Source organism: Luteolibacter algae, assembly GCF_042683045.1.
In the GTDB taxonomy this organism is placed as follows: Bacteria; Verrucomicrobiota; Verrucomicrobiia; order Verrucomicrobiales; family Akkermansiaceae; genus Luteolibacter; species Luteolibacter algae.
Genome location: NZ_JBHUIT010000011.1, coordinates 1 through 43109, shown reverse-complemented (window position 1 = coordinate 43109; position 43109 = coordinate 1). Strand labels below are relative to the sequence as shown.

Sequence of the window (43109 nt, the reverse complement as noted above, 5' to 3'; positions counted from 1 at the left end):
CCGCCCCTCTCCTTAGACAAACACCAGCCACGTTAGCTCTAGTTTAGAACTGTCCAGAAAATGGGGTCAGGCCAAGACCTTTGGCGTTCTTTCTATCGCTTATGATCATGATATGAGCCAAACGTGGCGGAACTGTGCAGGTGACAAGATCTCCGGGGCGGAAGGTCATTTTATGGATCGGGTCAGACACTGGCAGGCTTTGATGTTGTCTCTTGAAGAAGACTATCAAATTTGGCACCCGGCGATGATCGATATTCCGATCAGGGCGCTTCAATCCCCAGATCCCCGGGTATTTAGGAAAATTTCCTGCCATATCCTCATGGACAAGTTTCTGCAGATCCGCATCCATTCCGTCACGTAGCGCTCTGATCACGACATCCGTGCAAACTCCCCATTCCCTTGGCACATCGCCACCGGGATAAGCCAGTGTGGCATACGCCGGATCATAGCTTAGCGTCACACCGATTTGCTTTTTGGCCGCAGCCACGATGGCATCACCCGTCCCGGCACACACGGTGAGGACGCTTACCAGAAATAGAAGAAGGATCTTTTTCACGTTACCCGGGTAACCTCTCAATTCCCGATGCGATGACAAGAAGGATATCCGGGGCAGCACGGAAGCCGCTGGGCTTTCGCTAGTGGGAGGCAACTATCATTCCCACTCCCAGGGAGAAAAAAGTATTCCCGGCATCGCCATTGAGATCGTGTTTTATCCGATGTATAACCGCTTCGTATCGTCAGACTTGTAAACGCTGGCACTTTCCGACGACTCTCCATCAATATTTTGAATACAGACTTCCCACATTTTTCCGACGCCTCTTCAGGAGATGCGTCCCCTCACCCCGCTCTCGGCATTGATTATGGCGAAGCCCGCATCGGTGTCGCCGCGACAGATGAGTTCGGCATCATGGCGCATCCGGTGGAAACCGTGGCAACCAACTGCAAAAACCCTATTGGCCGCCTCACGGAGATCGCTTCCCAGCGGAAAATAAAAACACTCATTGTCGGTCTACCATTAAGATTGGACGGCACGGAAGGAAGCTCTGCGGAGAAAGTCCGCTCGTTCGCCAAAAAACTCGGTGCCGCCATGCCGGAGATCCCGATGTTTTTCGTCGATGAAACCTATACGACCTCGGTGGCTTCGGAAAAACTCCGCGCGGCCGGTCGGAAAGCCCACCAACAGAAAAAGATAATCGATCAAGCGGCAGCGGTCGAAATCCTCAACCAGTGGATGGAGGAAGCATCATGAGAATGAAGCTAACGATCGCCTACGACGGACGCCCCTACCTTGGCTGGCAATCGCAGGCTGGAGGAAATACTGTTCAGGATTATTTAAACGAAGCTCTTGAAGAAATCGCAAAGCAGCCGCTTCGCATTCATGGCTCTGGCCGCACGGATACCGGAGTGCATGCCTCCGGCCAGGTTGCACACTTTGATGCGCCAGACGATAGTTCAATGAATCCATATAACTGGGTGCCCGCGCTAAACACAAAACTCCCGGCAACAATCCGGGTCATGAACTGCGAGGAAGTTCCCGCCGATTTTCACAGCAGATTTTCTGCAATTGGCAAAAGATATCATTACGATATCTGCACGGACCCTGTGCTGCCGCCATTGAAGGCAGGCTTGGCGTGGCATCTTCCCCGCCTGCTGGATGCGGATGTTCTGCAGCGGGCTTTGGACACTTTATCCGGGACGCATGATTTCCATGCTTTCGCCGCTTATCGTGGAAATGAGCAAGCCGATACAGACTACACCCGCACAGTTTTTTCCGCACAGCTGGAAATGCTACCAGACGGCTACCGGATGAACTTCCACGGAGATGGCTTTCTCTACAAAATGGTTCGGATGCTCGCAGGCTCCGCCATAAAGGCAGCACAGGGCAGACTACGGCTTGATGACTTGGAAGCACTGCTTGATCAGCCGCAAGGACTGCCCTTCGGCAAAGCTCCATTGTGCGCACCAGCTGATGGATTGTATCTACAAGAAGTCGTTTACCCCACATCCTAGGACAACGATGAGCGAAAGATGCTGGATTGCCTTTGACGCCGCTGGAACCCTGTTTGATCCAGTGGAACCAGTCGCAAATGTTTATTCGCGGTGCTTTGCGAAATATGCCCCGGAGATCCCACCTGCCATATGGAAGCAGTCCTTCATGATGGCATTTTCACAAACTCCCGATCCCGTTTATACAGATACAGCATCCGGAAATGCGGTTGAGCGTGAATGGTGGAAAACTGTCGTCACTCATTCTGCCACAGCGGCCGGCATCGATTCATCCTCAGTCCCGATAAATGAGATATTCGAAGAACTGTTCGATCACTATGCCAAGGGCAGCGCGTGGCTGCTTTTCGATGATGTGGTGGAAGTTCTCACTCAATTCCGCGATGCAGGTGTCGGAATGGTCATCACCTCGAATTTCGACTCCAGATTAAACCGCATTTTAATTGAATTGGGAATCTCTCACTATTTTGAGCACATTTTCACCTCCGCAAGTGTGGGAGCAAGAAAGCCAAACCCGGCGATTTTGCACAACTTCCTTCTCAAAACCGGAGCCAAACTCAAAAAAACATGCCTGGTGGGCGATTCGGAAAAAGCCGATGGATCAGCCGCAAATGCAGCAGGTATGGGCTTTTTTCATCTGGAACGTCCCGAGAGAACCCTCCGGAATTTCGAAAAGTGGCATAAACTTCACTTTTTTTCGTGAATGAGCTTGCCAATTTTAGTCGTTTCACACTACTTTGCCGCCCCCGCGACAAGCGGCCAACCAACGCGCAGATAGCTCAGTTGGTAGAGCAGTTGGCTTTTAACCAATTGGTCCTGGGTTCGAGTCCCAGTCTGCGTATTTTCACTTTCCAGCCCGCTAGGTTTAAACACCGAGCGGGTTTTTCTTTCTCTATACTTTCGTTATTATACCAAGATCACCGGACCCGAATTCGGGGGGAATCGATAAGAAGGAGCTCGAGCAACTCCATGGAACCGTGATCGCTCACAATATACCTCATCCACTTGCGCAACGAAGTGACCGGCTCATGGTGATTCGGGCACGCACCAAACAACATCATATGAGGCACCTGCGGGGCCCAATGACATTCCCTTGACAGCAGAGAGTCGGGAAAAGGCGCTCGAAGGCACTTGAGTGCCCTCAATGCGAAAGTTTCAGCACGGCGATGCCACCAATCAGTAGGACAGTGCCGATGATGAAACACCATTCCAGATGCTTTTCGATAAATGGCCGAACTTTCTGACCGAAGATCCGGATGAGGCCTGCCACGATAAAGAATCGCCCAGCACGACCTACCAGAGATCCCATTAGAAGCAGCGGTATATTCACATGGAACACACCTGCGGCAATGGTGAAAACCTTGAACGGGATCGGTGTGAATGCAGCGGTAAAGACCGCGAGAAACGCATTTTTCTCATAAAGCAGTCCCACATGATCGAATTTTTCCTGGGAGAACAAATGTGGGATAAACAATCCATGGACGCTTTCCCACAATCCCCACCCGATAAGCCATCCGAGCAGCCCACCCAATACGGAACCAGCCGTGCAAACCGTGGCGTATTTAAGCCACTTTTCCCGGGCTCCAAAACATAAGGCAAGTAGCAGAACATCCGGCGGAATAAGGAAGAATGATGATTCGGCAAACGCGATGCAAAACAGCGCCCAGGTGCCCGCCGGATGATCTGCCCATGAGACAGTCCAGGCATAAAGGCGGCGGATAATATTCGGACGGGCAGGTGAAACTTCGGCGGTCATATCAGAGCTTGAGTAAAATTATTCGCATTCGCTGCGCGTATCCCGGGTAAGTAGCTCGGTCATTGCTACGGCAGCGGGTTTATTTTTATAGATAATGGAGTAAACGGCGTCGATGATAGGAGTCCGGACACCGGCACGACGGGCTGCTTCATAAATAGAGAGTGTATTTGGCACTCCTTCCGCGACCATGCCGAGCGACGTGATCGCTTCATCAAGCGTTTTGCCTTCGCCCAGAGCAAGTCCTACCCTGTGATTGCGTGAATGCGCTGAAAAGCAGGTGACAATGAGGTCACCAACTCCCGAGAGCCCGGAAAAAGTTTCCGATTGCCCGCCGAGAGCAGTGCCGAGGCGGGTCATTTCCGCGAGTGCGCGAGTTACCATCGCAGCCACGGCATTGTCTCCAAGGCCCAACCCGTGGGAAATCCCCGCTGCGATCGCATAAATATTCTTGATCGCCCCTCCTAGCTCGATCCCAGCAAGATCATTGCTCGTATATGGCCTGAAATACGGAAGCGTGAAGAGATCCTGCAGCGAGCCGGCGAGAGAACTGTCTTTAGCTCCAATGACCGCACAGGTGGCCTGCCCGACGGCCATTTCCTCAGCGTGGTTCGGCCCGGACATCACCGCGATCGGGTTTTCGGGGAACACTCCCTGAAGGATTTCGCTCATCCTCAATCCCGAATCCTTTTCGATACCTTTCGCACAGGATAGCAGAACCACATCTGCTGCCAATCCGGCTGCGAGCAATGCTTCCGCGCATTCGCGTGTGGCACTCGTCGGCACCGCAAAAATGACGAGAGGATGACCTAATGCCTCGGACAAATCCGTGGTTGCGGAAATGTTTTCGGGAAGAACAATCTCCTTTAGATATCGGGGATTCTGGTGCTTGGAATTGATCGAGGCAATGGAATCTTCATCTCGCCCGATGATACGAATATTCTCGAGGTTTGAGGATACCACTTTTGCGATCGCCGTGCCGAAGGAGCCGGAGCCTAGGATAGCTGCAGATTTAAACATCGGGTGTTACTGTGTGCTTTTTCTTTCCCCATACAAAGCGGGATTCCGTTCCACTCATCAATCGTCCGATATTGGTGCGGTGCTTCCACACGGCAAGAATTCCAATGATTAGCGAGAAAAAGAAGAGTGGTTTGTTCCAGGTTCCAGCTTCCCAAAGGCTAATACCATCCGGCGTTTTATGGAATCTGGCTCCGAGATGGGTTAGGATCGGCAGCGAGATTGCACTGACGATGCTGGCGAGAGCCACGTAGCGGCTGATCAGAAGGGTCACGAGGAAAATGATTAAAAGCAATACGATTGCTGCCGGCATCAGAGCAATGATAACTCCTGCGGATGTGGCAATACCCTTCCCTCCCTTGAAACCAATCCAGGGAGAGTAGTTGTGACCCAGGACTGCGGCCAAAGCCGTGATAACATGAACAAGCTGGGCGGTGAATTGCTCGGGTGGAGGCATCATTTGAAACGCATCCAGTAATTCAAATTGAATTGCAGGATCACGGCCAAGCACCGGAACGAGATTCACCGCCAAAATCACCGGAATAAAACCCTTCAACGCGTCCAAAAAGAGGCAGATCAGCCCTTGTTTTTTTCCGATCACCCGGAAGACGTTTGTCGCGCCGATGTTACCGGATCCATGATCACGAATATCGATTCCCTTGGATTTCGCTATAAAATAACCAAAAGGAATCGAGCCCATGAGAAATGCCACGAGCGGGCAAAGCCACAATTGCATACGAGTGAAAGTATAGGGAAATTATTCAGCAGTCGCAGCCTCAATCACGATGGGTTCCAAGGGAACGTCTTCCGCTGAAGATGCCATGGCCTGGCCTGTATGGGGGTGGATCATCATCAATTCTTTTTCGCCAGTCTTCACTCCTTTGATTTTATTTACCACGTCCATCCCCTCGACAACTTTTCCGAAAACCGCATATCCTCCGTGACTGGGATAATTGAGAGCCGCATTGTCGCTAACATTGATGAAAAATTGGGCAGTGGCGCTGTCAGGATCGGACGTCCGTGCCATCGCGATTGTGCCTTCATCATTTTTCAAGCCATTCTGGCTTTCGTTTTTGATTCCTTCACCGGTCTCTTTCTCGACCAATCTGCCGCTGTCCATAGCGAAACCGCCTCCCTGGATCATAAATCCATTGATCACCCGGTGAAAAACGGTGCCATTGTAATGCCCCACATTCACGTATTTGAGAAAGTTAGCCACGGTTACCGGAGCTTTTTCAGCATCAAGTTGCAGAACAATATCGCCCTGATTGGTTTTAAGACGAACTCTGGTGGACACATTTTCGGTTGCGTCCACAGGCTTTGCCGCAGTGGAGGTTTCCTCCTGTTTTTCCGCGTTGCATGAGCCAAGAAAGGCAAATCCCAGCATTGATAGTAATACGAGTCGTCGTTTCATCGCAGGGAGAATTATGCGGAAGAGAACGACTTGGCAAGCGGAGTCGGCAGACAAAAAAACAGACGCGGGCAGTTTCCCACCCGCGCCTTGCAATTTATACACTCAAGAAAAAGCTTTCAAAAAAGATTCATCCCGGAGCGAATACCCCCCGGTATCCATAACCTCCAGCATCGCTGACATCTTACTCAAAACTCCGGATCAAGAACAGGGCACTGTGCATGACGTGCGAACTCTTCTTTGATTCGTGAAGCATACGCTAGTGTGGCACTCCGGTTACAGACTTTTGATTAGGGAAAAACGGCCATAACACGGAAATGTCACACTTTTCCGAAAGAAAAGAGGCGCGAACCGTAACCGGTTCGCGCCTGCTATTGCACATTTCCCCCCAAAGTGTCTTCGGACCGATTTCGAAGGCAAGGCGGGTTCCCCCCGGATCCTACCATTTCCTTCGAACCTATCATCAAAGACATAAGGATATGTCGCAGAGGTTTTCAATCGGCTTACACTGATTGATCGCCTCCGTTGGTAGTAAGTTAACCGAAAATTCTAATCTGGGAAGATTTTTGACTACCGAAAAACGGCCAACATTATCGGAAAACGGCCATATTACACTAATATTGACTTTTTAAACTTAGGGACTTGTGGAAATTTTCGAAACTTGCAAAGTCGAATCCACAGAATTTAAGAATGGATCTAAACAAGGCAAAATCAACCCAGAGCGTTATTACGTGCCGCAATAGCCAAGGAACGGAGCTAACCGCCAACTTGCTGCGCATCAAACGCTATTCCGTCGTATTCGAAGTTTATAACCCATACAGTATCTTACAGTTATCTGAGGTTTTGTCAGATTTCCGTATCATGGCTTCAAGGCGTCTACTCTACAATGGCAAGGCGGTGGTGAGCAACCTTTTGAACACCGGAATTGTTCTCGTCTGCGAGGCAATGCTTGATGAAGGCTGGGTGGAAGTGGATTTCTTAGCCGGCATAACAGCAGAGTTGGGTCAGGATGCCGGCAATACGGATCTCAAGGCCCAGTTCTCGGATTTCATGAGCGAATGGAAGAGCGGCAACGAGGTTCAGGATCCTTTCAAGATCGTGGTGGCGGATCTCGCCAGCATGCTTTCCGGAGTGCAACATTGGCTGACTGGAATCGATGTTGGAATCCGCACAACGGTAACCAGACGGCGTGAGGATTTGGAGAGGGAAATTTTCTCCAAGGTTGAGCAGAGGGTGGTAGAGGAAGTCATCCCATCGATGGAACGTTTTGAAATGGTCGCCAAGGAAATTGATGATACAGGCATGGCGGTGCATAAATCCTATGTGCGGCGACAGCTCCACCCGATCGTGCTCTGCTCCCCTTTCCTATTTAGAACCTATACAAAGCCGTTGGGCTACGCAGGCGATTACGAGATGGTGAATATGATGCTGAGAGATCCGTATGAGGGTTCCTCGGCGTTTGCCAAAATTCTTAACTTCGCGTTGCTGAATACGGAGCCTGTCGTAGCACACCGTAACCGTATTGATTTCCTGGTCGAACTATTACGTTCAGAATGCGAGAAACGCGTTTCCAAGGGTAAAACCCGTGTGTTCAACCTTGCATGCGGCCCTGCCGTAGAGGTTCAGCGTTTCCTCAGAGACTGTGATGAAAGTGATCTGGCCGAGATTGACCTTCTCGATTTCAACGCCGAGACACTTGAATATACCCGGGCGAGAATCAATGAAGCCAGAATGGCTGGTGGACGGGAAACGCAAGTCCGTTATTTCCAGCGTTCCGTTCATCAGTTGCTGCGTGCGGCAACCCAGGGCGGCGAGGAAGATTTTAATAATTACGACGTGGTATATTGTGCCGGTCTCTTCGATTACCTTTCCCAGCGTGTATGCAAGCGTCTGGTAGAGCTTTTCTGCACGATGGTAAAACCAGGTGGCCGTGTGATTGTAACGAATGTGGCCGCCGCGAATCCCCGCAAAGCCTGGATGGAGTATGTCATGGAGTGGAACCTCATTTACCGGGATAACGCAGAAATGGAGGATCTCGTTCCGGATAATGTGCCAGTCACATCATACGAAATCAAAGCGGATTCCACAGGGGTGAACCTTTTCCTGGAAATTGAAATTGGTGGCAACTGAGTCAGAGACGGCCGGTATATCCGAGTCTGTGCTGGTAGCGTTCAAGAAATACGAACGTAAGGTCTCCTTTGTAAATGCACGAAGGGCGGCCATTCTTGCTGCTATTTTCATGGTCGCTGGCGGCACACTGGATATCATCGTCTTTCCAGATTATCTTCGGCTGTTTTTTGTAATCAGAATCATATGTAGCATATTACTTCTGATCATATATTTCACATTAAAAGGTCGTAGTGGCTCGAAACGTGGAGATTTTATATCAGGATGGATTGCGCTGCTACCGATGATTTCGATCTGCGCAATGATCTATTTCACTGGTGGGGGCAATTCGGTCTATTACGCAGGCCTCAACCTTGTGCTGGTGGGCCTTTCTCTCTTGCTACGCTGGAATTTCTGGAGGTCATTGAATATGACACTCATCTGTGCCGTATTTTATGCAATCAGTGTAATTTTCGCTTTCGAAAAGGCGTCGTTTCCCATTTTATTCAATAATAGCTACTTCCTCTTTGTTACGTCGGTTTTTGTGATTGTCGGAAGTTATTTCTATGAACGGTTGCGTTTGAGCGAGTTCGCATTGCGGGCCGAGGTCGAAAACTCCCGCGAAACCCTGCGCTCGCAATACGAACGTTTGGGAGAACTAGATGAAGCGAAAACACGCTTTTTTGCGAACATCAGCCATGAGCTCCGCACTCCGTTGACGATCATGCTGGGTATCAGCGAACGCCTGGGAACTGTTGTCAAGGATACCCCGGACACGCAGAATATCTCGGAGATGGTTCGTCTTTTGGATCAGAACGGCCTGCGGTTGATGAAACTCATCGACGATTTGCTGGATCTTGTCCGTTTCGATACCGGCCATGCTGATTTGCAGTTTCAGCCAACTCCTGTGGAGCCACATTTCGAAGGTTTGCTGAAATCACTGCGCCATGTTTCCGAACAGGATAATGTCGCTCTGCTTTGGAGCTGCGAAAGTATTCATCCGACAATTTTATTGGATCGGGATAAATTTGATAAGATTGTTCTCAATCTGGTTATCAATGCGATCAAGTTCACTCCCTCCGGCGGCACTATTGACGTCGACTTATTGGTCAATGATCAAGGGCTCGAGCTCTCGGTGAAAGACACCGGCGTGGGAATTCCAGAAGACAATCTGGATCGTATTTTTGATCGTTTCTGGCAGGTTGATACCTCTTCTACGAGGAAATTCCAAGGATCCGGCATCGGTCTAGCTCTTGTCCGCTCGGTTACTGAATCAATGGGTGGAAAAGTCGCTGTCACCAGCCGGGTAGGATACGGGACCCATTTCACGATTACCTTCCCTGTCGAAGCGGCAACCATTGACGAAAACACCATCGAAGCCATGGTTACCGGACGTGGAATCGAAGAGATCCACCGGAAAGCCGCGTTGGCGATGCCTTCCCAACCACGGAGCCGCAAATCTCAGGGATTGAATGGGCAGATGCATTCAGCACCTCATATTGGAACACGGCATAGCGATGCCAGACCGTTGGTTCTGATCGCCGATGACGAGCCGGACATTCGCAGATTTCTCATCATGCAGCTTGAGAATGTGGAGATTATCGAGGCTGCCGATGGTGCGGAAGCGCTGGAACTGGCGCGATTGCACCAGCCGCAGATCGCACTTCTGGATCACATGATGCCGGAGCTCGATGGCGTGGAAGTTTGTCGTCGCATCCGGGAAAATCATTCAACCAGGGATACTTCGGTGATCATCCTTACCGCTCGTGCGGATGAACAGACAAAGCTTGCAGCCCTTCAAGCCGGCGCGAATGACTTTCTAACCAAACCTTTCTCAACCGCTGAGCTCGGTCTTCGACTCCAAAACCAGATCCTGATGGGACGCTTCCGCCGGGAAATGTCGGATATCAATCGTGAGTTGGTAAGCGCCTTGGAAAAAATCAAGGAAAACGAAGTGCTCTTACTCCGGAATGAAAAGTTATCGGCTCTTGGCCGGATGAGTGCCGGTATTATCCACGAGATCAACAATCCGCTGAACTATGCGAATGCAGGGCTACATGCACTTGCGACATATGCGCAGGATATCTCGGATGATGATCGGGCAGACTTCGAGGATACTTTGAAAGATATCCAAGAGGGTGTCGGGCGCGTCTCACAAATCGTAATTGATCTTCGCCAGTTCACCCGTGATGAGAATGCGGAATCACCCAAGGATCGCGTGGATCCTTGCGAAATTTTGGAACGCTCTATCCGCATGATGAACCACCAAGCGGGAGCAAACATTGAAATCGTTTTGAAGAAAGACGATCCGCAACAGATCCTGGCCAACTCGAATCAACTGGTTCAGGTCTTTATAAATTTTTTCCAGAACAGCATTGATGCGATCAATGAACGGAAGAAGAAAGAACCTGATCTAGCAGGTAAAATTAAAGTATTCGCTGGTAATGATGGTGATAATACTTTGATTACTGTCCGTGACAACGGAGTAGGCATTCCAGCTGAAGATGTCGGTAAGATTTTCGACCCTTTCTTTACATCAAAAGATGTTGGCCAGGGCATGGGCCTTGGCTTATCAATCACCCATCAAATATTACAGAATCATAAAGTGAATGCGGAAGTCATGAGTAGACCTTATGACTACACAGAAATTCGATTGCTATTTCCAAACATCAATTCAGCACAAGAACAGGACAAAGAATCAAATTCATATCCAGATCCGCTCGCGGACCCTGCGAACCATTTATCAACATGAGCTCAGAAAACGACACCTACGACTACCAACGGCATGCTATCCTCTTCGTTGATGACGAAGCCAACTCCCGTAAATACTTCCAACGCCTTTTTGGACGCAAGTTCCGCATCCTGGAGGCAGAGGACGGCGTGCAAGCTCTGGAAGTCTTCCGCGCAAACGCGGACGATATCGGAATTATTGTTACCGACCAAAGAATGCCTAATGAAACGGGTGTAGGTTTCCTCACAAAGATCGCTGCCGATTATCCGGATGTTATCAAAATCCTTTCAACAGCATATGCCGATATCGATGCGGCTATCGGCTCGGTGAACCAAGGAGGCATCTTCCGTTATATTACTAAGCCCTGGGATATTCCGGAATTGGAAATCACTTTGCGCCGTGCAATGGAATTCTACATTGTGAAACGTGAGCGCGATGCTCTCATGGGTGCCAAGATGCTCGCTGTCGGCAATGTTCTACTCGCCAATCGGCTTGCGGCTTTCGCATTCGTGCCCGTTTGTGCAGCGATTCCTTCCGCCAACGCCGCAGAAGCTATTGCATCCTTCATTCGTCTCGCCATTTCCTCACCTGATGCCGCTACCGAATCAAGGAATGATACCTCCACTCCGAATCTGAGCAAACTCCATGCGCGGCAACTGCAACTGGCGACTCTTCTTGAGCAGAAGCTTCCATCGGCAATCAAAGCGTCGGATTGCGCGGGACGGGTCAAAAATCTTGCAGAAGCGCTCACATCTGCAGGAGCCAATGGTCTTACTGTCAATGAGGATGCGACCGAAATCTGTGCCGAAACCGATCCCACACCGGTTCTTCTTGAGGCGATACTTGGCAATGAAAGTGATCCCAGAGTCTCTGAGGATGCGATCGCTGTGCTGGCCGCCATCATGGGAATTTATGACTCCGGTTTCGCGGTTACGCGCAAACGTGCCGCTACTCTACAGTTGACGGTCAGCCCACGGGTAGAAAGAGCTGGATCAGCTGACCAGACAGCTGGTTCCCAAGCAGCCAAATGGCTCATCGAGGACGAGCTTCTTGTTTCGGCAGCTCTCGGGATTCTTTGATCGCCCCGCTACCCTCTCTGGATTATCTTTAAAAAGTTGACAAACAACTCCCGTTGACCTTATGTGAAATAGGCATGGCAGATGTTCATAAAGATTTAAAGGTAGTCCAGCGGGATGGGATGGTTATCTATATCCCCACGAACGGACAGGGAGTTCCCCTCTCCAAGCTCGCATTCCAGTGCGGCTACCGTATTGATGCCATGTGTTCTTTGCTTGAGGTGTCACCCCGTCATTTCCGCCGGATTTTCACGGAGGCACTGGGAATGAGTCCGAAAAAATGGCTTAAATCAGAGAGAATGGTTTTTGCCCGCAATCTTCTACGCGGAGGCCTTTCCATAAAGGAGGTATCAGATCGCCTTGGATTCAGCTCACAGAAAGATTTTTACCTGGATTTCCGGGAATATTACTCGATTGCTCCTTCTGATTTCCAGTTACAAGAAACGGAACGAGTGATGGAGAAACTGGGATGGGCGAACTGATCACAAAAGGATCAGTCTACCCCTTACGATTGTCAAAATCGTAGAGTTCGCGAGCGAACAGCGAACAGAGAAGAGCGAAATCTAGTGCCGTTGAAAAATTCTCATAAACCGTCTATGGAAGATCCCCAATAATGATGGGGTCCAACAGGATAAGGTCCAAAGGAATTTTGCAGTGAAGGGGAAAATAATCTTCTCCTTATTTTTTACGACTCCATCGAGAAAACCCCATGCCGCCATCTCAGGGGTCAACATTCTTACGGGAAGGTCTTTGATCATCGATTCTCTGTCTGCCCCTACAATGCGATCCTGGGAGAAGATAGAGCTATTTACATAGCCCGGACAAGCTACCGATATCCTAATTCCGTGATTACATGCCTCCGCACGCAAGGATCTTGAAAACTCCAGAACAGCACCCTTGGAAGCCGTATAGGCGGCAGCAGTCGCGTATCCGGTAGATCCGGCAATAGAGGCAGTATTGATGATATGTCCCGAGCCTTCGGCTATCATTTTGGGATATATCAGATGGGTTCCGTTTACGACTCCCATTAGATTAATGTCCAAAAGCCATTTCCACCGCTCAAATGGTAAATTCTGGGCTTCGCCCAACAGTGTTACCCCTGCGTTATTGAACAAAAAGTCCACTTTTGGCGAAATTTTATAAACTTCATCTACAGCTAGCGAATACTCAGCTAGATCGCTCACACTGACGCATCGAGGATGGATCTTCCCGTTTTTACCGGAAAGACTCCCAACCAATTCGTCCAAGCCATTTTGATTTATGTCAAATGCGTGGATGGTAGCTCCACATTGATAAAGCAAGGTCGCCAATGCCCGCCCTATCCCGGATGCAGCGCCAGTCAGAACGACCGTTGCTCCTTCGAAAAGTTCGATCATTTTATCCGAAGGTTTCATAAAATACTGTTGTGAATTTTGAGCATTCGTCTGTGAACCAGATTCACAAGCCTCGGGACACGGGGAGCAATCCATTTCATCAACGTCGCATATGCCGGTGTCGCAAAATTTGTTTTACCTCTCTCAACACCCCTAACAATTTTTTGCGCCGCTTCACGGGGTTCCAAAATAGCAAATCCTAGTTTTTTTATGGATTTCATTGTCCGCTCATACGTCGTATTCCTATAAATGGCATTTTTATATATACTGCTATTTACATACCCTACTGCCACATGAACGACTGATACACCGTGACATTTTCCTTCATAAACCAAGCTCTTATATAGACCGAGCAGACCAGCTTTGGTGGTCGCATAAAAGCTGGCAGTCGGGTATCCGGTAAATGCCGACAGGGAGGAAACCAACACAATTTCGCCGGACTTACGAGCTATCATATGCCTGTAAAAATGATGACACATCTGGATAGGACTCAATAAATTGACCTTATATAGAAGCTCCAAATCTTCGCTCTTCAAATACTGAAATTCTCCGAACGACGTCATTCCTGCAGCAAGATAAACACTGTCTATCGGTAAGTCCTCAGGAAAATTAACATTAAGAATTTCCGTTAATTCGTCAATATGTGAGAAGTCGAGAATTACCGTCTGCACCTCCGCTCCCTTTTCCCGGGCAAGGTCGCCTGTTGCCTTAAGACGCTCGGGGCCTCTACCAAAAATCCAAAGACAAACACCTGGCTGGGCCAACATTATGGCAATTTCTCGGCCAATTCCAGAGCTAGCTCCGGTTACAACGACTCTTCGTTTTATATCGGCACTCATCAGAAATTTTTCTGCAATGAAAGAACGAGAGCATTGTGTCGGGACTTATACTTTCCATTCGCCAAGGGGTTAGAAGCTCCGTCCACCGTGCGGTTAGAATAACCGAACTGGTAGGCCAACATCCAATTATATGATTCAGATTTCCTGCCGAAACCTAGATTGAACCAATGTCTGTCGGCATCGGAAACACCGGGAGTAAAATCTCGATCGGGCTGCGAATTGGCATTGAAGTCATATCCCACAGCAAAAACATATCCCTCTGGAGTTATATAAGAAGCACCGATTTCATAAATGAAGGATGACTGCCAATTGAATGGAACCTCGGTTGGTCCGAGCACATTGGGAGATTCCAAGGTTAAGCTATCCAGCGAGTCCCAATTCAACCACTCGATATTGGCTTCGATATTCCAGCCTGGCGCTGGACGATAGGAATATCCACCGGCAATCCTTGAAGGAGTCTGGAAATCAATTTCCGCGCCACGATCACCAGGAACGAAATTCGAGATCGTTTCCCCTTCTAGATCGAACGTTGAAGCGGTGGCATATACTAAACCAAACGCATGTTTCGGTGCTGGCTGCCAGCGCAGGCTGACAGCTGCGGAAAGCCCCACGTCATCACCTTCAAATCGGAGAAATTGATTGGGAATACCCGATCCTTGCTCCAGTGTGAGATCCGCATAATTCGCAGAGATCGACGCTCCGATGGATAGTTCATCGGTAAGTTTGAATCCGACAGCCGACGTCGCCGATAGATAAGTCAGGCGCGCCTCGGTAACGACAGAGCTAAAGCTCGTATCCCTCCCCCAATCAGTTCCCAGTCCAAAAGGGCTATTCAGGGAAAAACCATAGGAAAGCCGATCGTTATGCGGTCTGACATAATATAAGCTAGGTGCGACCTGAAGCTCCGTATTTGCATCGACAGACTGCCCCATGACATTCGCCTCGTTTCCGAGAATAATAGAATAAAATCCGATTTGTGCCTGGGGTTCCTCCAATTGGGTCATCCCGGCAGGATTATAGAATACTGCGGAGGCATTATCGGCGGTCGCTACAAACGCATTACCTTTGGCGGTAGCGAAGGCGTCTTGATTCGGCAGATAGTAGCCAGCGCCCATGGCCATGTTTGTGACCAGTCCCATGAGCGTCATCGGAAAAATTTTGGGGAAGGCCTGTTGTGAAATCGCTCCTAATTCTTTTTTCATGGCAGTAATCTTAAAATCGCGACTAAGTCGGGCTATTAGGAAAATCTATTCAGAAATAGCTCACTACGAACTCGACACTCGGAAAGTGTCCTAAGCCCTGTCCCTATCCAAGACAACTTTTCGCTAACCGGGAGAGTTTGTAATATTTGCAGGAATCAGTGTCTTCCTGATCTACAAATTGTTGTAACAGTTCTTACAACTGTCTAGTAGACTGGTGCACCGTATTCGTATTCCTGTCCCCCACTGTTGCTGCCAGAATTTTGAATCTTATTTTTTGTCCAATGATAGCCATCCTTCGTATCGCGCCAAAGGCCGATGGTAGTATTGCAGGATATCAAAGTGCAGCTGGTGATTAGAATCAAAACGAGTTTCATAGCAGCAAAATTCTAGATGCAAAAAGTCTTTAAGCAAACTTGATTTTCAACCGTTGTCTTCTTTGTGTATAAAAAATGCCCGGTGGCAAATCATACCACCGGGCTTTTGTAAAAAAGACTAGTTTGGGATAATTACCAAGTCTTGACCAAAGTGCTTGGTTTTGCTTCGCCAACGCTCTCAACACCCAGGCTATAAACGGCGGCACGGCGGCCATTGAGAGTCACCGCAGAACTACCCTGTGGAGTAACTCTGATCTGGTCATCATAATCTGTATCCAAAACGACGTAAAACGGCTGCCCCCATGGATCGAGCAAGCTATCGATGGAACTGCCATTAGCGGAGTAAACCACCCCGTCGCGCTTACCATTTTTCGACTCCTTCAATGAAAGGAAACGGATCTTACGGTCATTTTGAATATTATTTCCGGTGCCTTCAAGACCAGCAAGGATATTCAACAATTCCCCCTCAGAAGTATCTGTCTGCTCTTCAACATCAGGAAGGGCCGAATACTCTGCGTAGAATTGTTCAATTGCTGTCTGAACCGAAGTGGCAGATGCCTGAGCTGTTACTTTGCGGGCCTTGTTCATCGCGGCCGTGCCGCCTGCGAAACCAGCGGCTGCAAGGACAGCAATGATCGCGATTACGACAAGCAATTCCACTAGAGTGAATCCTTTTTTAGAATTTAAAGTATTTGGGTTTTTCATAAATCAGATAGGAAGATTGAGATGTTAAACTGCGGATACGTCAAACGCATTTTCAATTTTTGACGCATTGACAACGTAAATACGTAATCATCGGGGAGAATGAATTGCAAATCATTTCGATTGCTCCAGCATGCGCAATAGAGGGAACTCAGCCCTTCTGCGGACCTCCTCATCCATTTCGACCCTGGGTTGAAGATCACGAAGGCAGTTCCGCAACTTTTCCATCGTGTTCATTTTCATATAGCGACAATCCGCACACGCACAGCGATCGGTAGGGCCGGCTATAAGATTTTTATCCGGGCATTCGCGTCTTAGTCTATGCAGCATGCCGCTTTCCGTAACAACAATGATATCCTTTACGGGCGCATCCTTGCAGTAATGAACCATTTTTTCGGTGGAGCAAACTTCATCGGCTAGCAATCTTACCGCCTGAGTGCACTCGGGATGAGCAACCACCAGTGCGTCTGGATATTCTTCCTTGATGCGGTTGATCGAATCTCTCGTAAATTCCACGTGGACGTAGCAAGCACCCTGCCACAAATCCATCTTGCGACCCGTTTGTTCCATGACCCATGCTCCCAAATTTGCATCAGGAACAAAAAGGATGGGCCGGTCAGCCGGAGCCTGGTTGACAATTTTCACCGCATTTCCCGAGGTGCATATGACATCACACAGCGCTTTGACTCCACCCGAGCAATTGATATATGCGATCACGTAATAATTTTTCTCGGCATTCTCTTTCAGGAAAGCTTCCAACTGGTCAGCGGGACAAGATTGCTCAAGCGAGCAACCGGCATCTTTATCCGGCAATACGACGATCTTGCCTGGATTTACGATTTTCGCAGTCTCAGCCATGAAATGCACTCCGCAAAACACGATAACATCGGCGTTGGTTTCTTTTGCCTTGTAAGCCAGCCCCAAAGAATCGCCGACATAATCCGCGACGTCCTGGATATCTCCAGTCTGGTAATTATGGGCTAAAATAACCGCATTCTGAGTGCGCTTGAGTTCGAGAATCTCGTCTTTCAAATCGAGGGCTGCTTGCATGGGCAAATGTCCCCACCCAGACGGGAATATGCAAGTTTGAATCGAAGTCTATCACGATGCATCCGCACCACCGCGCACCACTTCCATCACTCCAGAATGTTTTGCTCCCGGCTTAACCACCAGCCCCGCAGCCCGTGCGAGTCCTTGAAGATGTGCCTTTTTCTCAAGAGTGATTTTCTCGCTGCACGTCAACTGGGCTTTCACCTGACCATCGATGTAGGCACTCTTTGCGTGAACATCCCCTTGGAATTCGACAATAGCGCCCCGTTCTACGCGAAGCTCCCCACATCTTACGTTCCCAATGATCTTTCCATGACTCCTGATCTTGAGTGTGCCCGAACACTCAACGGATGCCGCAAGCTGTCCCAATACCGTGAGATCATGACATTGAACATGGACGCCATTGATTGATCCACCCTTGAGAATTGTCACATCCCCCCTGGTTTGAATCCGGCGTCTCCATGCGTGATCTACTTCGTAATCACGCAGGCTTATGTATCCACCACATTTCGGACACTGGCTGGACTGAGCATCCGGCACGACTTCGAATAACTTCTGGCAGTGATAACACTCGATTTCGCGCTTGACGATTTCACGCCTGAAAAAATTCTTCAGTCTTAAAACGGGCGTAATCCGTTCTATCTTTGAGACATTGGATGCCTCGCCAATTGTAGGATGCTGGATAGGAGGCTTGGAACTGGAGGCCAACCGAGTAGCATACTTCGGCCGAAGGACAGGCTTCCCGTCCTTCACATCCATGTGCTGGCCGCAGCTCCGGCATAGCGTTGAGATCACCATGGATGGTTCCATTTGGTGATTCTCACACTTCGGACAAACAAGCTCTATACGCCGGCTGTTAAACTCAACACCCATACTTGACTATGCTTGTTTGTAAAAAACTTTTCTCGACGAAAAGTTACTTGGCAGGTTGTGCCTGCTGTGAAGCTTGGGCAGGCTTGGAATCAGCTGCGGAAGCTTGGGAAGGAGTGCCCACGGTGGATTTACCGACGAAGATGGCACCAGCCTCAATGGTGAGAGTTTTAGCCTTGATATCACCGACTACTTCAGCACTCGATTTCAGTTCCACCCGGTCTGTTGCCGTCATATTACCATGAACCTTGCCGTAGACGATCACTGTCCCGGTTTTGATTTCAGCTTTGAGACGGGCATTTTCACCAACGGTCAGATTGCCGGTAGACTGGATGTCTCCCTCAATCTTTCCATCGACGATGAGATCATGCTGGAATTTGACTGTTCCTTTGATCTCCACGTCCGAGGAGAGAACGTTTCGGGTATTCCCGGACGCAGGTCTTGCCGATGGAGAGCTCTGTGGAGCCGCTGGTGCGGAGTAACTTGAAGCCGGAGCTTCTCTTGATGGTGTCGGAGCGGCCGGCTGAGGCGCACGCTCTTCAGGAGTGGTCAGCGATGGCTTGTTGGATTCGCTTGCTTCTTGGCCAATAACTTTCTTAAACACGATGGAAATAAACGTTTAAATTTTAGGTATGTCAACGGGATTTCCCCACTCTTTGGGGCATGATTTTAGAGGGTTCCTTGCAAACTATTCAGGCAGTGAAGGCGTCTCATTTGCACCATCTTTCACAGCGTCGATAAGATCATTGATTTCAAGATCTCCAGCCGGGGCCTTTTCATCATCCTCTCCTGTCAGCTTGACTTCAGGGACTGTGATTGGAGCTGAAACCAGCGCTGGCGCTTTAGCCTTTACCACTTGGGAGCGCAATGTTGCCTCTTGGGAGAAGGAGCTTCCCGGAAAATCCCGTCCGACAGTCTCATAAGCCTTCACCGCAGCCTCCACGTTACCTTTAGATGCCTCCAGGTCACCAAGAGTGATCCAGGCAAAGGGCGCAAGATAACGCGAATCGGAGTCTTCCGTGAGTTTTTTGAGTAGTTCCACCGCTTCGTCGGCTTTTCCCTGGCTGGCAAGCTTCGTCGCCAGGCTTGCCTCGGCGCTCGGACGTGCGGGGTGTTCGCCTTCGTTTTCCACAAAAGCGCGGAGTGTGGAGATTGCCTCATCCTGCAAGCCCTCTTCCCACTGTTTTTCCGCGAGCAGGATCTTTGCGCTGTTCGCTGCGGCGGTGCCCTCGTGATTTTTTACGACCGACTGTAAATCCTCGGAATCGACGGCTTTTGTGAGAAGTTCTCCAGCTGTTTCCTCACCTCCCTGCTTGATGCCACTGTAAACAACATAGGCGGCAGTCAAGATCGTAAGAATCACTGCGATGACGATCAATTTCATCTGATGCTTATCGAGAAATACCTCCAAAGCCGGCGGCGCTTGCGAAATTTCTCCCAACGGGCTTCCTGTTTCAGCGTCTAATGTGGTATGGTTGGACATAAAATTCTTTCGCCATTGCGGCGGACGCCCATGCAAGCCATGCATGGCTCCAAAATCAACTGGATTATTTGATTAGCGCTTCATTACTTCCATTGCTTGCCAAAATCCCCAAATCCGCTTCCCTCTCCCGCCCACCCAGATAAGCTTTACCGCGCGCATGTCAGACTCCTTCGTTCATCTCCATCTCCATACAGAATTTTCACTCCTTGACGGTATGATCCGCACCAAGGAACTGGCCGCCCGGGCAGCGGAGCTCGGCATGCCAGCTGTGGCAATGACAGATCACGGCAATCTCTTCGGAGCGATCGAGTTCTATCAATCTTGCCTGAAAGCGGGAGTGAAACCGATCCTAGGCTGTGAAATCTATCTTGCTCCTGAGGCGATGAGCCAGAAAAAGAAGATCCTCAACCGTAAATCGGCAACGCATCTCACATTGTTGGCGGAGACTGACGAGGGATGGAAAAATCTCTCCAAGCTCGTCTCGATTGGTCATCTGGAAGGCTCCTATAACGGCAAACCGCGGGTGGATCGTGATATTCTCCGCGCTCATTCAGACGGAATCATCTGTCTCTCCGGCTGCATCTCGGGTCCGGTAAACGAATGGCTTCTCAAGGGTGAACAAGAGAAAGCACTGGAAACGATGACGGAACTCCGTGACATCTTCGGACAGGACAATCTCTACGTGGAACTTCACAATCACGGATTGGAGGCTCAGCAAAATCTTATCCCCCAGCTTGTCGCCATGGCTAAGGAGCTGGCGCTGCCTGTCGTCGCTGCCAATGACGTTCATTTTTTGAACCGTAGCGACCATGAGGCTCACGACGTCATGATCTGTATCGGCACAGGCGCGATGATTATCGACGAGGATCGCATGCGTTACAATCCGGAGGTTCATTTCAAAACCGCGGAGGAAATGCGGGAAATTTTCAAAGATATTCCCGAAGCCTGCGACAATACCCTGAGAATCGCAGAGCGTTGCAACGTGAACATCAAGCTGGATTCCACATCTTCGGAAAAATACCCACAGTTCCCCACCCCGGATGGTTCTCCCCGGGAGGAATATCTAATGCGGATCTGCCAGGAAGGTGTGGTAAGACATTATGGCGAAGAACGGGCCAATTCGCCGGAGGTTCAAGAGCGCTTGAAATACGAGGTCGACACCATCAATAGTCTGGGATTCGCGTCCTACTTCCTTATAACCGCGGACTTCATCCAGTGGGCCCGCGATAATGATATTCCGGTGGGACCGGGCCGGGGATCGGCGGCGGGATCGCTTGCTTCCTACGCAATGGGAATCACAAACATCTGCCCCCTGAAATTCGGCCTCCTTTTTGAGCGATTCCTCAATCCGGAGCGGGTTTCGCCACCCGATGTCGATATCGATTTTTGTCAGTCCCGGCGCGCCGAAGTCATTGATTACGTGCGTAAAAAGTATGGGGAACGGTCCGTTTCACACATCATTACCTACGGCACCATGGGAGCGAAATCGGTGATCCGTGACGTAGCGAGAGTCATGGGCGTTTCATACGGGGAGGCGGACCGTATTTCAAAAATGATCGAAGCGAAGCCGGGAGTCACCCTTCAGAAGGAGTGGGACACCAAAGAAGAGCTCCGCGAGCTTATCGAGTCCTCCTCCACCTACAAGGAACTCTGGTCCTACGCGTTACGCCTGGAAGGAATCAACCGGAACGTTGGGATCCACGCTGCCGGTGTTGTGATCGGCGATAGGCCATTGGACGAACATGTCCCGCTGACACGGGGTAACGAAGGCGAAGTCGTCACTCAATACGATATGGGAGCGATCACCGAGGTCGGCTTATTGAAAATGGATTTCCTCGGTTTGAAAAACCTCACGGTAATTCAGGATGCGGTGAACCATATCCGCAAACACACCCCCGATTTTGATATCGAAAAAGTCCCGCTCGATGATCAGGCAACCTTCGACATGTTGAACCGCGGCGAAACCATGGGGGTCTTCCAGCTGGAGTCCGGAGGCATGGTCGAAACGTGCAAGAAATACGAGATTCGTAGTATCGATGACATTATCGACCTTATTGCTGTCTATCGCCCCGGAGCGATGCAGTTCATCGATCAGATGCTTGATGTCAAAAAGGGGAAAAAGGCGATGTATGAGCATCCGCTTCTCGAAACCATCTGTGGCAATACCTATGGCGTCATGATTTATCAGGAGCAGGTGCAGAATGCAGCCAAAGTGCTCGCCGGATACACGCTGGGGGGCGCCGATCTCCTTCGCCGGGCAATGGGTAAAAAGGACGTCAAAAAAATGGCGGAAGAGCGGGTCAAGTTCATCAAAGGTGCGCAGGAGACCAATGGCATTGGCGAAAAACTTGCTAACGCAATCTTTGATAAAATCAATGCATTCGCGGGCTACGGATTCAACAAATCCCATTCCGCATGCTACGGCCACATCTCGTATTGGACAGCCTACATGAAGGCAAACCATCCCGTGGAATTCATGGCGGCATTGCTTTCCAATGAAATCAACAACACCGATAAGATCACCGTTTTCGTGGCCGAGTGTCACAAGATGAAGATCGAAATCCTGCCACCCAATCTCAACAAATCACTTTTACGTTTCGCCCCCGAAGAAACTCCCAGCGGGGGCAGAGGTGTCCGCTACGGACTTGCCGCAATCAAAAACTGTGGTGAGGCGGCAATGGCGGCTGCGATCCGCGAGCGGGTGGAGAGCGGTGGTTACAAATCGTTGGAGGATTTTTCAAACCGTCTTGATTCAAAGGTCATCAACAAACGGATCCTCGAGAACCTGGTAAAGGCTGGTGCTCTCGACTGGACGGGCGAGAACCGCGCTTCGATGTTTGCCCGTTTGGAGCAAGTCGTTGCTTCTGCTTCCGCAGCACAGCGGGACAAGGCCTCCGGGCAGGTGTCATTGTTCGACGCCATGGATTTCGCCCCGCCGCCGATCACCAGAGACTCACCTGCGGCAAATGCGATCGAAGAGTGGTCGAAGGATGACAAGCTGGCTCACGAAAAAGAGCTACTTGGATTCTATGTAACCGGCCATCCGTTGGACAAATTCCGCGGCGTATTGGACTCCGACAAATATAACAAGATCGGACTGATCGATGAGATCGAGCTGATCAATCCACGCGAACGCTATCCCATCGCCGGGATGATCCGTTCCGTAGAATCACGCATGACGAAGGCAGGCAAACCTTTCGGGATCCTCACCATCGAGGATTTCACCGGATCGTGTGAGATCATGCTCTGGTCGGAGTCTTTCACACCGGCAAGAGACTCGGGAATTCTTGTCCCGGGAAATATTGTTAAACTCAAAATCGCCATCCAGGTCGATGATCGCACGGGCGGGCGCCGGTTGACGGGCAATAGCCTAGACGAGCTTAAGCCCAAACGCGGAAAAAGCACCAAGGGCCCCCTGGAGCTGCTGCTTTGGACACACATTCACACACCGGAAGATTTGAAGCAAATCCACGAAGAACTTGTCAGCCACCCCGGGCAGACACCAGTTATCCTACATTTCCAGAATTCTGCGGGGAAACGCCTTTCCATCGAGCCATCGGAGAAATTCATGATTAAACGCAATCCGGAGCTCATGCAGGCGCTTGATCGCTTTATTGAGTGAGTTAAACGTGGCCTGGAACATCATGGCGATGCCAGTCATCTAATGGCGCATCCTCTTGCGGAAGTTTTCGTCTGGAAAGCCGCAGGATCCGGCTGTTTTGCCGACGAGGAGATACCGATGTCTCGCAATAAGATCATACAGCCGATTTGTGAGAAACAACGGGAATAGCCTCAAAAGAAAACCCAGCAGCCTATAAACCCCGCCCAGTATTTTCCCCAGCTGGGATACGGCCTCGAATTTGAAGAATTTCGCGCCGCTTTCCTCATCCAAGAGCACAATGGTTCCATTCAGGCTGGCATATTTCTCCAAGCCGAGACTTCTCGATAATTCCCCCTGAAGTGGGGCAAAATCTACCCGCTGATGTGTGTCGATCCGGTGAACCCGCTGAATGGATTTATTACAAAATCCACAATCACCATCAAAAAAAAGCACCCATGCCATGGTTCCAATCTATGCTTCACAGACCGGTATATCCCACTAAAAAGTTACAAATACCGGCTTTCCATATCTGTCTGTAATTGCATGATCCCCCGCATATGCCAGCCATCACTTTCAAACCGCTTTATATGGAACGCATTTGGGGCGGCCGTCAGCTAGAGACATTCTACTCACGTAGCCTCCCGGAAGCCGATAAACCTTTCGGCGAAGCTTGGGAAATCGTCGATCGGGCGGACGCTCAATCGATAGTGACCGGGGGCGAATACAAAGGCATGTCACTGCACGATCTATGGAAAAACCATCGTCCGGAAATTTTCGGCAGTAATCTACCGGATTCCGAGAGGTTTCCCATATTGATCAAGATCCTTGATGCCGCGGATGATCTTTCAGTTCAAGTTCACCCTCCGGCAATAATCGCGGAAAATCTGGGCGGTGAGCCAAAAACCGAAATGTGGTTCATTGCAGACTGCAAGCCAGACTCCAAACTTTACGTTGGCATGAAAAACGGTGCCACGCGGGACTCGTTCGAAATGGCCATCAAGGAAGGCAGCGTCGAGGAGCAGATCCATTCCATCGCACCGGAAAAAGGCGATTCAATTTTCATTGAGTCAGGTCGCCTGCACGCCATCGGGGCTGGATTCCTCATCCATGAGATCCAACAAAATTCGGATACCACCTATCGGGTGTTCGATTGGAACCGAACCGATGCCGAAGGCAATCCCCGCCAACTCCACGTAGAGCAGTCGCTTGCTTGTATCGATTTCCACGATTTCGAGCCCCGGATGGATCAACCCGAAGGCAACACCTTGGCAGAATGCCCCTACTTCAAGACCACACTCCATCATCTCGCCCAGGGAGAAAGTATTGGGAATCCCTCGGCGGATCAATTTTCTCTGATCACAATCGTCAGCGGATCACTGGATAATTCGCATACCAAAGGCCAGACGCTATTGCTACCCAAAGGATCCGGCAAGATGGCCGCCAGTGAGCAAACAACTGTTTTACAGATTACGATTCCCTGAGACCTGCCGGAAAAATCGGCACGCGGGATCCAACGCCCGCTTCATTTGCACGCAGGCATCGAAATCTGCTTTCCCTTCACTGCGGTTTTATCCACACTCCCCCTCCCATGGCAAAGCAAGCACTCGGCAAAGGACTCGGCGCCCTCATCAAAAAGAATCAGGCACTTCCAGGCGAAGCACCTGAAGACTCTACCGATGATTTATCGCGCGTTCGCGATGTCGCGATCGACCAGATCGTTGCATCTCCGTTGCAGCCGCGGAATCAGTTTGTCGATGCTCCACTGGATGATCTTGTGGAGTCCATCCGCCAACATGGGATTATCCAGCCACTCATTGCGCGGGTGGTCGATGGGAAGTATGAACTGATCGCGGGAGAGCGCCGGTGGCGAGCTTCCAAAAAACTCGGACTTGGAACGGTTCCTGTCATTGAGCGAGCGGCATCGGATCGCGATGTTTTGGAAATGGCTCTTATCGAGAACCTCCAACGCGAGGATCTCAATCCCATCGAAGAGGCCGCTGGTTACGTTCGCCTGGCGAAGGAGTTTTCCCTCAAGCAGGAAGAGATTGCCACACGGGTGGGTAAATCCCGGGCCTCGGTGGCGAACGCAATGCGCCTGCTCGATCTTCATTCCGATATTCAGCTGAATCTTGCCCAAGGTCACATCACCGTTGGCCACGCGAAAGCAATTCTCGCGCTTAAGAACTCGGATACCCAGAAACTGGCTGCAGATCAGATCATCCGCCGCAAGCTCACCGTCCGGGCCGCTGAAAAGCTCACCCAGTCCCTGTTGACCAACCCGTCCGGGGATGCGGATCAGAAAAAAACTCCGCTGCGGGAGATTGATATCCACGTCCAGGCACTTACCAAACGTCTCCAGGAACATCTCGCCACCCATGTCGCGATCAACCACTCTACGAAGAAAGGTAAAATCGAGATCGAGTATTATGGAAATGACGATTTACAGCGCATTCTGGAGCTTCTCCGTTTGCCGAACACGACCTTGTAGCTCCGGGAACGCGGCAGCAATGTATCACCTGAGCCATGTCGGCTACCAAGGTGCTCCTTAGTCCGCAGAATCCAAGCCATCGGCAATTTTTTATTTATGTCAAACCGCGAAGCAGCCACCGCACAGGCTGAAATTCTTACCAAGGCCGGCCACATCACCTATTTTGCAGGCGGCTGTGTCCGTGACAAACTTCTGGGCCTGAAACCAAAGGATTTCGATCTCGCCACGTCGGCCACTCCTAAGGATGTATTGAAATTATTTCCAGGCTCCAATCAGGTTGGTGCTCATTTCGGAGTCGTGATTACAAAATACGCGGGGCATCATATCGAAATCGCCACCTTCCGGACGGATGGCTCATACGCCGATGGCCGCCGACCTGACAGCGTCACCTTCTCCACTCCCGAAGAAGATGCCCATCGGCGTGACTTCACGATCAACGGACTCTTCGAACATCCGGAAACGGGTGAGATCATCGATCACGTCAATGGTTTGGCTGATATCAGAGACAGAGTCCTGAGGGCGATCGGCACCCCTTCCCATCGTTTTCAGGAGGATGCACTACGGCTGCTGCGGGCGGTCCGCTTTGCCACCACGCTCGATTTTCCCATCGAGACCAGCACACTCACCGCGCTTCGGGAGAATTCACATCTCCTTCATAAAATTTCCCCGGAGCGCATAAGGGATGAATTTTCTAAGATCATCACCTCAAGAAACCGTCGCCGAGGCATTGAACTCCTTGTCGATACGGGCTTGATCCAACACGTGATTCCGGAGGTTATTGCCTTGATTGGCTGCGAACAACCCCCGGAGTGGCATCCTGAAGGTGATGTTTACACCCACACGTGCATCATGTTGGAAATGCTTGAAGACGATGCCTCTTTGGAGCTTTGTTTGGCAACCCTGTTACACGATATCGCCAAGCCTCCGACTCAGACCTTCGACGAAGAATCCAACCGGATCCGCTTCAATGGACACGACACACTCGGGGCGGAAATGACGGAAGAAATCCTTTCTAGATTGAAATATCCCAATGCCGTCATCCGCGATGCCGCGCACATGGTTTCACGACATATGCAGTTCATGAACGTCCAGCAAATGCGGAAAGCCAGGCTCAAGCGTTTCATGTCGGTCCCGACATTCGAGCAAGAGATGGAGCTCCACAGAGTCGACTGCGCATCATCGAACGGTTTTACCGATAATTATGTTTTTCTCCACGAGAAAGCCGAGGAATTCGCAGCCGAGCCATTGATTCCACCGGCATGGATCAGTGGAAAAGACCTGATCCAATGCGGCCTGACACCCGGCCCGGGGTTCAAAGAAATCCTCGACGAAATCCAGACCGAGCAACTTGAAGGACGCATCACTTCCCGGGAGGAAGCCCTCGCTTACCTGAAAAAGCTTCTGTGAACCCCTTGCTGAAAATTACTCACTTTCTCTCAAATCCTCCGCAAGAATCAATCTGGCTTGGACGTTCCTAAATCCCCGCATACCATCCGCCCAATGACTTCCGATATCCCTACAGCCGTCTCAGACCCCATCAACAAGCAGATCCTATCAATTTCAGAAGATTTGATTGCAGGCTTCCAGCGCCATCCTTTCCAGCTTATCGCAGAAAAATCCGGAGTTCCGTTGGAAACCGTCATCGAGCGCATCCGTGCCATGCAGGACGCCGGCATCATCCGCCGCGTTCGTCAGACGATGCTAGCCACGAAGCTTGCACACGGAGCATTGGTTGCCTGGAAAGTGCCCGAAGATAAGCTCAATGCGGCCTTCGATTTCATGGCGAAGGAAGATCCGTTTTCTGGACATGTGGTCATTCGCTCCACCGATACCGAAGTGTCCGGCTCCGGCTACCGGCTCTGGACCACACTGAAAGTTCCTGTCGGCGAGTCGCTTGATTTCCACGCGACCAAACTCCTCGCACTCACCGGGGCAACGGAATATCTGCTAATGCCTGCCAACGGTGTTTTTGCTCTTGGCGTTGGCCACATGCGCCGCAAAACCATGGAGCCCGGGGAAAAATCCCCTGATCCCGCAGTCATGATGACCACTGTCCCCGCGGATCTTACCGATGAAGAATGGGAGATCCTACTGATTCTCAAGGAAGAGCTTACCTTGGACGAAATCAATGAAAACCCTTGGGAAAAACGAGCAGAGAGAGCAGGTGTTTCCCTGGATCGTTTCTGTGAGGTTGCAGAGGCATTGAACGAGAAGAAAGTTATCGGCCGTTTCTCTACCTTCCTGGAGCATGTGAAACCCTCAGAAACCGGGGAGCGGGTTACCCGCTTCAATGGACTCTTCCATTGGGCTGTGCCAAAGGGCCGGGAAATCGAGGCCGGAGCCGAGGTAGGCCGCCACTACTGCATGACTCATTGCTATTGGCGTGAAGGTGGGCCGCAATTCGGCGATGTAAATATTATGGGCGTGGTTCACGGCACGGAGAAGGATCGCGTGCTGGCTCATAAAGCAGCCATCGATAAACACCTGGAGGAAATTGGTATCCCAGTCTCCTATACGAATGTTTTCTGGGGCGGCCGTTCGGAAATCAAACCATCTGAGATTTCACCGAAGGTCTATAAGGAATGGCACGCGAAGCATCCTTAATTCCGAAAATTTCGAATCCAAAACGGCGGTCATCACGATCGCCGTTTCTTTTTACCACAAGCCGTATTTTCCGTAGGACATAATATAAAGTCCCATCAGGAAATTCGCCACCGCATGCATGACGATGCAGGCTCCGAGGTTTTTACTCCAGACACAGAGCAAGTAGGTCAACGAGCCATAGATAAACGCTGCCGGCCAGTCGATTGGAGCGTGCGCGAGCATGAAAACACCGGTGACGATGGTATAGTTCTTCCAATGAATCCGTCCAAAGGGCTGCTTCCAATAATCTCCCTCCCAGTCCATCACAAAACGCATGAGGAAGCCTCTCCAGAAGATCTCTTCCACGAAAGCCACGATCACTGCCGCACGGAAGAATCGCATCGTTAGCGAAGTCCAATATGCCGCCGGATTTTCAAACATCCCGGGATCGAAGCCATCATCGCGTTTTGCGATTCCCAGCATTTTCATCCACCCGTCAGTCTCCCCCGTTAGTCCCCAGGAATCGTAGAGAAATGTCGGGAGAAGCCAGAATCCGATCCCTATGGCTCCAAAGGCCACTCCGGCGAGCGACCATTTCACGCTCCAATTGAAATCGTAAAACTTCCAGAAGCGGATCAGCAATACCAGCACCACGAGGCTCTGCAGCGGGTAAACCCACTGGGCAACATCCTGCTTATACCACGGAGCAGCGGGATGGTCCCAACCGAAGACACTATCACAAAGCTGTAGCAGAATGAGGAAGACCATGAAAACCCCGAAAGGCACTACATGCGCTTTGGTCAGTTTTTCAGGATTTTTCAAATCAGCTTCCATTGCCTTTATCGCCCGGTATTACAACGTGCCGACAAAGCGTTCCATGCAGTTCATCGCCGTGCGGAGATCTTCCATCCCCGTTGCATAACAGCACCGGAGGAAACCTTCACCACTCGGGCCAAAAGCTCCGCCCGGAACAGCTGCCACGCTCTCTGCCTCCAGCAATTGCATGGCGAATTCCTTCGATGACAAGCCGGTGCTCCGGATATCCGGGAACACGTAGAAAGCTCCGCCCGGTGTGTGGCAGTCCAATCCTAATTCATTGAGTCTTTTCACCACGAAATCCCGTCGTTGATGATAACTGTCCTTCATCATCTGCATCTGGGGAGCACCATTTTCGAGTGCCTCCACAGCTGCGTTTTGACTCATGATCGGAGCGCAGAGCATGGAGTATTGGTGGATTTTCATCATCGCTTCGATGATCGGCTGCGGAGCACAAGCGTATCCGAGACGGAACCCTGTCATCGCAAACGCCTTCGAGAATCCATGCATCAGCACCGTTCTTTCCTTCATTCCGGGTAAGGATGCGATCGATACATGTTTCACTCCATCGTAGCGGAGCTCGCTATAAATTTCATCTGCGAGAACGATCAGATCGTGCTTCACAGCCAGCTTGGCAATTCCTTCCAGATCCTCGTTCGTGGCGACGGCACCCGTCGGATTTGTCGGGAAATTCAGCATCAGAATCCGGCTCTGGGGCGTAATCACCTTCTCAAGAGCTTCCGGCTTGAGTGAAAAGCCGTCTTCTTTGGTGGTTTCCACTGCTACAGCCTTGCCGTGGGCCATGACAATACTTGGAGAGTAAGAGACGTAACAGGGCTCGTGATAAATCACTTCTTCCCCGGGATTCAGGAGCGCGCGCAGGGCGATATCGATCGCCTCCGAGACCCCAACGGTCACAAGAATTTCAGTAGCAGGATTATAATCGATTTCGAAAAATCCGCTGACATACTTTGAAATCGATTTGCGCAGACTGAGCAAGCCGAGATTGGAAGTATACGTTGTTTGGCCCTTCTCCAGCGAGTAGATCGCCGCCTCACGGATATGCCAGGGAGTGACGAAGTCGGGCTCGCCGACACCCAATGAGATCACATCATCCCTACCCTGCACCAATTCGAAGAAATCCCGGATTCCAGATCTTGGAATCGATGCCACATGCCGCGCTATTTTCGCTGAATAATCCATAAACCAAGCCGCATCAGCGGCGGCGAATGAAACCCTCCATCGCTGCCCCAGTCAATCCCGCATTAGGAGGGAACATTCCGTATCCGCACGAAAGCTTTCGTCTGGTAATCAACCTAAAAATCATATTTACCTTTCCACGTCCATGTCCACAGAAGCCATTCTCTCCACCACCAGACAATATCTGCAGATTGATCCGACCACGCCGGTAACGATGGTTCCGATGAAGCGTGGCGCGTCTGGCAGGACAATCGTGCGAGTCAAAACACCTGTCCACGAGGATCTCATCGGCGTCCATTGGACCGATGAACGTGAAGACAACGCACAATTTGTCCCAATTGCGGAGTTTTTGAAGCAAACCCGGTTCAATGTTCCGAAAATTCTCTTTGATCGCTCCCAGCACAATGTCGCGCTGATTGAGGATTTGGGCGATACGGATCTACACTCCTTGAAAGACCAGCCCTTTGAGGCACGCCTGCCGTATTACCGCTCCGCACTGGAGCAGATCGATCGGCTTTTCTACGCTCGGGTTCCAAAAGATCTGGAGCTGATGCCGCCATTTGATGCGGATCTATACCGCTGGGAGCAAAAATACTTTTTCGATTATTTTATCGAGGATTTTCTAAAAGAAAGTCCGGTCCCCTTGGAAAAGAGCGAGGCATTCATCGAAATGGCGGAAGGCCTCGGCTCCTCGCACAAGCACTTGGTCCACCGGGATTTCCAATCGCAGAACCTCATCATCAAGGACGGGAAAATCTATATGATCGATTTCCAGGGCCTCCGCCGCGGGCGCCAGGAATACGATCTCGCTTCATTGATTTTTGATCCATACATGGATCATTCCGCAGATGAGCGGGAGCATTTGCTCGATCTCTGGGAGGACATTTCAGATGAGCGACCGGAAAAATCACTTTTCAACCAATGTGCCGCACAACGCTTGATGCAAGCACTCGGAGCCTTCGGGAACATCATCGAGAACCGGGGAGACAACTGGTATCGCCAGCACATTCCTGTCGCGGTAAAGTCCCTGCAGCTAGTGATCAAGGACACATCCATTGAGGATATCCTTTCCCCCGTTCTGAAGAAATATCTTTCCAGCCAGTAAGGGCGGATTTACCGGAAGTCTCATTTCGTGACCCGGACCCCGCCGGGAGAGATCAAGTTGTTTCGATCAGGCAGCGCATCGGGATCATATTTGAATACTCGAAGCCTTGTTTCCGGAAGAACTCCTGGCTTTCCGCACTAATCCGATCTGTGAGCAAGGTGATCCGCAGAAAATTCTTCTGTTTCGCGAAAGCTATCACGTAGTCCAGCAGCATCGAGCCATATCCCTGGCCCCGGTGATGGGGATGAATGACCACGTCTTCCATCAGGATGACAAAACCACCGCGGGCTGTGGAGATCGTGAAAAGCATATTCACCATCCCAAAGATTTGATCGTCATTTCTTATCACGGCGATTCTTCCACGGCTTGGCTCCTCCAAGATAAGACGTAGCCCCCTTTCCTGCACATCCCGGTCTGCGGTAAAGTCCCCCGAAGACATGGAAAATAGATCCAGCACAAGTTCCGTGAGCGCCGGAAGATCCTCGAGAGTCGCCATTTCAACACGCGTTCCATTGAAATGCGGATGTTCCCCTTCATGCAACAAGTCTTCAGAAATCGTGGTCAGATCCATTTCTTGAATGATGGATGGGACATTACGGAATGACAAATATTTTCCATGAATCCGCCCGATTCCACACCCATGACTCAAACTCATACTTCCCACATATCATTTTCCTTACTCGCTGATCCACCCACCCAAGAGCTGGCACCACCGATGCTTGAATGGCTACCGGAAAACAACCCCAGCAATACATGGTCGATATCAATAATTCAGTCTTCACCGTAGAGCAGCAAAACTATCTCACCGGATTCGTTTCAGGAGTTCTCCAAGGAAGGTCGCTCCCCTACCTCGGGCAGGATGCGGAAAAACGATTCACCGATGATCCGGAGGAGGCTGTGGAAACTGTTTATGGCACCCCGCTGGATGAGCTTTGCCGGGAGGAACTCATCAAACACGCCCAGAACGGCCTGGATTGTTACCCGACGATGCTCCTCAATGCGGAATCAAATAGTTTTCCGACTGCCGAGGACTCCTTTCGTTATAAGTTTCATGGCCTTTTTCATGTATCTCCCGCCCAGGACTCTTTCATGCTGCGCTGTAGGATTGCTGGCGGCGCTCTTAGCAGCTCCCAATTGCGCGGCCTAGCCCGTATGGCAGAGCTTTACGGACCGGGCCATGCTGATCTCACGACCCGCGCCAATGTCCAGATCCGGGAAATCGAACCAAAGAACTGCCCTGCCATCCTGGATGAGCTTTGTGATCTCGGGCTTACCTCACAAGGTTCCGGTGCGGATAATGTTCGCAACATCACCGCTAGCCCGACGACGGGGTTCGACCCGGATGAGCTCATCGATGTGCTGCCTTATGCCAAGGCGATGCATCATTATATCCTTAGAAATCGCGATCTTTATGGCCTCCCGCGCAAGTTCAACATCGCCTACGATTCCGGCGGCCGTATTTCAGCCTGCGCGGATACAAATGACATCGCATTTTATGCGGTCCGCACGATGAATGGTGAAGTGGCTTTTCGGCTCCAGCTCTGTGGTATCACAGGTCATAAGCAGTTCGCGACCGATGCCGGAATTCTGCTGACACCTTCACAAACAATTCCCGTGGCAGCCGCGATTCTGCGCGTCTTCATTGAAAATGGCGACCGCACGAACCGTAAGAAGGCCAGGCTCAAATACCTGGTCGATGATTGGGGCATTCCACGTCTGCTTCAAGAGACGGAAAGAAAACTGACCTTTCCGCTGACCTTCACTCCGGTTGAGAGCTGCAAGGTTCCCAATCCCAAAACGAAGCATGGCCACCTTGGCATTCATGCTCAATCGGACGGAAAGAACTACATCGGGGTGCTTACCCCGGTTGGGCGCCTGAGCTGTCGACAAATGACGGATCTCGCCTCTATCGCAGATCGATATGGTCGCGGTGAAATCCGCCTGACCGTATGGCAGAACTTACTGATTCCAGGGATTCCGGATGAAAATGTGGAGGCAGCGGCTGCCGCAATTATCGCCGCAGGCCTGGATTATCGCCCTGCCAGCATCACCGGAGGTATCATTGCCTGCACCGGCTCGCGTGGGTGCAAATATGCAGCCGCGGATACCAAGGGAAATGCTGTCGAACTCGGCAGGCTGCTCTCGGAAAAATTTCAGCTGGATCAGCCTATCAATATTCATCTGACAGGATGCAATCACTCATGTGCCCAGCATTACATCGGCGATATCGGCCTGATGGGAGTCCCTGTGAAAAATGCGGCCGGTGAAACGGTGGACGGATACAACATCGTCTTGGGCGGCGGCGTGGATGATACGCAAGCCATTGCCCGCGAGGTGTGGAAGGCTGTCGCTTTTACTGATATCCCGGCACTTTTGGAAAAATTACTTTCCCATTATCTCTCCAACCGTGTGGAGAATGAAAGTTTCATTCGTTTTACGAACCGTCAGCCGCTCGAATCTCTCATCGCATTACATTCCTGAACCGCGGTTTTCCGCTTGAGACGGTAGATCATCCATCAAACCACTTAGAAACCTTTCGCATGACCACCCTGATCGACGAGCTCTTGGCAGAACAATCCAAGCTCCAGACACCTGTTGCGAAGTTTTCCGAGAAGCATCGTCCCGCACCCGATCTGGAACCCCAATACCGTTCTCTCATCCCTTTGACCAAGCCAGCCACCGGAGAGCAATATGCCTTCGAGGTCTCCCTGGATCGCTGCACCGGCTGCAAGGCATGCGTTTCGGCATGCGCATCTCTGAACGGACTCGATGACGGGGAAACGTGGCGCGATGTCGGGACGCTCCTGGGGGGAGAGGCCGCACCTTCCTACCAGCAGACCATCACCTCCGCCTGCCACCATTGTGAAGATCCCGGCTGTATGGACGGCTGCCCGGTGGGAGCTTACGAAAAAGAGGAGGACACTGGAATCGTCCGTCATTTGGACGATCAATGTATCGGCTGTTCCTACTGTATTCTGAAATGCCCGTATGACGTGCCCAAATACTCAAAGACACGTGGAATCGTCCGCAAGTGTGACATGTGTCACCAACGTCTCGCGGAGGGCGAGGCCCCGGCTTGTGTCCAGGCCTGCCCGACGGAAGCGATCCGTATTGTCAAACACAAGACGATCGACAACCGCGATAGCGCGGACATATCACTTTTCAAATCCTCTCTCTTCAGCACCGCCTCCTCCATTCCGGACTCAAAAATCACGCTGCCAAGCACCCGTTATGTTGGGCGCAAGCCTCCTCTGACAGCTCATGCTGCGGATCGCGAAAAACTTTCCCCGGAGCACGCTCACTGGCCATTGGTTTTCATGCTCGTGCTCACCCAGGCAGGCCTGGGTCTTGCCGGAAGCGCCAGTTTGCAAAGCGATTTTCTTGTTTCCAGAAACGCCCTGTTTTTGACAATCTGCTCCGTGGTTCTCTTCAATTTTGGGATGATTGCGGCCACATTGCATCTCGGGCAACCACTCAAAGCCTGGCGCTTCTTTCTCGGTTTGCGGACCTCCTGGCTGTCCAGGGAGATTCTAGCCTTTTCCGTCGTTGCCCCCCTACCCCTTGTTCTATTGGGAATGCGGCTGGTGCCAGATTTCCCGTTCAAGGATATCATCCTCCTGCTTACTACACTTTCTGCGATTCCCGCAGCCATGGCGGCAATATTTACAAGCGTGATGATCTACCAGGATACGAAACGTGTGTCCTGGCGTTTTTATCTCACCTCCACACGTTTTTACGGAAGTTTCCTGGCATTTCTACTCATCGGACTGACGGTCGGCAATCCATCCTTCGGGATATTTGCGGCAATGGCGATCATCTTCAAATTGTTACCCGAAGCCAGAGTCCTGAAATCCGCCGGATCGGAAGATGCCGCATGGGATGCCGATCTACATTCCGCCAGGCTTCAGCTCAGCCCTCTTCGGAAAATCCTCAATGCCCGGGTCATTCTCGCATTCGTCGCCGCCTTCGCTGCTCTCGTCAGCCCCTGGCTGGCTCTCCCGGTCCTTCTCGGGGCTGAAATTCTGGAACGTCAGCTTTTCTTTCAGTCCTGCCATGCTCCGAAAATGCCCGGACATTTTGGGTAAAAACACGGAGAATCGGTTCTAGCAAATCTCGGGAGCTACGCTAATTTCACGGCGTGGACGATTCATCAGCATCCGAGCTACCCATCTGCCTGCGGCGAAAATTGCTACTGGCAACACCTTCGCTCGGCCAAGGTATCTTCGAGAGGAGTGTGATTCTACTCTCAGAACACGACCCGGATGAAGGAGCCGTCGGAATCATATTGAATCATCCGACGGATGCGAAACTGGGCGACCTCGTCTCTGATCCTGCGCTTTCCGAGCTCCAGGATCTTCCCGTGCACCGCGGCGGCCCGCTATCCACAGATCAGCTGGGATTTACCGCATTTTCATGGAAAAAGAACAAGATGGATCTGAAATCCGGAATTACAGCCAAAACCGCCGTCGATTTGCTGAAGCGCGGCGATTGCGTTGTCCGGGCGACCGTCGGCTATTCCGCATGGTCCCCGGGACAATTGGAGAGTGAAATTCTCGCAAAAGCTTGGTTTACCTCCAAACCCACTGCCGATCTCATTTCTCTTCCCCATGATCTCAGCTTGTGGAAAAACCTCCTCCGGCAGATTTCCCCCTATCATCACCTTCTCTCCTATTCCCCAAGAAATCCGCTACTCAATTAAGCGAAAATTCCCATCACGAACTCTTTTTTACCCGTATATCCACTGTGTCCACTCTCATCTTTCATTCCATTGACGAAATTATCGCTGACATCGCCGCCGGTAAGGTGGTGATCGTTGCCGACGATCCATCCCGCGAAAACGAAGCCGATCTCGTTGGCGCAGCCTCGCTCTGCTCAAAAGAAATGGTGAACTTCATGGCTGTTCACGCACGTGGCCTGATCTGTGCACCAATCAGCCGGGAACGGGCTGAAGAGCTCGATCTTCCCCAGATGACACGCCGGAATCTTGAAGGAATGAAGACTGCATTTACCGTCTCCGTGGATGCGGCACAGGGAATCACCACAGGAATATCCGCAGCGGATAGAGCATTGACCTTGCGGCTTCTCGCGGATCCCGATTCACATGCGGAGGCGTTTGTAAAGCCAGGACACATTTTCCCTCTACAGGCGATGTGTGGTGGCGTTCTCCGCCGCGCTGGTCATACCGAAGCTGCTATCGATCTCGTGAAGCTGGCAGGTCTGCCCGAAGCCGGAGTGATCTGTGAAATCATGGATGAAGATGGCTCGATGGCCCGCGTCGGAAATCTCGGGGAATATCAGAAAAAGCACGATCTGAAGGCGTGCACCATCGCACAAATCATCGAATACCGCCGCCGCTCGGAAAAGTTCATCAAGCATGAGAATACAGTTTTGATGCCCACCGACTTCGGCGATTTCAAATGTCATCTTTACACAGTGGCGCTGGATAATTCCCACCACTTGGCCCTGACTCGTGGAACGATCGATCCTGACAAACCTACGCTTGTGCGCGTCCATTCCGAGTGCCTCACCGGGGACGTTTTCCATTCACAGCGTTGCGATTGCGGACCTCAGCTTGATGCCGCAATGAAGCGGATTTCCGAGGATGGAGGAGTATTGCTTTACCTGCGCCAGGAAGGACGCGGCATCGGGCTTCCTGCAAAAATCCACGCCTACAAGCTCCAGGAAGAGGGCCTGGATACCATCGAAGCCAACGAGAAACTCGGATTCGCTTCAGATTTGCGGGATTATGGCATGGGTGCCCAGATTCTTTATGATCTGGGAGTCCGTCGCATAAAACTCCTCACGAACAATCCGAAGAAGGTTATTGGACTTGAGGGTTACGGCCTAGAAATCACAGAGCAGTTACCTCTTTCATTGCCGCCTAATGTGCATAACCAGAAGTATCTGGATACCAAACGCCTGCGCATGGGGCACACGCTTTAAGTTTCAGGTGCAAACGGGCATGAGAGCGGAATCCAAGCAGCAAGCATTTTGGGTGCAGAGGGCGAAAAAGCTCTCGCATCGCATCAATTTCGCTTGGTTTCTTCAAACGCTGTCTGCTCCCCTGCTCATCACCGCTGCGCTCGGAGCGGTCATTACGCTGGCAATCCGTCGTGAAATGCCTGCCATGCCGCCACTCTACATCGGCTTGGGACTGGGCTGCGTCATCTTTGCTGTAGCGCTGATATGTCTTAGACTCGCCTGGTCACGTTTTGAAAGCGTTGCCCAGGCACTTGTCCGGATCGAAGCGGATTCCGGGATGAACAACGCCCTCTCAACGGCAAACTGCGGTCTTATCGATTGGCCGGAGCCACCAAATCATCGAATCGAATCACTGGGTTGGCATCTTCCCAGGGCAATCATCCCGCCGGTTGGCGCTCTGGCACTTCTTGCTTTGGGCTTGTTCATCCCCATTAGCGCAAAACCAGACGAGACTCCTCCACCCTCCCGCGAGCCTCAGGCATGGTCGCAAATCGATTCCCAGCTTGAGCAACTCGCTGAGGACGCCGCAGTCGATTCAGAATACCTTGAGGAGATGCAAAAGCGTCTTGATCAATTGCGTTCCCAGGAGGAGGAAGATTGGTTCAGCCACGCATCGCTTGAAGCGACAGATAGTCTCGAACAAACCCAGAACTCCAATGTTGAGGATCTGCAGAAGAACGTCTCCGAAGCGGAAAACGCATTGGAAGAACTGGGAGAGAATCCGGAGCAGATGAGCGGGGAGCAAAAGCAAAAACTCGCAGAGGATTTTGAGAGCGCTCTCGAAGCCATACAAAATGGCGCGATGAAGCCCAATCCGGAACTGCTGGATCAACTTTCAAATTTGGATCCGGAAAACCTCGGAAAACTATCTCCCGAGCAGCTATCGCAACTCAAGGAAGGCATGAAGAAACTCCGCGAGTCTTTGGAAAAATCAGGAGTCGGGGAAAACGGTGATTGGTCCGAGGAACTGCTCGGCGAAGGCGGAGAAAACGGCGAGGGAGAAAGCCGCTCCGGAGGAAAGGAAGGTGCTGAAGGTTATGGCTCCGGCGGTATCCAGCGGGGACCCGGGCATGATCCAAATGTCCTCGGCGATGAAAAGGAGGCCCTTGATACCGGCGAATTGACCGGACTCGAGGCAAAGGATCTTTCCAAGGCAATGCCCGGCGATCTTCTGCAGCTACAGGATGGCAAACACTCAGTGGATGAGGATCCTACGGCACCTGTGGAGGGTGGTGAAGGCTCCCGGGGAAAAGGTGGTGATCGGGTTTGGAAAGACTCTCTCGCGCCGGACGAGCAACGGGCCCTTAAGAAGTATTTTGAGTAGGATCTTCCGTTTAGCTGACTTTTCCATCCTTGATAATCAGCGTGCGGTCGCCCACCTCGGCCAAACTACGATCGTGGGTGACAACGATCAACGTCACGCCGTGCTCGTCAGCCAGCTCGAGCAGGATTTTCATTATCTCGCCGCTCGTATTGGAGTCTAGATTCCCTGTCGGCTCGTCTGCAAAAAGGACCGTAGGTTCATTGACGATAGCTCGCGCGATAGCGACCCGCTGTTGTTCCCCCCCGGACATTTCCGCCGGTAGATGATCTGCGCGGTCTCTCAATCCCACGCGTTCAAGTGCCGAAAGCGCTGCTTCCGTGCGATTTTCTCCCGCGATCGCTCCCGGCACGGCCACGTTTTCGACAGCTGTCAGTTCGGGCAATAGATAATAATTTTGAAAAATATAGCCTATCGACTTGTTCCGGAATTCTGCCTGCTCCTTCCGCCCCAGGGAGTAGAGATCCGTGCCGGCAATGTGGACGCTACCTTGTTCCGGCGGCTCCAGCCCGGCGAGCGTGTAAAGAAGTGTGGTTTTCCCGGCGCCAGAGGGCCCACAAAGGAAGACCTTTTCTCCTCTGGAGATGCTAAGATCTATGCCATGCAGCACCTCGATCGATTTCTTCCCGATCTTATAGCTTCTGTGCAAGTTTCTCGTTTCAATCATCACTTCGCTCACTCCGCCAAGATGCACTCCACGACCTGCGCCTGTCCACACACATCCTAAAAAATCATGCCTACTCCCAGCTTGGTGGAAGTTTACAGTTTCAAGTTCCCGCTTTCCTTCTTAGAAAAAAGCCATGACACAACCTGTTATTCTCTTTTCCGGACAAGGCGCTCAAAAAATCGGCATGGCACGCGATTGGATCGAATCCTCCGCAACAGCACGGGATTTAGCCAATCAAGCGGATCTGGCACTTGGCTACTCGCTGACGGAAATCATGTTCGAGGGTCCCGAGGAGAAACTCACAGCGACTTCCCATTGCCAGCCGGCCCTCTATCTGCACGGACTCATCGGCCTCGCCTTGCTCAAAGAGCGTCTCCCTGACTTCAAGCCCGCCGCAGCAGCCGGCCTTTCACTCGGCGAATTCACCGCTCATGCCGCAGCCTACACATTTTCCTTCGAGGATGGCCTCCGGCTGGTTTCCCGCCGTGGCACTTTCATGGAAGAAGCCTGTAACGCTACCGACGGTGCCATGGCGGCCCTAATCGGCGGCGATGAGGAAAAAGTCCGGGCCTTGGCCGAAGCCACTGATGTGGACGTCGCCAATCTAAATGCTCCCGGACAAATCGTGATCTCCGGAACGACCCAGAACATTGATGCAGCTGTCGCACAGGCAAAGGATTTCGGAATCCGTCGTGCGATCAAACTCAACGTCGCTGGCGCGTATCACTCGCGTTTGATGGCATCGGCGCAGGAAAAACTCGCGGAAGAGCTTGTAAATACGATTATTACGACTCCTGCGATTCCCGTTGTGGCGAACTTTACCGCAAAGCCGGTAGGTTCCGAAGGAGAGATCCGCTCCACACTCACCTCCCAGGTAACCGGCTCGGTCCGTTGGATCGAGTCCATCCAGCATTTCATCGATGCGGGACACACTTCCTTTATCGAAATCGGTCCTGGTAAAGTTCTTGCAGGACTGGTTGCAAAAATCGCCCCGAGTGCGACGGTAATTTCCATCGAAGATCAGGCCTCCCTTGACGCCGCAGTCGAGCAGCTTTCCCAGTAATCATATCCGGAGAAACAAATCATCATCCGGATGACCCTCTCCGGACGGAGATAACTTCGCCAGCGTGTCATCACGCGACATTTATTCCATTATGCTCCCCACTTCCATAAAGTCCGATTTCCCGATTCTTTCGGAAACCGTAAATGGCAAACAGATTGTTTATCTCGACAATGCGGCCACAACCCATAATCCAACTCAGGTTCTGGAGGTATCCCGCAACTACTATGAGAAGCTGAATTCAAATATCCACCGGGGAACACACCATCTCGCACGCGCGGCGACCAATGCCCATGAGCAAGCGAGAATGACGGTTGCAAAACACTTGAATGCCGCTAGTCTGGACGAGATCATTTTCACTTCGGGAACGACGGATTCAATCAACCTGGTTGCAAACATCCTCACCGTTTCTCCAGGCGATGAAATTCTAATTTCGACATTGGAGCATCATTCAAACATCGTCCCATGGCAAATGCTGGCAGAACGCTACGGTGCCAAAATCTCCGTCATTCCTTGTGATGAAGATGGTGTATTGGACCAGGATGCCTTCCGGGCATTACTTTCCAATAAAACAAAAATACTTGCGGTGGGGTGGATTTCCAACGCCTTCGGGACAGTCAATCCCGTGCGTGAAATGATAAGCGCCGCCCGGGAAAACGGAACGCTCACCCTGATCGATGCCGCGCAGGCGGTGCCACACATGACGATTGATGTCCAATCACTGGGAGCGGATTTCGTCGCGTTTTCCGGCCATAAAATCTACGCCCCTACGGGAATCGGAATTCTTTGGGGAAAGCTGGAATTATTGCAGCAGCTTCCACCCTGGCGCGGAGGTGGGGAGATGATCAAGCAAGTGAGTTTTGAAGGCACCACATACAACGATCCACCATTCAAATATGAAGCGGGCACTCCGAATATCGAAGGTGGCATCGCTCTGGCTGCAGCCATTGATTACGTCAATGAGATTGGAATGGATGAAATTCACGCCCATGAACAAGCTTTAATTGAGGCAGCCGCGACCGCACTCCAGGATATCCCGGGTGTGAGGTTGTTCGGCCCATCCGAGCGAGTCGGTGCACTTTCTTTCGCCATCGAAGGGGTTCATCACTACGATCTTGGGACCCTTATCGACCAGATGGGAGTCGCCGTCCGCACCGGCCATCATTGCTGCCAACCTCTGATGGCTCGATTCGGGATTACGGGGACAACACGCGCGTCCTTCGCGATCTATAATACCATGGAGGATATCGAGCTCCTTGGAAATGCGGTGAGGAAAGCCTCTTCCATGCTCCGCTGAGCTTCACGAGATCATGAATATTGTCCTCGGTATCACAGGCTCGATAGCTTCCTACAAGGCAGCGGACATCGCCTCACAGCTAGTCAAGCAAGGTCATCGTATTCACGCGGTGATGACCAGATCCGCATGCGAGTTCATCACACCTCTGACCTTACAGACACTTACCAGAAACCCCGTTCTAGTCTCTCTGGAGGACGAAAAAAATTCCTGGAAGCCTGGCCACATCGAGCTGGCTGACAATGCGGATCTTTTTCTCGTCGCACCGGCTTCTGCCAATACGATTGCAAATTTCGCCCATGGGTCGGCACCGGATCCTCTTTCATCCATATACCTTGCTCTTCCCAGGGAAACCCGAGTGCTTATCGCACCGGCCATGAATGGAAAGATGTGGCTGCACCCGGCAACGCAAAGAAATGTCGCTCAGCTCAAAGCCGACGGGTGTCATTTCGTGGAGCCCGCGTGCGGAGACCTGGCCTGCGGTTATCAAGGAATCGGTCGGCTGGCGGACATCAATGAGATCCTTGCCCAGTGCGATGCCTAGGGAAGCTTCGCATACCCGAATACGAATTTCCCAGCGCGATCCCGCCCAATCATTTTGGCCGCAAAATTGCTATCGCTGATTCCATTTCCCTCACCAGAAAAGGTGACGATCAGATCAGCTCCCGATGCCATTGATCCTAACGGAACGCAACCTCTCCCAAAATTAACTTCCTCCGGAGCTCCGAATCTCAAGGTGCGGATATCAATATCGTTCAATGGATCGAAGCCGTCTTCCGCCAAGAATTTCACCTGAATCTTTCCGGTGTCCGCCGAGATTGGAGTAGAATTCACTATCTCCAGCCGCCGCTGCACCACCAAAGGCACGACGATGTTTTTCGAGCTGTGCTTGTCGCTGCCTTTATCCTGATCTTTTACGACATCGATTACAGCAAAGTTCATGTTGGCCTGACCCCAGAAAATCGGACAGCTCCTTTTTAGAGTTCTTGTGGTAAAACCAC

At 51.2% G+C, this 43109-nt stretch carries 40 protein-coding genes, 1 tRNA gene and 1 pseudogene; 22 read left to right on the top strand and 20 right to left on the bottom strand.

Annotated features, from left to right (window positions below):
• Nucleotides 1–43: 43 nt before the first annotated feature.
• Entirely contained in the window at nt 44–556 is a 513-nt protein-coding gene (locus ACFSSA_RS08420) for a DUF1287 domain-containing protein (protein ID WP_386819992.1), read from the bottom strand.
• 228 nt (nt 557–784) lie between these two features.
• Here ACFSSA_RS08420 and ruvX point away from each other — a divergent pair, with 228 nt between their 5' ends.
• The 4 genes from ruvX to ACFSSA_RS08400 all read left to right on the top strand — a co-directional run bounded on the left by ruvX (nt 785) and on the right by ACFSSA_RS08400 (nt 2845).
• Entirely contained in the window at nt 785–1249 is a 465-nt protein-coding gene (gene ruvX, locus ACFSSA_RS08415) for a Holliday junction resolvase RuvX (RefSeq protein WP_386819991.1), read from the top strand.
• Complete coding sequence (gene truA, locus ACFSSA_RS08410; RefSeq protein WP_386819990.1) at nt 1246–2010, top strand: tRNA pseudouridine(38-40) synthase TruA; 765 nt, start codon at nt 1246–1248, stop codon at nt 2008–2010. Before ruvX ends, truA begins: the two co-directional genes overlap by 4 nt.
• A 7-nt stretch (nt 2011–2017) precedes the next feature.
• Nucleotides 2018–2707, top strand: a complete 690-nt coding sequence (locus ACFSSA_RS08405) for an HAD-IA family hydrolase (RefSeq protein ID WP_386819989.1) — start codon at nt 2018–2020, stop codon at nt 2705–2707.
• Nucleotides 2708–2772: 65 nt separating this feature from the next.
• A tRNA-Lys gene (locus ACFSSA_RS08400) sits at nt 2773–2845 on the top strand.
• Between the two features lie 300 nt (nt 2846–3145).
• Here the strand turns inward: ACFSSA_RS08400 and ACFSSA_RS08395 are convergent.
• From ACFSSA_RS08395 to ACFSSA_RS08380, 4 genes are read right to left on the bottom strand one after another with little or no spacing between them, the layout of a single operon-like run.
• Nucleotides 3146–3760 carry a YqaA family protein gene (locus tag ACFSSA_RS08395; protein ID WP_386819988.1) on the bottom strand — a complete coding sequence of 205 codons (615 nt, stop codon included), beginning with the start codon at nt 3758–3760 and terminating at the stop codon, nt 3146–3148.
• A gap of 18 nt (nt 3761–3778) precedes the next feature.
• The gene (locus tag ACFSSA_RS08390; protein WP_386819987.1) at nt 3779–4777 is read right to left on the bottom strand and encodes an NAD(P)H-dependent glycerol-3-phosphate dehydrogenase; all 999 of its coding nucleotides are present in this window, start codon (nt 4775–4777) and stop codon (nt 3779–3781) included.
• Nucleotides 4770–5510, bottom strand: coding sequence for a glycerol-3-phosphate 1-O-acyltransferase PlsY (gene plsY / locus ACFSSA_RS08385; protein WP_386819986.1), 741 nt, complete (start codon nt 5508–5510; stop codon nt 4770–4772). The genes ACFSSA_RS08390 and plsY overlap by 8 nt, the downstream gene beginning before the upstream one ends.
• A 21-nt stretch (nt 5511–5531) precedes the next feature.
• Entirely contained in the window at nt 5532–6188 is a 657-nt protein-coding gene (locus ACFSSA_RS08380; protein ID WP_386819985.1) for a peptidylprolyl isomerase, read from the bottom strand.
• A gap of 858 nt (nt 6189–7046) precedes the next feature.
• On the opposite strand from ACFSSA_RS08380, the gene ACFSSA_RS08375 reads away from it, so the two are divergent.
• The 4 genes from ACFSSA_RS08375 to ACFSSA_RS08360 all read left to right on the top strand — a co-directional run bounded on the left by ACFSSA_RS08375 (nt 7047) and on the right by ACFSSA_RS08360 (nt 12580).
• The gene (locus ACFSSA_RS08375; RefSeq protein WP_386819984.1) at nt 7047–8315 is read left to right on the top strand and encodes a class I SAM-dependent methyltransferase; all 1269 of its coding nucleotides are present in this window, start codon (nt 7047–7049) and stop codon (nt 8313–8315) included.
• Nucleotides 8305–11043, top strand: coding sequence for an ATP-binding protein (locus ACFSSA_RS08370; protein ID WP_386819983.1), 2739 nt, complete (start codon nt 8305–8307; stop codon nt 11041–11043). Before ACFSSA_RS08375 ends, ACFSSA_RS08370 begins: the two co-directional genes overlap by 11 nt.
• Nucleotides 11040–12101 (top strand): response regulator, encoded by a 1062-nt coding sequence (locus tag ACFSSA_RS08365; protein ID WP_386819982.1) that lies wholly within the window; start codon nt 11040–11042, stop codon nt 12099–12101. The genes ACFSSA_RS08370 and ACFSSA_RS08365 overlap by 4 nt, the downstream gene beginning before the upstream one ends.
• 74 nt (nt 12102–12175) lie before the next feature.
• Nucleotides 12176–12580 carry a helix-turn-helix transcriptional regulator gene (locus ACFSSA_RS08360; protein ID WP_386819981.1) on the top strand — a complete coding sequence of 135 codons (405 nt, stop codon included), beginning with the start codon at nt 12176–12178 and terminating at the stop codon, nt 12578–12580.
• Between the two features lie 81 nt (nt 12581–12661).
• On the opposite strand, the gene ACFSSA_RS08355 is transcribed toward ACFSSA_RS08360, so the two are convergent.
• From ACFSSA_RS08355 to ACFSSA_RS08315, 9 genes are all read right to left on the bottom strand, one after another.
• Complete coding sequence (locus tag ACFSSA_RS08355; RefSeq protein ID WP_386819980.1) at nt 12662–13492, bottom strand: SDR family NAD(P)-dependent oxidoreductase; 831 nt, start codon at nt 13490–13492, stop codon at nt 12662–12664.
• A complete protein-coding gene (locus tag ACFSSA_RS08350) occupies nt 13489–14310 on the bottom strand; it encodes an SDR family NAD(P)-dependent oxidoreductase (protein ID WP_386819979.1) in 822 nt (273 codons plus the stop codon). Before ACFSSA_RS08350 ends, ACFSSA_RS08355 begins: the two co-directional genes overlap by 4 nt.
• Complete coding sequence (locus tag ACFSSA_RS08345; RefSeq protein ID WP_386819978.1) at nt 14310–15512, bottom strand: OmpP1/FadL family transporter; 1203 nt, start codon at nt 15510–15512, stop codon at nt 14310–14312. The genes ACFSSA_RS08350 and ACFSSA_RS08345 overlap by 1 nt, the downstream gene beginning before the upstream one ends.
• A gap of 203 nt (nt 15513–15715) precedes the next feature.
• Nucleotides 15716–15886, bottom strand: a complete 171-nt coding sequence (locus ACFSSA_RS08340) for a hypothetical protein (RefSeq protein ID WP_386819977.1) — start codon at nt 15884–15886, stop codon at nt 15716–15718.
• Between the two features lie 132 nt (nt 15887–16018).
• Nucleotides 16019–16591: a prepilin-type N-terminal cleavage/methylation domain-containing protein gene (locus ACFSSA_RS08335; RefSeq protein ID WP_386819976.1), complete on the bottom strand. Its 573-nt coding sequence runs from the start codon at nt 16589–16591 to the stop codon at nt 16019–16021.
• A 111-nt stretch (nt 16592–16702) separates the two neighbouring features.
• Nucleotides 16703–17638, bottom strand: a complete 936-nt coding sequence (gene nadA / locus ACFSSA_RS08330) for a quinolinate synthase NadA (RefSeq protein WP_386819975.1) — start codon at nt 17636–17638, stop codon at nt 16703–16705.
• Between the two features lie 51 nt (nt 17639–17689).
• Nucleotides 17690–18448: a bactofilin family protein gene (locus ACFSSA_RS08325; RefSeq protein WP_386819974.1), complete on the bottom strand. Its 759-nt coding sequence runs from the start codon at nt 18446–18448 to the stop codon at nt 17690–17692.
• 106 nt (nt 18449–18554) lie between these two features.
• Nucleotides 18555–19112 carry a bactofilin family protein gene (locus ACFSSA_RS08320; RefSeq protein WP_386819973.1) on the bottom strand — a complete coding sequence of 186 codons (558 nt, stop codon included), beginning with the start codon at nt 19110–19112 and terminating at the stop codon, nt 18555–18557.
• A gap of 84 nt (nt 19113–19196) precedes the next feature.
• A complete protein-coding gene (locus ACFSSA_RS08315; protein ID WP_386819972.1) occupies nt 19197–19991 on the bottom strand; it encodes a tetratricopeptide repeat protein in 795 nt (264 codons plus the stop codon).
• 157 nt (nt 19992–20148) lie between these two features.
• Here ACFSSA_RS08315 and dnaE point away from each other — a divergent pair, with 157 nt between their 5' ends.
• A complete protein-coding gene (gene dnaE, locus ACFSSA_RS08310; protein WP_386819971.1) occupies nt 20149–23613 on the top strand; it encodes a DNA polymerase III subunit alpha in 3465 nt (1154 codons plus the stop codon).
• A 39-nt stretch (nt 23614–23652) separates the two neighbouring features.
• On the opposite strand, the gene ACFSSA_RS08305 is transcribed toward dnaE, so the two are convergent.
• Nucleotides 23653–24054, bottom strand: a complete 402-nt coding sequence (locus ACFSSA_RS08305; RefSeq protein WP_386819970.1) for a thiol-disulfide oxidoreductase DCC family protein — start codon at nt 24052–24054, stop codon at nt 23653–23655.
• Nucleotides 24055–24149: 95 nt separating this feature from the next.
• On the opposite strand from ACFSSA_RS08305, the gene ACFSSA_RS08300 reads away from it, so the two are divergent.
• From ACFSSA_RS08300 to ACFSSA_RS08285, 4 genes are all read left to right on the top strand, one after another.
• A complete protein-coding gene (locus tag ACFSSA_RS08300) occupies nt 24150–25073 on the top strand; it encodes a type I phosphomannose isomerase catalytic subunit (RefSeq protein WP_386819969.1) in 924 nt (307 codons plus the stop codon).
• 107 nt (nt 25074–25180) lie between these two features.
• Nucleotides 25181–26080: a ParB/RepB/Spo0J family partition protein gene (locus tag ACFSSA_RS08295; protein ID WP_386819968.1), complete on the top strand. Its 900-nt coding sequence runs from the start codon at nt 25181–25183 to the stop codon at nt 26078–26080.
• A 96-nt stretch (nt 26081–26176) separates the two neighbouring features.
• On the top strand, nt 26177–27487 hold the full coding sequence (locus tag ACFSSA_RS08290) for a CCA tRNA nucleotidyltransferase (RefSeq protein ID WP_386819967.1): 1311 nt from the start codon (nt 26177–26179) through the stop codon (nt 27485–27487).
• A 93-nt stretch (nt 27488–27580) separates the two neighbouring features.
• Entirely contained in the window at nt 27581–28684 is a 1104-nt protein-coding gene (locus ACFSSA_RS08285; RefSeq protein ID WP_386819966.1) for an Lrp/AsnC family transcriptional regulator, read from the top strand.
• 51 nt (nt 28685–28735) lie between these two features.
• Here the strand turns inward: ACFSSA_RS08285 and ACFSSA_RS08280 are convergent, their stop codons facing one another.
• Both ACFSSA_RS08280 and ACFSSA_RS08275 read right to left on the bottom strand, forming a co-directional pair.
• Entirely contained in the window at nt 28736–29497 is a 762-nt protein-coding gene (locus tag ACFSSA_RS08280; protein ID WP_386819965.1) for a CAAX prenyl protease-related protein, read from the bottom strand.
• A gap of 18 nt (nt 29498–29515) precedes the next feature.
• Nucleotides 29516–30682: an aminotransferase class I/II-fold pyridoxal phosphate-dependent enzyme gene (locus ACFSSA_RS08275; RefSeq protein ID WP_386819964.1), complete on the bottom strand. Its 1167-nt coding sequence runs from the start codon at nt 30680–30682 to the stop codon at nt 29516–29518.
• A gap of 142 nt (nt 30683–30824) precedes the next feature.
• On the opposite strand from ACFSSA_RS08275, the gene ACFSSA_RS08270 reads away from it, so the two are divergent.
• The gene (locus ACFSSA_RS08270; RefSeq protein ID WP_386819963.1) at nt 30825–31784 is read left to right on the top strand and encodes a phosphotransferase; all 960 of its coding nucleotides are present in this window, start codon (nt 30825–30827) and stop codon (nt 31782–31784) included.
• 52 nt (nt 31785–31836) lie between these two features.
• On the opposite strand, the gene ACFSSA_RS08265 is transcribed toward ACFSSA_RS08270, so the two are convergent.
• The gene (locus ACFSSA_RS08265) at nt 31837–32391 is read right to left on the bottom strand and encodes a GNAT family N-acetyltransferase (protein ID WP_386819962.1); all 555 of its coding nucleotides are present in this window, start codon (nt 32389–32391) and stop codon (nt 31837–31839) included.
• Between the two features lie 116 nt (nt 32392–32507).
• On the opposite strand from ACFSSA_RS08265, the gene ACFSSA_RS08260 reads away from it, so the two are divergent.
• From ACFSSA_RS08260 to ACFSSA_RS08240, 5 genes are read left to right on the top strand one after another with little or no spacing between them, the layout of a single operon-like run.
• The gene (locus tag ACFSSA_RS08260; RefSeq protein WP_386819961.1) at nt 32508–34265 is read left to right on the top strand and encodes a NirA family protein; all 1758 of its coding nucleotides are present in this window, start codon (nt 32508–32510) and stop codon (nt 34263–34265) included.
• A gap of 59 nt (nt 34266–34324) precedes the next feature.
• Entirely contained in the window at nt 34325–35869 is a 1545-nt protein-coding gene (locus ACFSSA_RS08255) for a DmsC/YnfH family molybdoenzyme membrane anchor subunit (protein WP_386819960.1), read from the top strand.
• A 53-nt stretch (nt 35870–35922) separates the two neighbouring features.
• The gene (locus tag ACFSSA_RS08250) at nt 35923–36483 is read left to right on the top strand and encodes a YqgE/AlgH family protein (protein WP_386819959.1); all 561 of its coding nucleotides are present in this window, start codon (nt 35923–35925) and stop codon (nt 36481–36483) included.
• 44 nt (nt 36484–36527) lie between these two features.
• Nucleotides 36528–37727: a bifunctional 3,4-dihydroxy-2-butanone-4-phosphate synthase/GTP cyclohydrolase II gene (locus ACFSSA_RS08245; protein WP_386819958.1), complete on the top strand. Its 1200-nt coding sequence runs from the start codon at nt 36528–36530 to the stop codon at nt 37725–37727.
• Nucleotides 37728–37746: 19 nt separating this feature from the next.
• Nucleotides 37747–39090 carry a DNA repair protein RecN gene (locus ACFSSA_RS08240; RefSeq protein WP_386819957.1) on the top strand — a complete coding sequence of 448 codons (1344 nt, stop codon included), beginning with the start codon at nt 37747–37749 and terminating at the stop codon, nt 39088–39090.
• 10 nt (nt 39091–39100) lie between these two features.
• Here the strand turns inward: ACFSSA_RS08240 and ACFSSA_RS08235 are convergent, their stop codons facing one another.
• Entirely contained in the window at nt 39101–39805 is a 705-nt protein-coding gene (locus ACFSSA_RS08235; protein ID WP_386819956.1) for an ABC transporter ATP-binding protein, read from the bottom strand.
• Between the two features lie 82 nt (nt 39806–39887).
• On the opposite strand from ACFSSA_RS08235, the gene fabD reads away from it, so the two are divergent.
• From fabD to ACFSSA_RS08220, 3 genes are all read left to right on the top strand, one after another.
• Nucleotides 39888–40817, top strand: coding sequence for an ACP S-malonyltransferase (fabD, locus tag ACFSSA_RS08230; protein ID WP_386819955.1), 930 nt, complete (start codon nt 39888–39890; stop codon nt 40815–40817).
• A 91-nt stretch (nt 40818–40908) separates the two neighbouring features.
• Nucleotides 40909–42111 carry an aminotransferase class V-fold PLP-dependent enzyme gene (locus tag ACFSSA_RS08225; protein ID WP_386819954.1) on the top strand — a complete coding sequence of 401 codons (1203 nt, stop codon included), beginning with the start codon at nt 40909–40911 and terminating at the stop codon, nt 42109–42111.
• A 13-nt stretch (nt 42112–42124) separates the two neighbouring features.
• Nucleotides 42125–42652 (top strand): flavoprotein, encoded by a 528-nt coding sequence (locus tag ACFSSA_RS08220; protein ID WP_386819953.1) that lies wholly within the window; start codon nt 42125–42127, stop codon nt 42650–42652.
• Here ACFSSA_RS08220 and ACFSSA_RS08215 read toward each other — a convergent pair.
• Nucleotides 42649–43109 (bottom strand): annotated as a pseudogene (locus ACFSSA_RS08215) (hypothetical protein); the annotation flags it as partial. The gene ACFSSA_RS08220 and the pseudogene ACFSSA_RS08215 overlap by 4 nt on opposite strands.

Excerpts from the sequence above, each read along its gene's own strand:
- ACFSSA_RS08290 (WP_386819967.1), top strand. The coding sequence starts at position 26,177 with ATGTCAAACCGCGAAGCAGCCACCGCACAGGCTGAAATTCTTACCAAG.
- ACFSSA_RS08375 (WP_386819984.1), top strand. The coding sequence starts at position 7,047 with ATGGCTTCAAGGCGTCTACTCTACAATGGCAAGGCGGTGGTGAGCAAC.
- fabD (WP_386819955.1), top strand. The coding sequence starts at position 39,888 with ATGACACAACCTGTTATTCTCTTTTCCGGACAAGGCGCTCAAAAAATC.
- ACFSSA_RS08350 (WP_386819979.1), bottom strand. The coding sequence starts at position 14,310 with ATGAGTGCCGATATAAAACGAAGAGTCGTTGTAACCGGAGCTAGCTCT.
- ACFSSA_RS08300 (WP_386819969.1), top strand. The coding sequence starts at position 24,150 with ATGCCAGCCATCACTTTCAAACCGCTTTATATGGAACGCATTTGGGGC.
- ACFSSA_RS08295 (WP_386819968.1), top strand. The coding sequence starts at position 25,181 with ATGGCAAAGCAAGCACTCGGCAAAGGACTCGGCGCCCTCATCAAAAAG.
- ACFSSA_RS08355 (WP_386819980.1), bottom strand. The coding sequence starts at position 13,492 with ATGAAACCTTCGGATAAAATGATCGAACTTTTCGAAGGAGCAACGGTC.
- ACFSSA_RS08280 (WP_386819965.1), bottom strand. The coding sequence starts at position 29,497 with ATGGAAGCTGATTTGAAAAATCCTGAAAAACTGACCAAAGCGCATGTA.
- ACFSSA_RS08360 (WP_386819981.1), top strand. The coding sequence starts at position 12,176 with ATGGCAGATGTTCATAAAGATTTAAAGGTAGTCCAGCGGGATGGGATG.
- ACFSSA_RS08335 (WP_386819976.1), bottom strand. The coding sequence starts at position 16,591 with ATGAAAAACCCAAATACTTTAAATTCTAAAAAAGGATTCACTCTAGTG.
- plsY (WP_386819986.1), bottom strand. The coding sequence starts at position 5,510 with ATGCAATTGTGGCTTTGCCCGCTCGTGGCATTTCTCATGGGCTCGATT.
- ACFSSA_RS08225 (WP_386819954.1), top strand. The coding sequence starts at position 40,909 with ATGCTCCCCACTTCCATAAAGTCCGATTTCCCGATTCTTTCGGAAACC.
- dnaE (WP_386819971.1), top strand. The coding sequence starts at position 20,149 with ATGTCAGACTCCTTCGTTCATCTCCATCTCCATACAGAATTTTCACTC.
- ACFSSA_RS08285 (WP_386819966.1), top strand. The coding sequence starts at position 27,581 with ATGACTTCCGATATCCCTACAGCCGTCTCAGACCCCATCAACAAGCAG.
- ACFSSA_RS08220 (WP_386819953.1), top strand. The coding sequence starts at position 42,125 with ATGAATATTGTCCTCGGTATCACAGGCTCGATAGCTTCCTACAAGGCA.
- ACFSSA_RS08260 (WP_386819961.1), top strand. The coding sequence starts at position 32,508 with ATGGCTACCGGAAAACAACCCCAGCAATACATGGTCGATATCAATAAT.
- ACFSSA_RS08395 (WP_386819988.1), bottom strand. The coding sequence starts at position 3,760 with ATGACCGCCGAAGTTTCACCTGCCCGTCCGAATATTATCCGCCGCCTT.
- ACFSSA_RS08240 (WP_386819957.1), top strand. The coding sequence starts at position 37,747 with ATGAGAGCGGAATCCAAGCAGCAAGCATTTTGGGTGCAGAGGGCGAAA.
- ACFSSA_RS08340 (WP_386819977.1), bottom strand. The coding sequence starts at position 15,886 with ATGAAACTCGTTTTGATTCTAATCACCAGCTGCACTTTGATATCCTGC.
- ACFSSA_RS08390 (WP_386819987.1), bottom strand. The coding sequence starts at position 4,777 with ATGTTTAAATCTGCAGCTATCCTAGGCTCCGGCTCCTTCGGCACGGCG.
- ACFSSA_RS08315 (WP_386819972.1), bottom strand. The coding sequence starts at position 19,991 with ATGTCCAACCATACCACATTAGACGCTGAAACAGGAAGCCCGTTGGGA.
- ACFSSA_RS08380 (WP_386819985.1), bottom strand. The coding sequence starts at position 6,188 with ATGAAACGACGACTCGTATTACTATCAATGCTGGGATTTGCCTTTCTT.
- ACFSSA_RS08270 (WP_386819963.1), top strand. The coding sequence starts at position 30,825 with ATGTCCACAGAAGCCATTCTCTCCACCACCAGACAATATCTGCAGATT.
- ACFSSA_RS08405 (WP_386819989.1), top strand. The coding sequence starts at position 2,018 with ATGAGCGAAAGATGCTGGATTGCCTTTGACGCCGCTGGAACCCTGTTT.
- truA (WP_386819990.1), top strand. The coding sequence starts at position 1,246 with ATGAGAATGAAGCTAACGATCGCCTACGACGGACGCCCCTACCTTGGC.
- ACFSSA_RS08365 (WP_386819982.1), top strand. The coding sequence starts at position 11,040 with ATGAGCTCAGAAAACGACACCTACGACTACCAACGGCATGCTATCCTC.
- ACFSSA_RS08325 (WP_386819974.1), bottom strand. The coding sequence starts at position 18,448 with ATGGAACCATCCATGGTGATCTCAACGCTATGCCGGAGCTGCGGCCAG.
- ACFSSA_RS08255 (WP_386819960.1), top strand. The coding sequence starts at position 34,325 with ATGACCACCCTGATCGACGAGCTCTTGGCAGAACAATCCAAGCTCCAG.
- nadA (WP_386819975.1), bottom strand. The coding sequence starts at position 17,638 with ATGCAAGCAGCCCTCGATTTGAAAGACGAGATTCTCGAACTCAAGCGC.
- ACFSSA_RS08305 (WP_386819970.1), bottom strand. The coding sequence starts at position 24,054 with ATGGCATGGGTGCTTTTTTTTGATGGTGATTGTGGATTTTGTAATAAA.
- ACFSSA_RS08275 (WP_386819964.1), bottom strand. The coding sequence starts at position 30,682 with ATGGATTATTCAGCGAAAATAGCGCGGCATGTGGCATCGATTCCAAGA.
- ACFSSA_RS08345 (WP_386819978.1), bottom strand. The coding sequence starts at position 15,512 with ATGAAAAAAGAATTAGGAGCGATTTCACAACAGGCCTTCCCCAAAATT.